The following is a 57671-nucleotide window of genomic DNA, read 5'->3' on the forward strand; positions in this document are numbered from 1 at the left end:
GCCAGGCGATCATCGCCCCCGCGCCGACCGCCGCAGCGCCCGCTGCGATGTGAATGAAGTCCCGACGATTGGGATCACCGCCCTCTGGGCTGTGAGTGTCTTCCGTATGCACGACCGATTCGGCCACGTTTCCACCTCTCGAACGCCGCGGAAGAAGCCCAAGAGCTTCTCCCAGCCACGGCACGAACCAACAAAAGACGCCGGAAATCCCCGACGGCCCGAGACTTGCGCCGTTTGGGCGCAAGCTGCTGACGTTTCTTGCGAAACGCTCGCAAACAGACCGCGACAAACCCCCTCGCCGCGCGTATGTCAGGCCTTAGAATGCGTCTCGCCCTTTTTCAACCTGACATTCCTCAGAACGTCGGAGCCTGCATCCGATTGTCGGCCTGTTTCGGCGTCGATCTGCACGTGATCGAGCCGACCGGCTTTCGTTTCGACGACCGCGCCATGAAGCGCGCGGCCCTTGATTACGGCCCCTTGTCGCACATGACCCGCCACGCCGACTGGGAGGCTTTCCAGGCGGATCGCCCCGCCGGGCGGCTGGTGCTGTTCACGACGCGCGGCGCCACGCCCCTGCCCGACTTCGCCTTCCGGCCCGACGACGTGCTTCTGTTCGGCAAGGAGAGCGCGGGCGCCCCCGATTACGTCCACGCCGCCGCCGACGCCCGCGTCGTCGTGCCGCTGCGCCCCCAGGCCCGCTCTCTGAACCTGTCGGTCACCGCCGGCATCGCCCTATGGGAAGGTCTGCGCCAGACGGGCGGGATCGGTCAGTCCTGATCCACAGGCTCCAGCCGCGCCATCGACGGCCGCTCGCCGGCCTTTGACGCCGCCACGGCCTCGACCGACCGCATGACCCGCAGCAGGTTCTCGCCGGCGATCTTGCGGATGTCCGCCTCGGTCCAGCCGGCCTGCATCAGGGCTGCGAGAATGCGCGGATAGGCGTCCACCCCGCCCATGCCTTCGGGCAGGCTGCCGATGCCGTCGAAGTCGGCGCCCAGCCCCACGTGATCGATGCCCGCCACCTCGCGCACATGCTGGATATGCGCCACGACGTCAGCCAGGGTCGCCTGAGGCGTCGGATTGGCGGTGGCCCAGGCGGTCAGCCCGGCCTCCACCGCGCCGGGATCGCCGGGGTTCAGGGTCTTGAGCCGCGCCTCCTCGCCGGCCTTGTCGCCGTTCCACGCCCGCACCGCCTCGGACACGAAGCCCGGAGCCAGGTTGATCATCACGATCCCGCCGTCCTGGGGCATCACCCGCAGCACCCCATCCGGCACATTGCGCGGATGGTCCGTCACCGCCCGCGCCGACGAGTGGGAAAAGATCACTGGCGCATCCGAGACGCGCATGGCGTCCAGCATCGTCTGCTCCGACACGTGGCTCAGGTCCACCATCATTCCCAGCCGGTTCATCTCCTTGACCACCTCTTCGCCGAATGGGCTGAGCCCGCCCCACTTCGGCGCGTCCGTCGCACTGTCGGCCCATGTCGTGGTCTTTGAGTGGGTCAGGGTCATGTAGCGGGCGCCGGCCCGATAGAATTCGCGCAACAGGGCCAGGGAATCGTTGATCGAATAGCCGCCCTCCATCCCGATCAGGCTGGCGATCCGGCCAGACGCGAACACCGCATCCACCTCGTCCGCCGTAGTCGCCAGGCCGAAGACCTCGGGATGAGCGGCGATGATCCGCTTGGTCGTGTCGATCTGTTCGAACGTCTCCTCGACCGCCTCGCGCGGTGTGAGGCTGGCGGGCACATAGACCGACCAGAACTGACCGCCGACGCCCCCGGCCCGCAGCCGCGCGATATCGGTGTGCAGCTTGGTCGACGCCGCCAGATTCTTGGTCAGGTCCACGGCATAGACATCGTTGCCATAGGTCTGGCGCAGGGCCCACGGCAGGTCGTTGTGCCCATCGATCAGCGGCGTCGTCTTCAGGATGCCCAGCACCCGCGCCTCGTCCGCATCCTGGGCGTGGGCTGCTCCCGCCAAGGCAAGGGCGGCGACAGTGACGAAGAGAAGACGACGGTTCATGGGCGGGCTTCCTGAAAACGGCAGGCGATCATTAGCGCCTGCGATTCCGTCTATGACAACCTGTCCGGATGACGCCGCCGCCGCGACGTGGTTCAAGCGCGCCATGAGCGACGCCGTCTTCTCCGATCCGCTCGACCTCAAGAAGGTCGAGACCCGCGCCTGGTTCGAACATCTGCGCGACCGCATCCACGCCGCCTTCGAGGCGCTGGAGGATGCGGCGCCCGCCGACCTGTTTCCCGGCGAACCCGGCCGGTTCGTCCGCACGGCCTGGGACCGCGCGGAAGGCGGCGGCGGCGTCATGGGGATGATGCATGGCCGTCTGTTCGAAAAGGTCGGCGTCCACGTCTCGACCGTGCACGGCAGCTTCCCCGCCGACTACGCCAAAAACGTGCCCGGCGCCGACGTCGATCCGCGCTTCTTCGCCACAGGGATCAGCCTGATCTGCCACCCGGTCAGTCCGCGCGTGCCGGCGGTGCATATGAACACCCGCTTCATCGCCACCACAAAGAGCTGGTTCGGCGGCGGCGGCGACCTGACGCCGGTGCTGATGGCGGATCGCCGTCAGGATCACCCCGACACCGTCGCCTTCCACGCCGCCATGCAGGCCGCCTGCGACGCCCACGACCCGACCTGGCACGCCAAATACAAGGCCTGGTGCGACGAGTATTTCTACCTGCCCCACCGCAAGGAGCCGCGCGGCACCGGCGGCGTCTTCTACGACCATCACGACAGCGGCGACTACGACCGCGACTTCGCCTTCACCCGCGACATCGGCCTGGCCTTCCTGGACGTCTATCCCCGCATCGTCGCCGCCCGCATGGCCGAGCCCTGGACGGCGGACGAGCGCGAGGAACAGCTGATCCGCCGCGGCCGCTACGTCGAGTTCAACCTGCTCTACGACCGCGGCACCATGTTCGGCCTGAAGACCGGCGGGAATGTCGACTCGATCCTCTCGTCCATGCCGCCCACGGTGAAGTGGCCCTAGGTCAGCCTCCCTGTCCCGGTGGGAGAGGGCTTGAGCACCCGAGAGCCTAGCGATCGGCCTTTGTGCGAAAGGGTGAGGGGTTACGCTGTGCGACGCGATCAGCACCGTAACCCCTCATCCGGCTCTTCGAGCCACCTTCTCCCTCTGGGAGAAGGAAGCACACTTCACCCCATCGCCTCCACGAACACGTCCCCCGCCCGGCTGCGATACCGCTCCCTGTGCCTCAACAGCCGAAACGGTCGTTCGGGCAGGGTGAAGGGCGCGGTCACCAGTCGCCCGGCCGCCACGGACGCGTAGGCCACGCTTTCCGACAGAGCCGTGGCCCCCGCCCCTGCCTCGGCCGCCGCCAGCACGGCCTCGTTCGACGGCAGGGTCATGGACACCGACAGGGTCGCGGGATCCACACCCACGTCCCGCACCGCCGCCTCCAGCGTCGAACGCGTACCCGACCCGACCTCGCGCAGCACCCACGGCTGGCCCGCCAGATCCTTCGCATCCAGCCGCCGCCGATTCGCCCAGGGATGATCGGGCGTCACAAGGACTGCCAGCCGGTCGGACCCCACCTGGACCTGCGACAGCGCCGGCTCGTCCACCGCCCCCTCGACCAGGCCGATCTCGGCGGCGCCGCTCAGCACGGCCTGGGCCGCCTCGCGCGTATTGCCGATCTCGACCGCCAGTTCGACTCCCGGATAGGCCCTGTGAAAATCCACCAGCCGGCGCGGCAGCCAATAGCTGGCGATGGTCTGGCTGGCGAACACCGCCAGCCGCCCGCGCCGCAGGGCGCTCATGTCCGCCAGCGCGGCCTCCGCCGCCGCCGCGCGCGCCAGCACGGCTTTCGCTTCGGGCAGGAAGGCCCGGCCGGTTTCGTTCAGGACGACGCCGCGCCCGACCCGGTCGAACAGCCGCACGTCATGCTCCGCCTCCAGCGCCGCCAAGGCGTTCGACACCGCCGACTGCGTCAGATTCAGCGCCCGCGCCGCCGCCGTCACATGGTCGCGTTCGGCCACGGCGACGAAGATGCGCAGGCGTTCCAGAGTCACGATTGATCTCCTAATCGGATTGAAATGACCATAACTATCCGTTGGACCGCCGTCGAGGGTAGGCGCATTGCCCACATATGAAGTCCGCCGCCCTGCCCGCGCCCGCCAATACGCCCAGCCTGGCGTTGGCGACGGCGTTCGGGCGCACGATCCGGCCGGGCGTCATGCTATGTTTGCTGGTGACCCTGGCGGCCATCGGCCTGACCAGCATCGAGCGCGACGTCATCGGTCATGTCTGGCTGGATCCGCTGGTGCTGGCCATACTTCTGGGCGCCGCCGTCCGTACGGCCTGGACGCCGGATGTGCGGTTCAAGGCCGGCATCGACTTCTCGGCCAAGGCTCTTCTGGAAGTGGCGGTTGTCCTGCTAGGCGCCTCGGTCAGCGCCGCGACATTGTCGTCGCTGGGAGTCGGCTTCGTCCTGGGTATCTTCGCTCTGGTGACCCTGGCCATCGGCGTCGGTTTCGGCGTCGGTCGCGCCTTGGGACTGAACCCGCGCATGGCTCTGTTAGTGGCCTGCGGCAACGCCATCTGCGGCAACTCCGCCATCGCCGCCGTCGCCCCAGTCATCGACGCCGACGGCGAGGAGGTCGCGGCCTCCATCGCCTTCACCGCCGTGCTGGGCGTGGTCGTGGTTTTGGCGCTGCCCTTGCTGGGCGGCCTCATCCATCTGAACGGCCTCCAGTACGGCGCCCTGGCCGGTCTGACCGTCTACGCTGTGCCGCAAGTCCTGGCCGCCGCCGCCCCGTTCGGCGCCGTCGCGACCCAGACCGGCACGGTGGTCAAGCTGGTGCGCGTGCTGATGCTGGGTCCGGTGATTCTGGCCCTGTCGCTGATCTTCCGCGACCGCGCACCCCCAGCGTCCAAACCCGGCCTGCATCGCCTGCTGCCGTGGTTCATCATCGGCTTCCTGGTCATGATCGCCCTGCGCTCGTTTGATCTGATACCGCAGAACGCCCTCCCGCCGATGGCCGCCGCCTCAGGCCTGCTGACCATCGTCGCCATGGCCGCCCTGGGGCTGCAGACCGACATCCGCGCGGTCGCCCGCGCCGGCGGCCGAGTCGTCGCCGCCGTCATCCTGTCGCTGGGCGCCCTGGTGTTGCTGGCGCTGGTGCTGATCCGGTTGCTGGGCCTTTAGATCCCGCTGCCGTAATCCTCGACCGGCGGCGGCGTCAGAAGCAGGAAGGCGCGAATCCAGGCCGTCAGCACGGCCCGATCATTGGGTCGCTTCAGACTGTCGATCGCCTCGTCCGCCACGGGGTGCGGAATGCGCGTCCCCCGCCGTCCCTCGATCAGGGCCGCCGCATAGTCCGGCTGGAACTCGGGGTGGCACTGGAAGGAGATCGCGTCCTCTCCCCAGGCCAGACCGGCATAGGGTGTAAACCCGCTGGAGGCGATCACCCGCGCGTCGTCCGAAATCGCCGTCACCTGATCCTGATGCGACACGGGAATGGCGATCGTGCGCGCACGCGGATGCATCCAGGGCTCGTCGACCCGCACGTCGTAGCGATGCAGCCCCACGCCCCAGCCCTTGTCGGACTTCTCGACCGCCCCGCCGAAGGCATGGGCCAGCGCCTGATGCCCGAAACAGATGCCGACCAGACGCGTCCGCCCCCGCGCCGCCCTCAGCCAACTCACCAACTGAGGAATCCACGGCAGGTCGTCATAGACCCCCGCCGCAGACCCCGTGACGATGGCCCCCTGGAACGCCGACGGATCGTCCGGCAAATGCCCCGACTGCACGTCGAACCGCGTGGTCGCCACGCCCTCGCCCAGCAGCGCCCGGAACCGCGCGGGATAGTCGTCGTAGTCGTCCTTCAGATGCTCTGGCGGGTGGCCGGTTTCCAGAATGGCGATGCGCGTCATGCGACCAACCTAATGGCTGCGGTCAGAAGGTCCAGACCTCGGCCCGCCCGCCGGCCTCGCCCAAGGCGCCCGCGACCCAGCCGCAGACTTCGCTCGCCGCGACCTCGGCGCCCTTTGGCGGATTGACCACCACCAGGGCGCAGCCGTTCATCTTCATCGGATTGGTCAGGGGCCTCAGCCGCGCCTCGGCGACCAGGGTCGGTCCAGCCTTGCCTTGCAGGCGCCGGATGAAGCCGTCGAAGGTCTCCAGATCCTTCAGCGGGGTCCAGATCGCCACCGTCGCCGTCGGGTCGCGCTTCACCACCGCGATCGCGGTCTCGGCCGAGCGGACGTAGTCGTCGGGCTTTTCGAACGGAGGGTCGATCAGCATCAGCGGCCCGCGCACCTTCGCTGCCTCCGCGACCACCTCTGCATAGCCGTCGCCCTCGCGCGCCTGAGCGTTCGTGCGTCCAGCCAACGCCTCTGCCAGCATGTCCCGAACCGGCGGGTTGAGCTCGAACCCGACATAGCGCCCGCCGTCCTTCAGGGCGTCAGCGATCAACAGGGGCGAGCCCGGATAGTACCGCACACCGCCGTCAGGATTGATCGCCGCCACCTCGGCCGCCAGAGCATCCATCAGCGGCGTCCGCCCCTCGGCGCTCATCAGCCGCGCCACTCCCGCCTCAGCCTCCCTGGACCGCGTCCCGTCCCCCGAAAGGTCGTACAGCCCCGCCCCCGCATGGGTGTCGAACACCGTCAGCGGACCCGTTTCCTGACGCGCCTTCACCAGCCAAAGCACCAGGGCGTGTTTGAGCAGGTCGGCGAAATTTCCGGCGTGAAAGCTGTGGCGATAGTTCATGCCGCCTCCTCTCCCGCCGCGTTCCTGTGGTCAAGCGGAACTCGCCGCCCCGGCCCCGCGTTCGTCGCTCGTCTTCGGCAAGCGGCTGAAAGACCAGTGAAAAGGAAACGCGGCGGATGGCCGACGGATCGCACGCCTTCGACATCGCCGCCGAGGTTCCGCAAGGGCTCAGCTACTGCAGCGACGAGTTCGCAGGCCTGAGCCGTCGCCGCGCCGGCAAGGGCTGGTCCTACAAGGACGCCAAAGGCAAGACGATCACCGACGCCAAGGTTGTGGCCCGCATCCGCGCCCTGGCCATTCCGCCCGCCTGGACCGACGTCTGGATCTGCCCCAAGGCCAATGGCCACATCCAGGCCACCGGCCGCGATGTGAAGGGCCGCAAACAGTATCGCTATCACAACGACTGGAGCACGGCCCGGTCCGAGAACAAGTTCGACAAGCTGCCCGCCTTCTCCCGCGCCTTGCCGAAACTGCGCGACAAGGTCGAGCACGATCTGAGCCTACGCGGCGTCTGTCGCGAGAAGGTGCTGGCCACCGCCGTGCGCCTGTTGGAGATCACCCTTATCCGCGTCGGCAACTCCATCTACGCCAAGCAGAACCGCAGCTACGGCCTGACCACTCTGCACAAGCGTCACCTGGACGTGGATGGTTCGGCTCTGACGTTCGAGTTTCGCGGCAAGAGCGGCAAGGACCACAGTGTCAGCGTCAAGGACCGCCGCCTCGCCCGCGTCGTGCGCGAGCTGGAGGGCCTGCCCGGCCAGCAACTGTTCAAATACCGCACGGCGGACGGCGAACTGTGCCCTGTCGATTCCGACGACGTGAACGCCTACATCCGCGAGGCGATGGGCGAGCAGTTCTCGGCCAAGGACTTCCGCACCTGGGCCGGCACTGTCTCGGCGGCGCGCGCCTTGCGAGACACCGAAGCCCCGACCTCGCCCACCGACGCCAAGCGAAAAATCACCGTCTGCGTCAAGGCCGTCGCCGGCCTGCTAGGCAACACCCCTACCGTCTGCCGCGCCTCCTATGTCCACCCCAAGGTCTTCGCCCTGTTCGAAAGCGGCGAAATCGCCAAAGCCTTGCCCGGCTCGGACACCAAGGGCTTCGAAAAGGCGCTGATCAAACAACTGTTGGCCGTCTGATCAGCGCCGGCGTTCTCAGGCCGCCTTGTCCCAGTCCAGCACGACCTTGCCCGACTGACCCGACTTCATGGCCTCGAAGCCTTCGCGGTAATCGGCGTAGCCCAGGCGGTGGGTGATCAGCGGGCTCAGGTCCAGACCGGCCTTCAGCAGACCCAGCATCTTGCGCCAGGTGGTGAACATCTCGCGGCCATAGACGCCCTTGATGGTCAGGGCCTTCAGGATGATGGCGCCCCAGTCGGTCTCCATCGGCTTTGAGGGAATGCCCAGCATGGCCATGCCGCCGCCCATGATCAGGGTATCGACGCACTGTTTGAAGGCGATCGGCGAGCCCGACATCTCCAGCGCCACGTCGAACCCGACCTTCAGGCCCAGCTCCTTCATGACATCGTGGATGTCTTCCTTGGTCGTGTTCACGGTGCGGACGCCCGGCGCCACCTTCTGCGCCAGCTCCAGCCGGAAGTCGTTGATGTCGGTCAGGACGACGGTGCGTGCGCCCGCGTGGCGGGCCACGGCGGCGGCCATCATGCCGATGGGGCCGGCGCCGGTGACCAGGACGTCCTCGCCCAGCAGGTCGAACTGCTGCGCCGTGTGCACCGCATTGCCGAACGGATCCAGGATCGAGCCGATCTCATAGGGCACGTCGTCGGGCAGTTCGATGACGTTGAAGGCGGGCGCCACCACGAACTCGGCGAAGGCGCCCTGGCGGTTGACGCCAATGCCGCGGGTCTTGGGATCCAGGTGGAAGTGGCCGGCGCGGGCGGCCTCGGAGTTCAGGTCGATGACATGGCCCTCGGCCGAGACGCGCTGGCCGATCTTCAGCGGGCGGTCCACGTCCTTGCCGATAGCGACGATTTCGCCGGCGAACTCGTGGCCGGTGATCATCGGAGTCGGGACGTTCTTCTGGGACCACTCGTCCCAATTCCAGATGTGGATGTCGGTGCCGCACACGGCGGTCCGGTGCACCCGGATCAGCACATCCTCCGGTCCCGCCTCGGGGATCGGCGCGTCGATCAGTTCCAGGCCGATGCCGGGCGCGGTCTTGGCCAGGGCTTTCATCGTGTCGGTCATAGTCTCAACTCCCTGAAATCATGGCCTCGGCTTTGTTCCGACGCCTGCGGTTGAGGCCCCACGCCTCCTCACCGCTTGTTCTTCGTCGATGGCGCGCGAAGAGGGCTAAATGACGCCCAATTCCCGGCCGGCCTGCGTGAACGCCGCCACCGTCCGGTCAATCTGCTCGAACGAATGCGCCGCCGACATCTGGGTGCGGATACGGGCCTGACCGCGCGGCACGACCGGGAAACTAAACCCGATCACATAAACGCCCAGCTCTAGCGCCCGCGCCGCGAAATCCTGCGCCAGTTTGGCGTCGCCCAGCATGACCGGAATGATCGGGTGTTCGCCGTCCAGCAGGCTGAAGCCGGCGTCGGCCATGGCGTTGCGATAGCGGTGGGCGTTGGCCGACAGGCGGGTGCGCAGCGCGTCGCCCTCGGACCCCTGGGCGATGCGGATGGCCTCCAGGCTCGAACCGCACACCGCCGGCGCCAGGGCGTTGGAGAACAGATAGGGCCGCGCCCGCTGCTTCAGCAGTTCCACGACCGACTTCTTCGCGCAGATGAAGCCGCCCATGGCGCCGCCCAGCGCCTTGCCGAAGGTGCCGGTGACGAAGTCCACCTCGACCCCGTGGTGGGCGAAGGAGCCCTTGCCTTGCGGACCCAGGAAGCCGGTGGCGTGGCAGTCGTCGACCATGATCAGGGCGTCGTATTTGTCGGCCAGCGCCCGGATCTCATCCAGCTTGGCGATATAGCCGTCCATCGAGAAGGCGCCGTCGGTGGCGATGATGATGTCGCGGGCGCCGGCCGCGCGGGCCTCCTTCAGCCGCGTCTCCAGCTCGTCCATGTCGGAGTTGGCGAAGCGATAGCGTTTGGCCTTGCACAGCCGCACCCCGTCGATGATCGAGGCGTGGTTCAGGCTGTCCGACACGATGGCGTCGTTCTCGCCCAGCAGGGGTTCGAACAGGCCGCCGTTGGCGTCGAAGGCGGCGGCGAACAAGATGGCGTCCTCGAAGCCCAGATAGCCGGCGATGGCCGCTTCCAGCTCCTTATGGATCTCCAGCGTGCCGCAGATGAAGCGGACCGAGGCCGTGCCCGCGCCCCATTTCTGCTGCGCGGCGATCCCGGCCTGGACGACGCGCTTGTCACCGGCCAGGCCCAAATAGTTGTTGGCGCAGAAGTTCAGCACGTCGCGGCCGGCGACCTGGATCACCGGTCCCTGGCGTGAGGCGATGATGCGTTCGGGCTTGGTCAGGCCCTGGGCGTCGATCTCGGTCAGTTCGCCGGCGACGCGGTCATAGAATGTCTGAGTCATGGCCGCGACCTACGCCGATTTCCGATCCGTTTCCACCCGCATCAGGTCGCAGGTTCGGGGTCCGCTTCGGCCCGGATCGGGCTGACGCGGATCTTGCCGCCGCACGGCTGAAACTCGAACGGCAGGCTGATCGCGGCGGTATCGCCCGGCGCGGTCACACGCAGGGTCGCCACGCTGGGGCAGGACTTCTGCATCGTCTCGTCCGGGACCACGTTCCAGGCCGTTTCGAAATAGGCCTTGGCCTGAGGCGCCAGTTCGACCGGCGTCGGCGCCTGGCCCTGACGGAAATAGCTCCCGGGGCTCTGGTCGGCGCGGATCGAGGTCACGGGGCGACCCCGCGCGTCCTGCAAGGTCACGCCGGGATAGCCGGTCAGGCTGCACGCCTGGCTCCCGACGTTCTGGAGGCTGAAGTTGCGAACCCGATTGCCCGCGCCTGCGTCGCCGCCCTCGGCCGCCAGCTTCAGCTGCGGCCCCTTGCAGGGCATTGAGGCGGGCAGAACCCCGCCCGGCGCAGGCGTCGGGGTCTGACCGGGGATGGGGAGCGGTCCCGGCGTCACGTCGGCGCCGGGGATCGGACGCGAACACCGCTCAAGCACCGCCACACCGGTCGTGCCGTCCGGGCCGAGGCGGCTGAGGGTGCCGCTCTCCTGCCCGTCGCGGGTCGCGGTCCACCATTCCACGCCCGCGCCCAGATAGCGGGCGCCGCTGGCGGCCTGGACCGAGCGCAGGGCATAGGTCTGCTGCTTGTAGGCCAGTTGCGCGGTGTCGCTGTCGACGTACTGGACCTGAAGCGTCGCGCCGCTTTCGCAGGCGTAGCCGACCGACGGCGCATTGGACGCCGGCGCCGCCTGCGGCTCGGCCGGGGCGGTCGGTTGCTCCGGCTGCGGCTGCTGACAGGCGGAGACGCCGGTCAGGGCGGCGATGGCGACGAAAGCGGTCAGGCGGCGCATCATGGTAAAGACTCCAGTTCGATCAACCCAACGGTCAAGCTGGCGAAAGGCTCCGCCGCCGGACCTCAGTGGTCGCCTTTCGGCGTCTCCATCAGTTCGATCAGCACCCCGCCCATGTCGCGCGGATGCAGGAAGACGACCGGCGTGCCGTGGGCGCCGATGCGCGGCTCGCCCGCGCCCAGGAGGGTCACCCCCTTGGCCCGCATCTCTGCGATGGCGGCGTGGATGTCGGTGACCTCGAAACAGACGTGGTGCTGGCCGCCCTTGGGGTTCTTGGCCAGGAAGCCGACGATGGGACTGGTGTCGTCATAGGGTTCGATCAGCTCGATCTGGGCCGTGGGCGTGTCGATGAAACAGACCTTCACCCCCTGCGCAGGCAGGTCGAACGGCTCGCCGATCTTCTTCGCGCCCAGGATGTCGCGATACAGTTTGATCGAGTCCGCGATGGAGGGCGTGGCGACCCCGACGTGGTTCAGGGCGCCGATCATGACTTATCCTCAGTCTTCGCTTTGGAGGGTGCGGGCTGGGCGTATCCCAGCCTCTGGTTCAGCTTCTCGATCAGGTCCACCGCCGTGTCGGCGATGGCCGAACCGGGCAGATAGACGGCGGCCGCGCCCATATCGAGCAGGGGCTGCACGTCCGACGGCGGAATGACGCCCCCGACCACGATCATGATGTCGGGTCGCCCCAGCCGCGCCAACTCGGCCTTCAGTTCCGGCACCAGCGTCAGATGCCCGGCCGCCAGGGACGAGGCGCCCACCGCATGGACCCCCTTGTCCACCGCATCGCGCGCAGCCTCTGACGGGGTCTGGAACAGGGCGCCGGCGGTGACGTCGAAGCCCAGATCGCCGTAGCCGGTGGCGACCACCTTCTGGCCCCGGTCGTGCCCGTCCTGGCCCAGTTTGGCGATCAGGATGCGCGGAGGCCCGCCGTCGTTCTCGACGAAGGTCGCCACCATCTCGCGGGCGCGGGCGAAGCGGGGGTCATTGCCCGCCTCCTTGGCGTAGACGCCCGACACGGTCTGCACCGTCGCCACATGCCGGCCGAAGGCGGCCTCCAGCGCGTCGGAGATTTCACCCACCGTCGCCTTGGCCCGCGCGGCCTGCACCGCCAGCTCCAGCAGATTGGCGGTCCCCCGCGCACCGTTCGTCAGCGCCTCCAGCGCCGCATCGGTCGTCGCCGGGTCCCGCTCGGCCCGCAGCCGTTTCAGCTTTTCGATCTGGGCCGCCAGCACCGCCGCATTATCGACCTTCAGCATCGGAATATCGTCGACGACGGGGTTCAGATATTTGTTCACCCCCACCACCGTCTGCTGACCGGTGTCGATCCGGGCCTGGGTCTTGGCGGCGGACTCCTCGATCCTCAGCTTGGGAATCCCGGCCTCGATGGCCTTGGCCATGCCGCCCAGGGCCTCGACCTCAGCCATGTGGGCGCGGGCGCGTTCGGCCAGTTCGTGGGTCAGCCGCTCGACATAGAAGCTGCCGCCCCAGGGGTCGATGACCCGCGTCAGCCCCGTCTCCGACTGCAGCAGGATCTGGGTATTGCGCGCGATCCGGGCCGAGAAGTCGGTCGGCAAGGCCAGAGCCTCGTCCAGCGCATTGGTGTGCAGGCTCTGCGTCTGGCCGCCCGCCGCCGCCATGGCCTCGACCATGGTGCGGGGCACATTGTTGAACACGTCCTGCGCCGCCAGGCTCCAGCCCGAGGTCTGGCAGTGAGCGCGCAGGCTCAGCGACTTGGGATCGACCCCGCCCTCTTTCCGCACCGCCTCGGCCCACAGCAGGCGGCCCGCCCGCATCTTGGCCACCTCCATGAAATAGTTCATGCCGATGGCCCAGAAGAAGCTCAGGCGCGGCGCAAACCGGTCGATCGGCATGCCCGCCGCGACGCCCGCCCGCAGATATTCGATCCCGTCCGCCAGCGTATAGGCCAGCTCGATATCCGCCGAGGCCCCGGCCTCCTGCATGTGATAGCCGCTGATGGAGATACTGTTGAACTTCGGCGTCTCCTGCGCCGTCCAGGCGAAGATGTCGGCGATGATCCGCATCGAGGGCTCGGGCGGATAGATGTAGGTGTTGCGAACCATGAACTCCTTCAGAATATCGTTCTGAATGGTCCCGGTCAGTTTGGCGTGCGGCACGCCCTGCTCCTCGGCCGCGACGACATAAAGGGCCAGGATCGGCAGCACCGCCCCGTTCATCGTCATCGACACCGACATCTGGTCCAGCGGGATCCCGTCGAACAGGGTCCGCATGTCATATATGCTGTCGATGGCCACGCCGGCCATGCCGACGTCGCCCTTCACCCGCGGGTGGTCGCTGTCATAGCCCCGGTGCGTCGCCAGATCGAAGGCGATGCTCAGCCCTTTCTGCCCCGCCGCCAGATTGCGACGATAGAAGGCATTGGATTCCTCGGCGGTCGAGAAGCCGGCATACTGGCGGATGGTCCAGGGATTGCCCGCATACATGGTCGGATAGGGCCCGCGCACGAAGGGCGCGAAGCCCGGCAAACCGTCCTGATGCCCCAGCCCTTCCAGCGCCTCGGCGCCGTATGCAGTCTCGACCGTCAGCCCCTCGGGCGTCAGCCATGGGTCCCGCGTCGGCCCCTGCCCGGTCGTGTCGAGGTTCAGGGCGATCTTGCTGAAGTCGGGGAAGCTCCCAAAAGCGCTCATTGAGCCGCCTCCTCAAAGGCCGCCGCGAACCGGATCGGGCTCAGCGGTTCGCACACCCGTTCGACCCGCGACGGCGCCGCGTCAGCCGCCTCGACCGGCGCCGGCCGCACCTCCGCATCCACATATTTCGTCACCCCGATGATCTGGGCCGCGCCGTTCGCCAGAGCCGCCTCGCGCAGGGCGCGGGCGCGAGCGATGCGAGGCTGGATCAGCGACCCCTTCAGCGCCTCGACCAGACCGCCCTCGGCCTCGATCATCTGGAACTCGGCCCAGCCGGCCTCGGCCAGATCCCGCGTCCGGGCGTCCAGATACCAGCTCCCCGCCGCCGGATCGTCGACCCGGCCCAGATTGGCCTCCTCCATCAGCACCAGCTGGGTGTTCCTCGCCTGCCGCCTGGCGAAGGCGTCGGACCGCCCGGTCGCGCGGGTGAAGCCGTCCAGCACCACCACATCCGCGCCCCCCACGGCGCCCGCAAACCCTGCCGCCGTCAACCGCAGCAGATTGGGCCAGGGATCGCGCGCCGCCAACATCCGCCGCGACGACCGCGCCTCGATCACGGCCGGTGCCTCCACCCCAAAGGCCCGCGTCAACGCCGCCCAGATCAGCCGCATGGCCCGCACCTTGGCCAGGCTGTCGAAATATTCCGCATCGACCGACAGGCCGACCACCGTGCCACGCAAGGCCGCCTCGACCGACATCCCCGCGTCCACCGCCGCCTTCACATGGGCCACCACGCTGGCGGCCGCAAAGGCCAGCTCCTGCGCCGCCGATCCGCCCGCCTCGTGCGCCACGCGCCCGCTGGCCATGAAGAAGGTCGCGTCGGGATAGGCGCCCGCATGCCGCGCCGCCGTATTGGCCGCCAGGCTCAGATGCTCTTCGACCGAACGCGGCGCCCCGCCCGCCTCGGCGAAGGCCGCGACCGGGTCCATGTGGAACCTCAGCTGGGCGCGCGGCGATCCCTTGGCCACCACCGCCAGGGCGTTGGTCGCATCCGGCCCGTCGATCCCCGCATCCAGCGCCACCGGCGCCAGCTCCAGCGCCACGCCTTCCAGCGCCTGGCCCAGAGGCCCAGAGTCCGCCAGCACCCGCCCCTTCAGCACCACCGAGGCCGCCCCGTTCTCCAGATCGGTCAGCACCGCTTCATTGACCGCCTCGGGATCATCCCCCTCGACCAGGGTCCGCAGATCCCAGGCCCGGCCTTCGGAGTCGGACGGACGCGGCGCGAAGATGGGCTGGACGCCGGTCGCCCCCGCGTACAGCGGACGCGTCACCAACTGGTCGGCGTCGAGCGACATCAGCGACTCGATCGGCCGATCCTTCAACGCCTTCTGGGCCGCCTCGCGCCATTCAAGGGGTGTGGGGGTGGGGAAGTTCATCCTACCGCCCCCTCTTCCACTTTCGTCATTCCGGGCGAAGCGCAGCGGAGACCCGGAACCCAGCGGCGCCGAAGGCGAAATCCATCCGCCGCTCGATGTTTGAAGACCGACTCCGCGACAGGTTCGCGCTCACGCGCGCCGCTGGGTCCCCCGGTCTGCGCCGCGAAGGCGCGGCTTGCCGGAGGATGACGAAAGAAGAGAAGGGCAGGCATCACCCGAACTCCACCAGCACATCATCCGCCGCCACCGGATCCCCGTCCTTGGCCCCCACCGCCTTCACCACCCCGTCGCGCTCCGCCTTCAGGATGTTCTGCATCTTCATGGCCTCGATGATCGCCACCGTCTCGCCGGTCTTGACCGCCTGGCCCACCACCACCGGGATCGACACCACCAGCCCCGGCATCGGCGACAGCACCATCTTCGACGTATCCGCTACCGCCTTCTCCGGCAGCCGCGCATACAGTTCGGCGACATGCGGCCTCAACACCCGCACCCGCGCACGCGCCGCGCGGTGGCGGATATCGAAGCCGTCGGCGACGCGTTTGACCTCGGCGGTGAAGGCCTCTCCGTCCAGCTCGGCCTTGAACTGGGCCAGACCGGGCCGCCAGTCGATGTCCGACAGGCGAATGTCGCCCCCGCCCGTCAGGGTCAGGATCATCTCCTCGTCCTCGTCATAGGACAGGCCGACGCCGTGCGGAGTCTTGTCGATCATCACGATCCAGTCGGTGCGGTCCGACGGATCGCCGTCCTGTTCGGCGATGACCTCGTGCATGGCCAGGGCCGAGGCGATCAGGATCCGCTCCTGCTCCACCGTCGGGCGCAGGCCATGGAAGCCGTCCGGGAATTCGTCCTTGATATAGCTGGTCGACAGTTCGCCCGACTTGAACCGGTCCTGGTCCATCACCGCCGCCAGGAAGGGCACATTATGCCCCAGGCCCGACAGGTGGGTGTCCTCCAGAGCGCGAGCCATGCCCGTCACCGCCGCCTCGCGCGTCTCGCCCCAGGCGCACAGTTTGGCGATCATGGGGTCGTAGAACATGCTGATCTCGTCGCCCTCTCGGACGCCGGAATCGTTCCTGACCGTATAATCCCCCTGATCGCCTTCTTCGGGCTGCTCATAGCGAACCAGCCGCCCGATGGACGGCAGGAAGCCGCGATAGGGATCCTCGGCGTAGATGCGGCTCTCGATGGCCCAGCCGTTGATCGACAGGTCCTTCTGTTCGAAGGCCAGGGCCTCGCCCCAGGCCGAACGGATCATCTGTTCGACCAGATCGACCCCGGTGATCAGCTCCGTCACCGGATGCTCGACCTGCAGGCGGGTGTTCATTTCCAGGAAGAAGAAGCTCTTGTCCTGACCGGCCACGAACTCGACCGTGCCGGCTGAGTCATAGTTGACCGCCTGGGCCAGGGCGACGGCCTGCGCCCCCATGGCGGCGCGGGTTTCCTCGTCCAGCAGGGGCGACGGCGCCTCCTCGATGACCTTCTGGTTGCGGCGCTGGATCGAACATTCGCGCTCGAACAGGTGGACCACATGGCCGTGCTTGTCGCCCAGCACCTGGATCTCGATGTGGCGCGGGTCGATGATGAACTTCTCCAGGAAGACCCGGTCGTCGCCAAAGGCGTTCAGCGCCTCGGCCTTCACCGCCGCAAACCCCTCGGCCATGTCGGCGTCCGAATGGGCCACGCGGATGCCCTTGCCGCCGCCGCCGGCCGAGGCCTTGATCATGATCGGATAGCCGATCTGGTTGGCGATCTTGACCGCCTCCTCCGGCGTCTCGATCAGCCCCATATGACCCGGCACGGTCGAGACCCCCGCCTCGGCCGCCAGCTTCTTGGAGCTGATCTTGTCGCCCATGGCCTCGATGGCCTCGGGGTTCGGACCGATGAAGGCGATCCCCTCGTCCCTCAGCCGCCGCGCGAACCCGGCGTTCTCGCTCAGGAAGCCAAAGCCCGGATGCACGGCCTGCGCCCCCGTCTGGCGCACCGCCTCGACGATCTTGTCCGCCAGCAGATAGGACTGCGCCGCCGGCGCCGGCCCGATCAGCACCGCCTCGTCGGCCATCTCGACCGCCAACGACCCGGCGTCTGCCTCCGAATAGACCTGCACGGTCTTGATGCCCATGCGGCGGCAGGTCTTGATGATCCGAACCGCGATCTCGCCCCGGTTGGCGATGAGGATTTTGGAGAACATTAGTCGGTCCTAGTCGTCATATTTGGGCGAATAATCAGGATCTTGTCTCATTCGCCAGTACTGCGCAAAAAGCGCAAACATTAGCAATTCTAGACCTTTGACGCGTTGGTGAACGTAATCGGTCTGGTCAACGGGTTCGAGGAATGTCCACCCCTCTTCCTCCGCATATTTCAACGCCATAACGGCCTCTAGGCCGTACTCTATTGCTGCTGCGACAGGCCGGATTGCTGCGTCCGCATTGGGCCTTAAGAACGCGGGCCAGTACAACTGATCAGGCAATGACGTAGGAGCGAATAGGTAAGCCATGCCCATTGGGCCGCTTGGATGAACAGCCATCGAATAGGCGTTGAAGTCCGCTGCCGCAGCGCCTGCCGCTTGTTCGGCGTGCTCGTCGCCCAGTCGCTTCCGCAAGAACTCCAACCTAGCTTTTCGAGCTCTACCGCCTGCTATGCTTTGCTTCCAAAACTTCGTCGCCGCTTCTAGGTCCTGATCTATAAAGCCGTCGATTAGCTCTGGCTTCTCAATCAATAAGCAGAGCACATCCACCCGCTCGATGACCTGCCGGCTAATCGCGTACGCCGCTTCGACAGGACCATTTTTGACGCAAGACCGAATGGCAAGAAGATCAGCAGCGAGGCCAGATACAAGCATCGTTACAGCTATTGCGCGGTTCTTGTTTTCTTCATCCTTAGGCAGGAAATGTACAAGGAATATAATGCGGTAGACGAAATACACGATAAGTTCGTCAAGCAAAACGGTCCAAGCATCGAGCCGGTCTGCAGCCAAAGGGTCGTAATACTCATTCCCTATTGTCAGGATTTGGCCGAGTTCAGCCCTGCCCGACACTACATCATCGGGACCTTCATGGAATTGTTTCTTCCAGTCCGAAACTGCATGCAGCGTCGCCTTGTAGAGCTTCCCTCGTCGTGGACGACGAGCGCTCATAGCGGAATATTATCGTGCTTCTTCCAGGGGTTCTCCTGGACCTTGTTCTTCAGCGTCCGCAGCGCCTTCACCAGCCGCCGCCGCGTCCCGTGCGGCATGATGACGTCGTCGATGTAGCCCAGGCCCGCCGCCACGAACGGATTGGCGAAGCGGTCCTTATACTCGGCTTCGCGCGCCGCCAGGGCCGCCGGATCGCCGGCCTCCTTGCGGAAGATGATCTCGACCGCGCCCTTGGCGCCCATGACCGCGATCTCGGCGGTGGGCCAGGCGTAGTTGACGTCGCCGCGCAGGTGTTTCGAACTCATCACATCATAGGCGCCGCCATAGGCCTTGCGCGTGATCAGGGTCAGTTTCGGCACCGTCGCCTCGGCATAGGCGAACAGCAGCTTGGCCCCGTGTTTGATCAGGGCGCCATACTCCTGCTTGGTCCCCGGCATGAAGCCCGGCACGTCCACCAGGGTCACCAGGGCAATGTCGAAGGCGTCGCAGAAGCGCACGAACCGCGCGGCCTTGCGGCTTGAATCGATGTCCAGCACGCCCGCCAGCACCTGGGGCTGGTTGGCGACGATGCCCACCGTCTGGCCGTCCAGCCGGCCGAAGCCGCAGATGATGTTCTTGGCGAAGTCGGCGCCGATCTCGAAGAAGTCGGCCTCGTCGACCACCTTCAGGATCAGCTCCTTCATGTCATAGGGCTGATTAGGATTGGCCGGGATCAGGGTGTCCAGGCTCGGCTCGTCCCGCTCGGGCTCGTCATAGCTCTCGCGCACCGGCGGCTTTTCGCGGTTCGACAGGGGCAGGAAGCCGATCAGGCGGCGCACCTCCGACAGGGCTTCCAGATCGTTCTCGAACGCTCCGTCCGCCACGCCCGACTTGCCGGCATGGACCCGCGCCCCGCCCAGATCCTCGTGGCTGACGACCTCGTTGGTGACGGTCTTCACCACGTCGGGTCCGGTCACGTACATGTAGCTCGTGTCCTTCACCATGAAGATGAAGTCGGTGATGGCCGGCGAATAGACGTCGCCCCCCGCGCACGGTCCCATGATCACGCTGATCTGGGGAATGACGCCGCTGGCCAGGGTGTTCTGCAGGAAGATGTCGGCGTAGCCGGCCAGGCTCTCCACCCCCTCCTGGATCCGCGCCCCGCCGGCGTCGAACAGGCCGATGATCGGCGCCCCGGTCGTCAGGGCCATCTTCTGCAACTTGACGATCTTGGCCGCATGGGCGCCCGACAGGCTCCCGCCGAACACCGTGAAATCCTTGGAGAAGACATAGACCAGCCTCCCGCCGATGGTCCCGCGCCCCGTCACCACCCCGTCGCCGGGGATCCGCTGCGTCTCCATCCCGAAGTCGTGGCTGCGGTGCTCGACGAACATGTCGGTCTCCTCGAAGGAGCCCTCGTCCAGCAGAACGTCGATGCGTTCGCGCGCCGTCAGCTTGCCCTTGGCGTGCTGGGCGGCGATACGCTTTTCCCCGCCGCCCAGTTTGGCGGCGGCGCGACGACGCTCCAGTTCTTCAAGGATGGCTTGAGTCATGATCGGTTTAGGCCTCGTGTTCGCTGCGAAAGGCGTGGCGCCTTCATCACAAATTGGCAAACGCAACTTTGCAAAAGATGCGGAACTGCGCGGACTTGCAAAGGCGGCGACGATGAACTGCAAACTTGCGAATGGCTGAGAAGCTTTTTCTGGGCGCCAAACTGCGCAAGCTGCGCGAGGCGCGCGGCTGGACGCTGGAGGCCTGCGCCGAGCGGCTGGGCCTGTCGCCGTCGTATCTGTCGCAGATCGAGACCAATCAGCGCCCGGCCACGGCCCGCGTCCTGATCGCCCTGACCCGCGCCTTCCACATCGACGCCAGCCTGTTCGACCTTGAGGGCGACGCCCGCCTGATCGCCGACCTGCGCGAGGCCACCACCGACATCGCCGGCCCGGTCAGCGGCGGCGCCGAGCCCCCGACGGCGGCCGAACTGAAACAGGCCGTCGCCAACACCCCCCGCCTGGCCCATCAGTTCCTGGCCCTGCACCAGGCCTTCCGCCAGCTGGACGAGCGGGTGAAGGCGCTGGACGACACCCTGGGCCGCGACGAACTGGGCGCCCGCGTCGCCCTTCTGCCCTATGAGGAGGTCCGCGACTTCTTCCACTACCGCGACAACTACGTCGACAGCCTGGACACGGCGGCCGAGGCCCTGGCGGCCGACATCCCCCAGGACGGCCCGATCGAACGGGCGCTGGAGACCCTGCTGGCCGACCGGCACGGGGTGCGCACCGTCTATGTCGCCGGCCAGGAGGCCCTGCGCCGCTACGACCCCGCCAGTCGCATCCTGAGCCTTGACGCCTGGCAGCCCGGCGCGACCCGATCCTTCCAGCTGGCCCACCAGCTGGCCCTGCTGTCCTTCCGCGACCTGATCGAGACCGAGCTGGATCAGGCCGCCTTCCGCACCCAGGCCGCGCGCGACGTGGCCCGCGTCGGCCTGGCCAACTACGCCGCCGGCGCGCTCCTGTTGCCCTATCGCGCCTTCCTCGAGGCGGCGCGGGCGGAAAAGCACGACATCGACCGGCTGCGCACCCGCTTCCAGGTCAGTTTTGAACAGGTCTGCCACCGGCTCTCGAATCTGCAACGGCCCGGCTGGCGCGGCGTGCCCTTCTATTTCGCCCGCGTCGACATGGCCGGCAACATCACCAAACGCCACAGCGCCACCCGCTTCCAGTTCGCCCGCTTCGGCGGCGCCTGCCCCCTATGGAATGTCCACGAAGCCTTCGCCACGCCAGACCGGATCGGGGTCCAGCTGGCCGAGATGCCCGACGGCTCGCGCTACATCTCCATCGCCCGCAGCGTGTCCAAGCCCAGCGGCTCCTACCTGGCCAACGACCGCCGCTACGCCCTGTCCCTGGGCTGCGAGGTCGAGCACGCCGGATCCCTCGTCTATGCCGCCGGCCTGGACCTGAACGGCCCCGCCGCCCGGATCGGCGTCAGCTGCCGCATCTGCGAGCGCACCGACTGCACCCAGCGCGCCTTCCCGCCCCTGGACCGCGCCCTTCACGTGCCCGAGAACGAGCGCGGCGTGGTGCCCTATGTGCTGGATGGCCCGCGCTTCGACCGGCCCTAAAGCGTAAGGAACACGCGCCGCGACAAGCCGTCGCCAAGGGCGTGTAAGACTTGACACCGGTTACCAGCCTCCTCTTCCTGATCGCACAAGCGCGCAAGGCGCGGGAGGAAAGACCGATGAAGCACGCCCTTTTCGCCATCGCCGCAGCCGCCGTGCTGGGCGCCTGTTCACCCCCGCAAGAAGACAAGGCCGACGCCGCGCCGACGGCCCTGCCGCCCGGCCCCGAAACCCAGATCTCCGACGTGTCGCCTGCCGATCTGCCGCCTGCGCTTGCGGCCCTGATCCAGCAGACCGTGCCGGGCATGACCGTCGCCGAGGTCGAACGAAAGGAACGCGAGGGGCGCGTCTATTACGATGTCGAGGGCGCCCGGCCTGACGGGTCCGAGGTCGAACTGGACATCCAGCAGACAGGCGACCGGTTCGAGGTTGTGGAAATCCAGCGCGACGTCGCCTTCGCCGACATGCCCCAGACGGTCCAGACCGCCGCCCGCGCCGCCACCGGCGCCTTCGCCCCTGAACGCATCATCGAAAGCCGTCAGACGGATGGCGGCGTGATCTACGAACTGTTCGCCGCCGGCCAGCCTGCCGAGCCCGCCATGGAAGTCCGCTTTGAAAATGGTAAGGCGGAGGTCCTCACGGAACGCTGGCCGCACTGACATGACCACACACACACCCATCGGCGTCGCCGTCGTCGGCTACGGCCTGGCGGGCCAGACCTTCCACGCCCCCCTGATCGCCGCCACGCCCGGCCTGGCCCTGACCGCCGTCGTCTCGTCGCGGCCCGAGGCGGTTCACGCCGACCTGCCGGAGGTCGAGGTCCTGCCCGATCTGGACGCCGCCCTGGCGCGCGCGGACATCGGCCTGATCGTCGTCGCCACCCCCGACGCCCTGCACGCCGAACAGTCGATCGCCGCGCTGAAGGCCGGCAAGTCGGTGGTGGTGGACAAGCCCTTCGCCGCCACCCTGGCCGACGCGCAAGCCGTCGCGTCCGTGGCGACCGCCTCGCCCGGCGTGTTCAGCGTCTTCCAGAACCGCCGCTGGGACGCGGACTTCCTGACCCTGCGCCGCCTGATCGCCGAGGGCAAGCTGGGCCAAATCGCCGTGTTCGAAAGCCACTACGACCGCTTCCGCCCGACCGTCACCGATCGTTGGAAAGACCAGCGCGACGGCGGCGTCTGGGCCGACCTGGGGCCGCACCTGATCGACCAGGCGGTGCAGTTGTTCGGCGCGCCCCAGGCCGTCTACGCCGACCTCCAGGCCCAGCGCGTCGGCGCCACCGCCATCGACTACGCCCACGTCCTGCTGCGCTACGACCGGCTGCGGGTCATCCTGAACGCCGGGCATCTCGCCGCAGAATCCAGCCTGCGCTACGTCGTCCACGGCACGGGCGGCAGCTTCGTTAAACACGGCCTAGACGCCCAGGAGGGCCAGTCCAAGGTGGGCCTGCGCCCAAGCGACGCTGACTGGGGCCTGGACCCATCGCCCGGCATTCTGACGAAACATGTCGATGGCGAGATCGTCGCCACCACCCCGACGCCCGAACGCGGCGACTATCCCGCCTTCTACGCGGCCATGCGCGACGCGATTCTGGGCAAGGGCCCGCCGCCGGTGACGGCGGATCAGGCCCTGACGGTCATGCGGATCATCGACGCCGGTCGACGCAGCGCGGCCGAGCGTCGCGAGATCGCCCTCTAGCTCTTCTTGCGGCCCTTCGACGCCGCCGCCGGCGCATGGGCCAGCCGCAGCAGATTGGCTGCGCCCGGCGCCCCGAACGGCGTGCCGGCCAGGATCAGGATACGCTGCCCCGGCTCGGCCAGGCCGTATCTGACCGCGCTGTTGACGGCATCGTCGGTGACGGCCTCCAGCGAATCCGGCTGTTCACCGAGGCGCGGTTCCAGCCCCCACACCAGGGCCAGGCGACGCGCCGTATTGGGGTTGGGCGTCAAGACCAGGATCGGCTTCAACGGCCGTTCCCGCGCCATCCGCCGCGCCGTTCCGCCCAGGGTCGTGAACACCACCAGACAGCCGGTCGAGGGCGCGCTGGCCGCCATGCCCGCCGCTCCGACCAGGGCGTCCACGTCATGCTCGTCCATACCGGCGTGTTCGGCGCCCATCAGGCTGGGCCACATCGGATCGCGTTCGACCCGCTCGATGATCCGGCTCATCATGCCGACCGATTCCAGCGGATAGTCGCCCGACGCCGTCTCGGCCGACAACATCAGGGCGTCAGCGCCTTCATAGACGGCGTTGGCCACGTCGGTCGCCTCAGCGCGGGTCGGGGCCGGCGCGCTGGTCATCGATTCCAGCATCTGGGTCGCCACGATCACCGGCACCCCGCGATTGCGGGCGGCGCGCACGATCTGCTTTTGCGCCACCGGCACGTCCTCGGGATCCAGTTCCACGCCCAGGTCGCCGCGCGCCACCATGACCCCGTCGCAATAGTCGAGAATGGCCTCCAGATCAGCCAGGGCCGCCGGCTTCTCGATCTTTGCCAGGCAAGCCGCCTGACCGTTCACGATCCGCTTAAGCTCGGCCATGTCCTCGGGCTTCTGGACAAAACTCAGGGCCACCCAATCGACGCCCATCCTCAGGGCGAAGGCCAGGTCCTCGCGGTCCTTGGGGGTCAGGGCCGAGACGGGAATGACGGCCTCGGGCACGGCGACGCCCTTGCGGTCCGACAGTTTGCTGCCGCTCTCGACCGTCACATCGGCCCAGTCGTCAGCCCGTTCATTGACCCGCAGCCGCACCCGGCCGTCATCCAGCAGCAGCAGCATGCCGGTACGCAGGGCCTTGAAGATTTCCGGGTGCGGCATCTGCACCCGCGTCTCGTCGCCCGGCGTGGGGTCCAGATCGAAGCGCATGGTGTGACCCGGCTTGACCGAAATCTCGACGTTCTTGAACCGGCCCAGCCGCAGCTTGGGGCCTTGCAGGTCGGCCAGAACGCCCAGCGGTCGCTGCAAGGCCGCCTCGGCGCCGCGCACGGCCTTCAGGGCGGCGGCGTGATCCTCATGCGACCCGTGGCTGAAGTTCAGGCGGAACACGTCCACCCCAGCCTGGGCCAGGGCCTTGACCATGCCGGGCGCACGGCTTGCGGGCCCAAGGGTCGCGACGATGCGGGCGCGGCGGGCTCTGTTCATGGACGTTTCCTGTTGGCTCTGATCGCCATCCGTTTGGACGACTTGGGCGCTTTAGCCCCTTCTGCCAACGAAACCTTTTCCACGTAAGGCCGCAGCCCCGCCGGGAAACACGAGTTTACGACCCCGAAACAGGAGTTTATCGCGCCGCCGCCTCCACCGTCGGCGCGCAAGCGCCCACCGCAAACCCGTTCAGATCCATGCAACGGCCCTCGACCACCGGCGTCGGAACCCCGATGACATGGGCCAGGGTCGGGGCGATATCGACCGTGCGGATGGGTAGGAACCGCTCGTCGCCCTGCGCGCCAGGCCACCAGAAGATGATCGGCACGCGGCGGTCATATTCCCACGGCGTGCCGTGACCGGCCAGGGTCGAGCCGACACGCCCGCCGGCCGTGGTGTTCTGGGCCCAGGCGAACTGGATGTCGGGCGAGCGCTCGGCCACAGTCGACAGGCGCATGCGCTCGCGCACCGTCATCATCTCCGGCTGGCGGCTGTCGGGCAGAGGCTCGGCCAGCAGCCGGTCTCGCGTCTCGGCGAAGGCCACGTCTGGCAGGGCGCGCAGCATCTCGACGGCGGCCTCGGCGACCTGGGTGCGTAGCGGATCGGGCAGGGACTTGTGCTCGGCGTCGGCGACCATCCAGCCGCTGCCGCCGGATTGCAGCGGATCAGCGGCCAGATTGAAGCGCGTCTTCAGCGCCGCATTGATGGTCTTGATCGCATCCATGTCTGCCCGGTGCGCCTGGGGATAGCCGTGCTCATGCAGCCGCTCGACGAAGTCCGAACCACCATGATCGGCCGTCAGCACCACCAGCGCCCCGCCCGAAACCTGGGCCAGCTTGTCCAGGAAGGCGCCCAGCGCCGCGTCCAGCCGGTGCATCTGCTCGCACATCTCCGGCCCCTGGGTGCCGTACATATGGCCGATCCGGTCCGTCGCCGACAGGCTGACGCCCAGCATGTCGGTGGTCTCGCCCTGCCCCAGCTTCTGACTTTCGAGCAGATATTCCGCCGCCTTCAGCGTCTGCTCGTCAAGCAGCGGCGAGGTGTCGAACTTCAGCCCTGCCGGCGGCAGCACGGAATGGAAGGTCTGGCCGCGAATGGTCCAGTCGCCCGCCAGCGCGCGGCACTGTTCGTTCTGATAGTCCCAGGCCACAGGCGTCGCCGCCGCCCAGGCCTTGAACTGGTTATTGAAGCCCGCGACGGGCGCCAGCCTGTCCTGCGCCGTCTGCCCCGGCTCGACATAGGTCGTCAGGCCGAAGCCGTCGGTGAACCAGAAGGCCTGGCCCTGGTGGCCGGCTAAGTTGATCGCGCCGCGATCCTTGCCCGACACCGCCATGACCTTGCTGTCCGGGCTGACGGTCTTCAGCCAGTCGCCCAGTGTCGTGACCCGCAGCTGATCCGGCCCCACCGGCCCGTTGTCGGTGTCGTCACGGCCGTGCGCCAGATGGTTCTGCGGCGCGGCCAGGCAATAGACCTCCTTGCCGGTCTTGCCGTCGATCCAGTCGTTGGCCGGAATGCCCGTCTCGACCGGATGCATGCCCGTCAGAATGGTCGAATGGCCGGGGCAGGTCTCGGTCAGGCCGTGGGTCTGATAGCCGTTGATCGACACCAGCCCCTGGTCCGCCAGACGACGCAGACCCCCGCTGTAGCGGCTACGATACTGATTGAAGAGGTTGGCGCTGAACTGGTCCACCACGATGGTCACGATCAGCTTCGGCGGCGTCAGGGCGGCGACGGCAGCCTGCGGGACGACCTGCTGAACCGGCGCCTCGGCGACGGAGGCGCAGGCGGCGCCCGCCATCGACAGGGCGGCCAGGAAGGCGGCGGCGGCATGACGCGACAGGGACATGAAGAACTCCAACAACAGGCGACCGGCCTCTAGCCGCCGCGCATGGCGGCCGCGTGACAGGGCGTCGCTCTTTAGTGCGATTCCTGCGAGCGCAACCGCGCGACCTGATGCAAGACCAACACCACCAACCCGCCGACGATCAGTCCGATCACGGCCGAGGCCACGGCGGTCGTCAGCCAAGTCATAGCCCCCTTCAGCGGCCCGAACACCTGTCCGACAGCGTGGGCCAGATGCTCTAGCGGCACAGCCGGCCAGTGCAGACCCAGCGTATGCGTCCCGTGGACCAAAATCCCCCCGCCGACCCACAGCATGGCGGCGGTGCCGATGACCGACAGGGCGCTCATCACCACCGGCATGCCCTTGACCAGGCCGCGGCCCAAGGCGCGCACGCCGCCGTTCGGCCGCTGGGCCAGATGCAGGCCGATGTCGTCCATCTTCACGATCAGACCCACCGCGCCATACACGACGACCGTCATGGCGATCCCAACCACGGCCAGCACGGCCGCCTGTGTCAGGATCGGCTGGGCGGCTACATCGGCCAGCGCGATGGCCATGATCTCGCCCGACAGGATCAGGTCGGTTCTCACCGCCCCCGCCACCGTCGTCTTCTCCAGCGCCGCCGCGTCGCCGATGATCGGCGCCGCGTCCTCATGTCCGCCGTGCCCGAGCGCCTCCAGCAACTTCTCGGCCCCCTCGAAACACAGGTATGTCCCGCCGCACATCAGGATCGGCGTGATGGCCCAGGGCGCGAAGGCGCTCAGCAACAGGGCCGCCGGCAGGATGAAGATCAGCTTGTTGCGGAACGACCCCAAGGCGATCTTGCCGATGATCGGCAGCTCGCGGCTGGGCGAGAGGCCCATGACATAGCGGGGCGTCACCGCCGCATCGTCCACCACCACCCCGGCCGCCTTGGTCGAGGCCTTGCCCGCCGCCGCACCGACGTCATCCAGCGACGCCGCCGCCAGCTTGGCGATGCCCGCGACATCGTCGAGCAGCGCGATCAATCCGGACGGCATGGCTCAGTCTTCCCGGCTGGGCGGCACGTTGACGCCTTGCGATTTCAGATAGGCCTTGATGTTGCGGGCGGCCTGACGAATGCGCTGCTCGTTCTCGACCAGGGCGATGCGGACGAAGCCCTCGCCGTTCTCGCCATAGCCGACGCCGGCCGCCACCGCGACCTTGGCATGGGTCAGCAGCTGCTTCGAGAACTCCAGGCTGCCCAGATGCGCCAAAGCGGGCGGCAACGGCGCCCAGGCGAACATGGAGGCGGCGGGTTTGGGGATGTCCCAACCCGCACGGCCGAAGCTCTCGACCAGCACGTTGCGGCGGCGATGATAGAGTTTGCGGTTCTGCTCGACGATGTCTTGCGGCCCGTTCAGCGCCGCGCAGGCCGCCGCCTGGATGGGCGTGAAGGCGCCGTAGTCGAGATAGGACTTCACCCGCGTCATCGCCGCGATCAGCTTCTTGTTGCCGACCGCGAACCCCATGCGCCAGCCGGCCATGCTGTAGGTCTTCGACAGCGACGTGAACTCGATGGCCACGTCCTTGGCGCCCGGCACCTGCAGGATCGAGACCGTCGGCTTGCCGTCGTAGTAGAGCTCCGAATAGGCCAGGTCGCTGATGATCCACAGGTCGTTGGCCTTGGCGAAATCCACGACGCGTTCGTAGAAGGCCAGGTCCACCGTCTCCGCCGTCGGGTTCGACGGATAGTTCATCACCAGGATCTTGGGCCGGGGCACGGTGAAGGCCATGGCCCGCTCCAGCGCCTCGAAATATTTCTCGTCCGGCGTGGTCGGCACGCTGCGGATCGCGGCGCCGGCGATGATGAAGCCGAAGGTGTGGATCGGATAGGACGGATTGGGCGCCAGGATCACGTCGCCCGGCTCGGTGATGGCGGTGGCCAAGCTGGCCAGCCCCTCTTTCGAGCCCATGGTGACGATCACCTCGGTCTCGGGGTCCAGATCGACGCCGAAGCGGCGACCGTAATAGTTGGCCTGGGCGCGGCGCAGGCCGGGAATGCCCCGCGACGCCGAATAGCCGTGGGCGTCGGGCTTGCGCGCCACCTCGATCAGCTTGTCGATCACATGCTGGGGCGGCGGCAGGTCGGGGTTGCCCATCCCTAGGTCGATCACGTCCTCGCCCGCCGCACGGGCCGCCGCGCGCATCGCATTGGTCTCGGCGATGACATAGGGCGGCAACCGCTTCATGCGGTAGAATTCTTCGGACATGACAGGCTCGTCGTTGTGGTCTTCGGCCGGGGGTCGGCCGTCTCTAGCGATTAGCGCGCCTGCGGTCCCACGCAACAGCGTTGAAGGTCATTTTCACCCGCTGGACGGACGAAATCTGCGCCTCGCGCAAAAACGCGGTCGGAAAAGGCGTGTTCTGTTGCGATCAATAGCTCAAGCGCAAACCGACGCTGACCGTGCGCGGCGGGCCGTAACCGGCCACGCCCGTCCCCGTTTCGGACACCTCGACATCGGTATCGAACAGATTGTCCGCCGCCAGCCACAGGGTCGTGCGCGGGTTCAGCGCCCACTCTCCCCGGGCGTCCAACGTGACGGCGGCGTCCAGAACGCGGCTGTTCAGGTCGTCGTCGAACCGGCTGGATTCGTAACGCGCCGCCAGGGCCAAGGTTAGTTGGTCGGTCGCCCGCCAGTCCAGCCCGGCGGTCGCGCTCCACTCCGGCGCCTGGGCGGGACGCAGGCCGGTCAGTTGCGCGGCGGCTGATCCGCCGTCGATCTCGGCGTCGGTCCAGGACAGGGCGGCGTTCAGCGACACCGCCGACGACAGGTCCACGGCGCCGTTCAGCTCCACACCCCAGGCGTCGATGGTCCCGGCGTTCTGGCGCTGGCGCAGCACCCCGCCCGCCGGCACGAACCCGGCGCGCGGGAAGGTCCCAGGCCCGGCCCCGATCGTCACATTGACGATGGCGTCCTCGATCTGGTTCCAGAACACCGTGCCGCCCCAGCGCACGCCGTCGCGGTCGAACGCCAGCCCGGTCTCGATCCCCTTCAGTGTCTCGGGCGTCAGGGCGGCGTTGGCCTCGGTGATATCGTTGCCGACGCGGAACGGCCGGTGCAGTTCGTTCAGCGTCGCCGGCCGGAAGCCGGAATAGGCCGCCGCCCGCGCCGCATAGCCGCCGCCCAGATCACGCCGAACGGCCAGGCGCGCGCTGACCACTTCGCCCGACCGATCCGGGTCTTTCTCGTCCAGCAGAACAGCCCCGGTCGCCAGAGTGTTCTCGTTGCGGAAACCGCCCGTATTTTCCCACCGATCCACCCGCAGACCGCCCGCCACCAGCCATTCGGCCGCCGTCCAGGACGCATCGACATAGGCCCCGGCCACCGCCGTCTCGCCGCCCGCGCGACGACCTCTGGCGAAGCCTGCGCCCGTGGGGTTGCTGAACAGTTCGTTGGTCTCGCCTTCGTTGAACCGCGCGTCGGCGCCCACTTCCCACTCAAGGCGACCGCCCGCGAACTCCGCCATCCGACGACGCAGGGCGGCGTTCAGCCCCCATCCGGTTGCGGGCGTCTTGTACTGGTCGTTGGCGGGCGTGGTCGTCGCCCGGTCGGCCGACACCGAGTCCGAACTGTTGGCCAGGTTGCTGTCGATCCGCCAAGCCTGCAGCCGCCAGCCATAGCCGTCGGCCGTCGGCGCCTGGGCGGCCGTAGCGCTGAGGCTGTGGCCGCTGGCGTTGGCGCGGGTTCCGGCCAGGCCCGATCCGCGATCCTCTTCCCAGGTCGCCGCCCGCACCGACAGGTTCGCCTGTCCAAGCGCCGTATCGACCCGAAGGGCCGCGCTGCGACTGTCGAGATCCAGGGGCGTGTCAGCGGCCCCCGCTGCCGATCCCCGCACGGGCACATAGCCGTCGCTGACCTCGCGCAGTCCGCTTAGCGTCACCGCCACCGGGCCGAACCGCGTAGACGCCGACCCCGCCGCGCGCAGACCGCCGCGTTCGGCGGCCGAGACATCCAGCACCCCACCCTCACCCCGCTCACGCAGAGTGATCGTCCCGGTCAGGGCGCCCGCGCCGTATGGCCCGGATCCCGCGCCCCGGATCACGTCCAGACTTTCCAGTGATTCCGGCGTGGCCTGGGACCAGATGACCCAGCCCCCGAACGGATCGTTCAGCGGCACACCGTCCAGCAGGACCAGCGTCCGTCCCGCCCCCGACGGCGCGATGGCCCTCAGCGATATGCCCTGTGTCGTTGGATTGGCCGCCGCGCTAGTCGTACGTCGAAACAGCGACACCGCCGGCACGGACCGCAGCGCCTCGTCCAGGCGCATGGATCGCGACAGCACCTCCTGATCGATGCGCACGACCGAAAATGCAGCATCGGCCGCCGCAGGCGGCAAGCGGGCGGCGGTCACCACAATCTCGGGCAAGGCGACGGGCGCGATGACGGGGGGAGGAACGTCCTGGATCATGCGCCGTCACTAGGGGCTGGCGGGCTCCCATCAAAGCTTGGCCTTGCAATAAAGCCCGGCAAAATCGCCAGACTGGCGATTGGCAGATCACTTGCCGCTCGATAACAACCCCATGGAGCAATCCGAGGGGAAGCGCGTGGGTCTGGGAACGGTCGTAAGGGCGCTGATCTTCGGCAAGGACGCCGATCGCAAGCGACGATCCGCCAAGGCCGCCCGCATCCGCAGCCTGCCGGACCGGCGCTTGATGGCCGACAGCTATGTGCCCGCCCTGGCGGCCGACGGCGGCCGCATCCTGTGGGTCGGTTGCCGCGAATATACGCTGGACGATTATGCCGCGCTGGAAGCCCACGGCGGCGAAGTCTGGACGACCGACATCGACGCGGCGGCCGAACGCTGGGGCCGCGAAGGTCGCCACCGCACCGGCGACGTCTGCGAGGCGGATCGGCTCTTCTCCGACATGACCTTCGACGCCATCGTCTGCAACGGCGTGCTGGGCTACGGCGTCGACAGTCCCGAGCAGCAGCGAAAGGCGCTAGAGGCTCTGGCGGCCATCCTGCGTCCCGGCGGGCGGCTTCTGCTGGGCTGGAATACTGACAAGATCGACGATCCGGTCGCCGCCGGCCTGACCGAGGCAAACTTGGAGCCGACGCCGCTGGGCGATCAGCCGACGCGCGTTCGGTTCGACGCCGTGACCCACGTCTACGACAGCTTCGTCCGTAAGGCTTAGGCGGCTATCCCTGCAGTCTGGGCTGCGACCCGTGTCGCGGCAGGAACCATAACCAGCGGGCCTTCGCCGCCGAACGGTTCGACAGAGACCGGTCGGACAAGGCCTCGCGTAGCGCATCCAGTTCGGCGGCGCGGGCGACGGGGGAATGCACCCGCTCCACGAAATCCTGACCGCTGCGCGCCAGGGCCAGGCGTTCCGCCGGATTTTCGACCAGTCGGTTCATCGCCGCCGTCAGGGGCGCGGCGTCCTCGACCTCGACATAGACCGCGTGGTCGCCGCTCGCTTCCCGCAGCCCCCCTCGCCCCGACGAGATCAAGGCCGCGCCCGCCGCATGGGCCTCCAGCGCCGCCAGCCCCAGGGCCTCACGAACACGCGACGGCGTCACGGCGATGGCCGCGCGACGCGTCACGGCCCTGACCTCGGTCAGGGACGCCGACTTGTGGATCTCGACCCGGTCGCCAAACCGGTCCAGCGCTTGGACCAGCGGCTCCGCCCAGTCCTGATGTTTCTCCCAATCGCCCAGCATCAATGCGCCGCGCCAGTCGGGATGGCGATCCAGCGTCTCGGCCAAGGCCGTGCAGAACAGGTCCAACCCCTTGTCCCGCATAGCGCGACCGGAGAAGAGGATCAGGTTTTCGCTGACGTCCGGAGACGCACGCCAGGCCTCGACCTCGATGGGATTGCATACGGAGGAGACCCGTCCGGCCAGACGCGGATAGTCCGCCGCGAACTCCTGGCCTGCCGCCTGACTAACGAACACCAGCCGGTCGAAACGCGCCAGGCGACGGCCGTAGCGGAAGGCCTCGATGGGATTTTTCGCCGGTTTGATGCGGGTGTGGCGATAGAGGACGTGGGTCGCGCCCGGGAACTGGCGCGCCAGTTCAGACGCGGCCTTCAGCTGCTGATGATATTCGACGATGTCCGGCGACAGCGCCTTGAGGATGGCCGCCACCGCTTCGTTGCGCGCCTTGCGGCCCAGCCCGGCCGGCACAGTCAGCATGTTCAGGTCCGCGCACGGCGCCGCGCCCGCATCGCAGATCAGGGTGACCGAACGATTCAACCGGCTGTGCGCCGACAGGGTGCGAACCACCGTCTCCATCGAGTTGGCCTTGTCCGGGCAATAGGTGCAGCCTCGCGGCAGAACGACGGCGATACGCATGGTCTAGCCTTCCTTGCGAACGCAAGCGGTCGCGAAAATCTGGGGGTGAACGACAGCGCCTGTCGCCCGCCGGCCGCGCGGGCCGTTAAGGCCCAACAGGCGGCGCGCCTTGAACCCGGCCTTCAGCCAGGGCTCCGCCGGCGACTGTCGAATGCCCTTCACGTCGATGAAGGTGACGTCGCCATGCCCCGACAAGGTGTGGAAACCGTCGGCGAAGCCCTCAATCAGATCGCCCGCCTCGAACCGCTTCACGACCGAGGCCGAAAAGATTTCCGGCGTCAGGGCGTCGATCCGCAACAGATTGATCGCCGCGCCATAGGTCTCTGCGCAGTCCTGGACCGGCAGATGCAGGGCGCCGTCGTGGACGAAGGCCGAGCCACCGGGCCGCGAGGTCTGAAAGCCGCTGATCACCGGATTGCCGGAATGCGCCGTCCAGGGTCCGGTCAGGCTGTCGGCCCAAGCGATATGAAGCTCGCGCATCGCCCGATCGTCGGGTCCCGGCAAGGCGTGGAACATCCACCACCGGCCGTCGTGCTTCACCACCGTCGCATCGATGGCCGCCGCCTCGCCGATACGTGCGACCGCCTCCCACTGGTCCGGGAACCGCACGCAGCGATACAGGATCAGCCCGCCGCTCTTGTAGCCCTCAGGCAGCATGTAGAGTTCGCCGCCGTCCTCGATCAGGGTCGGATAGGACAGGTGCCAGGGCTCGGCCAAAGCCACGCCCTGGCCCACCAGCCGGTCGTCAGCATCGTACTGGCGATAGTGAATCTCGCCGCGGCGCACGTGATAGTCGAACGCCTCGACGAAGACGGTCAGCACCCCGTCGCGCGTGATCCCGAACGGGTCCGCCACATAGGCGTGCGGCCCGCAGTCCGGCAGCCACGTCACATCGTCCGCGCGTGGGGCATGGTCAATGAAACTGCTTAAGGGACGGCGGATGAAGCCCGAGCGCCAGATATCGAACATGACGACGTCCTAGCCGACCGAAAAGGCCGGGGCCGTCGTGCCGTCGTATCCTGCAAACGCGCGCATCTCGATCCTGCCCGTCGCCGACACGGCGCCTTCATGACAGGGACGCCGCCGACCGGCCCTTGCCTCAGAAAAATCGTCACGGCATGGAGGGTCATGGCCTGCCTTGGCCGAACGAGAGGATTTCGCCCGTTTGACCGCGCCCGCCGCGCATCCCCTGGTCGCCGCCTATCTGGAGCAGCGCGAAGACCTGGCCAGGTTTTGCCGGGCGCGGCTGGGCGGTGCGTCGGGCGATGTCGACGACGTGCTGCAGGACGTCTACCTCAAGGTCTCGGCGCTGGATCCCGACCCGCCGCCCGACAACCCGCGCGCCTTCCTTTTCCGCCTGACCTCCAATCTGCTGATGGACCGCTGGCGTTCCAGCCAGCGGGCGGCCAACCGCGACACACAGTGGCGACAGATCAATCACGAGGTCGGCGCGGCGGAAGATCTGGACGCCGCCCCCTCCGCCGAGGCGGTCGTGGCGGGCCGCGAGCGGCTGGCCCGGCTGGTCGCCGCGCTCGACACCCTGCCGCCCAAGACCCAGACGATCTTTCGCCTGCACAAGTTCGACGGCGTCAGCTACGCCGACATCGCCGCCCAACTGGGCGTTTCGCGCAGTTCCGTCGAGAAACACATGATGGACGCCCTGCGCGTTCTGGCCCGAAAGGTTCAGCCATGACCGGCGGCGATCCGCGACCTAGCCAGGCTATTTGTGGAGGCGCGCCCCATCTGGCGGCGTCTGTCTATCAGGAGGTCCGTCATGCGACGGGCGTCCGGGCTAGGATGGCATGACCGCAAGCGACGACATCGAGGAGAAGGCGCTGCACTGGTTCGTCACCCTGCTTGACGAGACGGCGCCCGAATCCGCCTGGCTCGATTTCCAATCCTGGCTGGAGATTTCGCCCGACCATGCGCGCGCCTATGACGCCGTCGAACGGTTGTGGATCGATCTGGATGCAGCGGATGCAGCGGCGATCAGCGCATCGCCCCTCATCGACCTGTCGGCCGCCCGCGAACGTCGCGCACGCCGTCGCTCGCCTTGGCTGAGGGCAGGCCTCGGCATCGCCGCCAGCGTGACCCTCGCGGTCGGCCTGTGGCTCTGGATGACGCCCGACGGCCAGACCTACGCCACCACAGACGCCCCGCTGTCGGTCGCCCTGGAGGACGGCTCGCACGTCTATCTGAACCGCCACTCCCGGCTAGACGTCCGCTTCGACGACGACAGGCGATCGGTGTCGCTCGCCGAGGGTGAGGCGGCCTTCGACATCGCCCACGACCCGGCCCATCCCTTTGTGATCGCGGCCGGCGATCGTCAGGTCCAGGTGTTGGGCACCGCCTTCAACGTGCTGAACCACGGCGACAACTTCGCCGTGGCGGTCCAGCGCGGCGTCGTCGCCGTGACGCCCGCCAACGCGCTGCAACCCGTGCGCCTGACCGCCGGCCAGACCCTGGAACAACGGGGTCGTGCGACGCCGCGCATGAGCAGCGTCTCGCCGGATCGCGCCTCCGCTTGGCGCAGCGGCGTGCTGGTCTATCGCGACAGCCCGCTGAGCGATGTGGCCGACGATCTTTCGCGTTATCTTGACAAACCAGTCGTGCTATCGACGCCCACACAGGCGCTGCGTTTCACCGGCGCCCTGCGTGTAGGCGACGAGGCCGTGATGTTGCAGCAGCTCCAGGATTTCGCACCCGTTCGCGTCGAGGTCTCGACGTCCGAAGTCCGCATAAGCGCGCGTGGCGCCCGCTGAGGCCAGGCGGCCTCCAAACTCCGGCCATTCCCGGTCACGCGCCGCTGCCCTGATCCCCAGCCTTGGGCTGCTTTTGACGACGGCTCTATCGGCGCCGGCGCAGGCGGCCGACACGCGAACGCTGGACTTCTACATCCCCCGCCAACCCGTCGATGGCGCGCTGCTCGACCTCGCGCTTCAGGCGCGCGTGTCGCTGGGCGGCAGTTTGAGCGCCTGCGCCGGAACCAGCCCGTCGCTTCAGGGCCGCATGTCGCTGGACACGGCCCTGACCCGCATCCTGGCGGGATCGGGATGTCGCCATGTCATCCGGGCCGACGGCGCGGTGATCATCAGCCGTGCGCCGTCCCGCGCCTCGTCGCCCCCGGCTTTGCCGCCAATGCGAAGCCAAGCGCCTCGCGTCGCGCCGACCGAAGACGTGGCCCAGGTCAGCGAAGTCATCGTCACCGCCCCCCGCCGGCCGGAGTTGATCCAGGACTCGTCGTCAGCCATGACCGCCGTCGCCTCCGAACGGATCGGCAGATCGGGCGTCACGGGCATGCAGGGGCTGGACAGCCTGGTGTCCGGCATGACGGTGACCAACCTCGGTCCCGGCCGAAACAAGATTCTGCTGCGCGGCATCTCCGACGGCGTCTTCACCGGCCTGACGCAATCGACAGTGGGCCTGTATCTGGACCTGACCCCGGTCACCTACAGCGCGCCCGACCCGGACCTGAAACTGATCGACATCGACCGGGTCGAGGTTCTGCGCGGCCCGCAGGGGACGCTGTATGGGACCGGCCCCATCGGCGGTGTCGTCCGCATCGTCACGCGCGCGCCCGAGTTCGGACAGGAAGAGTTGTCCGTCGCCCTCACCCGCTCCCACACCAGGGGCGGAGGCGCGAACTCCGACTATTCGCTGATCGCCAACCTGCCGCTGGCGGGCGACCGTGCGGCGATCCGGGCGGCCATCTATGGCGAGACCTACAGCGGCTATATCAACGACGTCGAACTGAACCTGCGTCGAGTCAACGACGGCACGCGGCGCGGCGGACGGGTGTCGGCGGCGCTGGAGATCGCGCCCGGCTGGACCGCACGGGCGGGCGTCGTCCACCAGTCGATCGTGACTGAAGACACCCACTATGTGTATCGCGGCCTGGGCCCGCTGCGACGCGCGAACCTGGTGCGCGAACCCCACCAGAACCGATTCGATCAGGCTTCGATGACGCTGGAAGGCCGGGGCGCCTGGGGGCGGATGAACGCCTCGGTCGCGGTGGTCGAACATGGGTTCGGGAGCCGATACGACGCCTCCAGCGCCCTGCGTCGCTTCGGCTCGCTCTGGCGGGTCGGCGCCCTGGACGAGAAGAAGGACATCCATCTGATCGTCGGCGAGGCCAACTTCGCTTCGCCCGACGTGGGCCGGTGGCGCTGGCTGGCCGGCGGCCTGGTGTCGTCCAGCACCACCCGCACCAACCCCGTCCTGTCCGCCCTGCGCCCCGAGCCGCTGGCGGTCTATTCCGAGACGCGCCGTGACAGCCTGGACGAGGCCGCCGTCTATGGCGAGGCGTCGGTGGACCTGTCGCAAAAACTGACCCTGACCGCCGGCGCACGCTATTACGCCCTAGACTACGAGACGACCTCCGACGTGCGCCAGGGTTCGCGGACACGCCCCTTCGACGGCAGGGGCGTGTCCGCTGGCCTGACCCCAAAGATCGCCCTGGCCTGGCAACCCAGCGAACGTCTGAACCTGTCGGCCCAGATCAGCCAGGGTCACCGCGCCGGAGGCTTCAACACCGCAGGCGTCATCGGCCAGGACTTCAGCGGCCTGGCGGATTCGCCGGCCCGCGAATACCAGCCGGACTCGCTGTGGAACCTGGAGTTCGGCGCCAAATATCGCTCGCCCGATGGACGGGCCCGCCTTCGCGCCGCCGTCTACGCCGCGCGCTGGCGCGACGTTCAGAGCGACCAGTTCCTGCCCAGCGGCCTGGCCTATGTCGTCAACGTCGGCGACGGCGCCGATGTGGGGTTCGAGATCGAGGCGAACTGGAAACCGACCGAGACGCTGGAACTGTTCGCCAACGGCCTGGTCGCCGACCCCCGCATCACCGACCCCAGCGATCAGTTCGATTCCCGGCGCGGCGCCGGCCTGCCCGGCGTGCCCAAGGCCTCGGCCAACCTGGGCTTCACCTGGCGTCGGCAGCTGGGGGATCGCCTGCACCTGCTCGCTGACGGCGGCCTGTCCTACGTCGGCTCATCGCGCCTGACCTTCGACGGACGCCAGCAGCACCGCATGGGCGACTATGGCACGGGTCGTTTCGCCCTGGGCGTGGAAGCCTCGCCCTGGGTCGCGACCCTGTTCGTCGACAATCTGTTCGATACCGAGGCCAATACCTTCGCCTACAGCGATCCCTTCCGCCTGCCCGACGCCCAGGCGGTCACCCCCCTGCGGCCTCGCACCATTGGACTGACGCTGAGGTGGACGCCGCATTAGTCGCCCGTCAGGGCGCACCATGCCCGCGGCGCGACCGACGCCTCGGTGATCTGTTGATTGTTGACAAGCGCAAGGGTCACGAGCCTGGATTGCGCATGGTGTTTCACAAAGGTCTCATGGCGGTTGTCGGACTTGTCACGTTCGGCCTGCCCTTCGATGCGTTCGGCCAGTCGCCGCCACGCGACAGCCAAAGCCTTGATCACGCCTATGCCATCGTCGATTTCCAGACCCAACGCTCGGGTCGCGAGATCGGGCGGTCCCTGCAACGACATCTGCAAGGTCAAGGTCTCCAGGTCGTCTTCCGCGAATACCCCATCAGACCTATTCCCCGCACACCCGGTCGGTTCACCCTCGTCGATCCAACAGCGCGCAGCGATTTCGGGCTGGAGGGTCCGACGACCCGGTCGCCCGCCGGTTGGCTGAGCCCGGTGCGAACGGTGGCCTGCAACGGCGCGAGTTGGCGCGCGGACGTCATCCAGCGCCTCCGACCCTTGATCGAGCAGCGCTACACGTTTTGCCTTTTCCCCTATCGCGACGGTCGGGCCCAAGGACATCACCTGGGCATCTACGCCACCACCATCCTTCAAGCCGACCCGAATGCGACCGTCGAACCTCTTGTCGGTGTCGAGACGCCCGAAGACCTCATGCAGGGAGCCGTTCAGGCGGTCGAGCGGCTGACGCGGAAACAGGGCGTTTGGGTCGAACATCGCAAATCAAACCGCGACCGCCCCTTCACACAGGGTGACGACGCCCTTTCCGCCGAGACACACTGACGCAAACGCAATCGCGCCCCCGATCGCAAGATCGGGGGCGCGACAGGATGGCTCAGGTTCGGATCAGAACTTGACGCTGAACCGCCCGAAGATGCGGTTGTCGCGATACTCGTCCTTGTAAAGGCCGGTGTAGCCCATCTCGAACGCGGTGCGCTCAGTCGCCTGGATGTTGAAGGCCAGACCGCCCGAGATCACATCGTCACCAGGATTGGCTCCGTCGATCAGGAAGCGCGGACCGTCTGCGAAGGCGGCGTCGAACACCGGCCCGTCACCGTTCAGGTCGTGGGTATAGGCCAGGTGCGTCACAGCGGACAAACGCGGCCGCCCCTCGCCGCCCGCGAGGGCGGTGCGCGTGCGGAAGCCGGCGGTCAGCAGATCGGCCTTCTGCGTCACCTTGCCCGACAGGGCGGCGTCGCCGCCCGTTTCTACGACGTCGGCGTCGTATTCGACGTGGCTGTAGGCGCCGTAGGGTTCGAAGACCGTGCCGCCGACCGCGCGGCTCCACGCCACCTCGCCATAGGCCTGCCAGACGTTGCCGTCATAGTCGCCGACCAGAGCGTTGCTGAAGGCGTTCAACTGGGCCGTGCGATCCGTGCGAACGTCGGCGTTCGCCCACGACCCGCCGACGCGAATCTGGAAGTCGCCGACGCCCGCGCCGCCGTAGACGCCGATCTGCTCGCTGTTGACCCGACCCGTCGAACGCAGACGCGGCGAGCGCAGCTCCGAGCGGGTCTCGCCCAGCGCCACGCCGATGTGCATCTCGTTCGACAGCGCCTTTTCAGCCCCGACCAGATAGCCCGATCCCTCGCTACGGAACCCGGCGAGACCATCGTGGGCCGAGCCGCGACCATTGCCATAGACGCCGCTGCCCCAGACCGAGACACCGTTGCCCGCGTAAGTCGCGGCGCCGCCCTGGCCACGACCGCGATCGGACATGGACTCGCGGATAGAACGGGTGTCCGACACGGCCAGACCGCCCAGCGAGGCATGAACTTCGCCGGTCAGGCTGCCTAGGGCGCCCTGCACAGCCGGCACGCTGGCGTCCAGCAGGGCGTTCTCCAGCGACAGGTCGCGGGTTCCGGTCGAGGTGTTGTTGATCATGACGTCCAGCGCGCCGCCGACAGAGGCCCGGTTCGGATTGCCGCCCAGCGACGCCACGGTCACGTCGTTGCGCCGCACCGTCAGCACCACTCCGTTCGTCGAATAGGTCAACACCGGCGCCAGGAAGGCCAGATCGCTCTGCGCCCCGCTGAACGTGCCCGTCACCGCCCCGGTCGAGTTGATGATGTTCATCCGCGTGCGCAGGTTCCACTCGCCGTTGTCGGCCTTCAGTATGACCTGCCCGCCGTCGATGCGGGTCGTGCCGCCCACGTTCAGCCGCGAATAGGCCGCGCCGTTCACGCTGGACCGGATCCACAGGAAGGAGCCGGGCTTGAAGTTCAGATTGCCGGCGACCGTCAGGGTCCCGAACGGATTGACGCCGTCGCCGGGCGAAACCACCCCGCCGCTTTCCGCCGTCAGGTTCGCCAACCGGCCGGTGCCGCCGATCATGCCGACGCCGCCGACCGTGGCGTTGGAGCGCAGCAGACTGCCGTTTACGGTCAGCAGGCCGCCCTCGACCCGCGTCGGGCCGCTATAGTCATTGGCGCCGGACAGGATCAGCTGGCCGCCGCCCTTCTTCACCAGACCGCCGACATCGTTGCCGAAGTTCGCTCGGACTTCAGTCGAGTAGCGATCACGCGCATCGCCGATATTGTTGCTCCAGATGTCCACCGTGCCCACCGCAACGGTGACGTCGCGCGTGTCGCGCAGAGCGGTCGGTCCGCGCAGCGCCACATCCATCTGCGGCGCGCCCCAACCGGAGCGCAGATCGACGCCGGGCGTATCCAGATCCCTCGAACTCGACACCAGAATGTCAGAGACCAGGGCCGTGGAATATTCCGGGAAGTTCTCCATCAGCAGGGCCGCAAAGCCCGAGATGTTCGGCGCCGCCATCGAGGTGCCGGTATAGGCCGCGTAACCTGCGCCGGTATAGTTGATGTACTGGTTCAGTATGCGCTGAAGCTCGTCGTTGGCGTACTGCAGCACCGCGCCCGAGAAGGCCGGCGTCAGGAGCGCCATATTGTTGGTCGAGGTCAGAAGCCCCGCCAAGACGGATGTGAAGCTGTCCGGATCACCGAGTCGCGCACCCGAAACCAGAGTGATGGCGGCCGCCTGACGTCCGACTTCGCGGCGCCACGCGTCCTCATTATAGGTGGGTCCACCGGCGGCGCGGGCGTTCAGATAAGCGTTCAGAACGCCAATGAACTGGTTCACTGACGCGGTCTGCAGGGCCGAGACCGTGGTCGCCGAATACAGGCCAGCATAGTTGGCGCGGGGATACAGGGCCAGGATGCCGGCCCGGTCCATCGTATAGGCAGGAACGGACGACACTACCGCAGACCCCGGTCCGGCGACACACCATGTCGCCGTTTGTCCGCAGAAGCTTGTCGAGGGATCGGCGGCGCTGAAGCTGGAATAGTTGGCGACCGACAGCCAGTTGGAGCGCAGGCGCGGGTCGGACAGCGGCGCCGCCGCATCAATGCTGGCGTGGACCCCAAAGCCGTTGCCGGCCGAGAAGACGACCAGCACGTCCTTGTCCAGCACCGGCTTGTAGTAGTCGCCGTAGTTGCGATTGAACGACGCCAACACCGTAGGCAGCGAGGCGTTGAACGGCAGGGTCGTCGAACTGCCCCAGCTGTTGTTGATGATCCGCACCTGGCCGGTATTGGCCAGATCGACGATGTTCTGGTTCTGGGTGGCGACGATCTTGCCGTCGATGATCGCGTCCTTGTACCAAAGGAAGTCCCCCGCCGCGAAGTTGGCGGTTGCGGCATAGAGCTTGGCCCCGAAGGCGTTGCCGAACATCGGCTGTCCGGCGACGCGGTCGCCTGCGATGGTGCCCGCGACGTGAGTGCCGTGGCCCTCCCACCGTCGACGCGGATTGATCATCCCGTCGTTGCCATATCCGGCGACGGCCCCGGTGCGCAGCCCCGTCACCTTGCCGGCCGATCCAAACAGAGGGTGAGCCATGTAGACGCCTGCGTCATTGACGCCGACAGTCTGTCCCCGCCCGGTCAGACCCATCGCGTAGGCGTGCTCCAGGCCCAGGAAGGCTTTGGAATAGTCCACTGCGAATTGCGTGTTCGTGCGCCAGGACGTTATCGCAGTCTGATAGTTGGTCGTCCGCGTTCCATTGGCCATGTAGAAGCCGCCAGCCGGCGGCGTGGGCGCGGGTGCGGTTTGCGCCGTCGCGGCCGACGCCGTTCCCAGCATGATCGCAACGCCCGCCGTTGCGGCCAAGAGACCGCTTTTGAAATTGAAAGCCACGATATTCCCCCTGCGGCTTTTCGCCGACATTTGGTTGCGACCCTACGGCGCAACTTAGACTTACAATTCGGACGTGTTCTGCACTCTCGTCAACCACATTCCCGCCACAAAACACTCCGTAGGGCCGTTTTTTTGGGGGTGATGCATCAATCCCCACAGCCTCGATCAGCAGAGCGATCTCCGCCCGCATCCGGCGCTAGGCCCTTCCACTTCATTGTCGAGTTCGCGCCGGGGCGTTAAGGGGCGCATGCCGTCAGCGACCTTTACCCGCCATCAGGTGACCTTGAGGTTCGACGACTGCTGCCTCGACTTCGGTAGGGACGGGCCGGACGACTTTCGCCTGTCGGACCTGACGACCGTCAGCGTCCGGATCAGCACGACGATCCGGCCCTCCAGCGCGGCGCGCGAGACGGCCGGCCGTCGGTGAAGCGAAGGTCTTCGCCTTGGAAGTCGAAGTCGAGAACCTGTTCGACGCCGACCCGAAGCTCCCCTCGGCGACGGCCGTCCCGCGACCGCCTACGATCGAAACGCGCAAGCCCTCTTGAGCCGAATAGTGCGTGTCAGCGTCAGCCTCCGCTTTTGAGGGACCCCGCCTTAGCGTTCTCGATCAGCACCCATCATTGATCCCCGGAGTGGACCGCCACCGGGCCGCAAGCACGGGCAAGACGATCAGGGTCAGCAGCGTGGCCGTAGTCAGCCCGCCGATGACCACGGTGGCCAGCGGCTTTTGCACCTCGGCCCCCGCGCCTGCGGCAAACGCCATGGGCACGAAGCCCAGCACTGCGACCAGGGCGGTCGTCAGCACGGCGCGCAGACGGCTGACGGCGCCGTCGAGCGCCGCCGTGGCCGGCGGATCGCCCTCGGTCAGGCGCTGGCGGATGGCCTGCATCAACACCAGGCCGTTCAGGGTCGCCACGCCCGAGACGGCGATGAAGCCGACGGCCGCGCTGATAGACAGCGGCATGCCGCGCAGCGCCAGCGCCAGCGCCCCGCCCACCAGGGCCAGGGGCACGCCCGCGAACACCAGGGCCGCGTCCTTCCATGATCGCAAGGCCATCACCAGCAGCAGGCCGATGGTCAGGAAGACGATGGGCACAATCAACGCCAGGCGTGCCGAGGCGCGCTGCAGGTTTTCGAACTGGCCGCCCCAGTCGATCCAGCCGGACGGCGGCGGTTGGACCTGATCTGCGACCTTGCCTTGAGCCTCGGCGACGAAGCCGCCCAGGTCGCGGCCGCGAACATTGGCCTGAACGATCATGCGGCGCTTGCCGTCAGCGCGGCTGATCTGGTTCGGTCCCTCGGCCACGTCGAAGCGGGCGACCGAGGACAGGGGCACGGTCGGGGCGCCGGCCTGGGCGTTCTCGGGCATGACCGGCAGCTGCTCCATGACGGTCGGATCGGCGCGCAGGGCGTCGTCCAGCCGCACCACCACATCGAACCGCCGGTCGCCCTCGTTGATCTGACCGGCGGCGCGACCAGCGAAGGCTATAGCCAGGGCGTCGGCGGCGTCGGAGGCATGGACGCCCTGCGCCGCCGCCACCGTGCGATCGACGCTGGCGGTGATGGTCGGCTGGCCCGACACCTCGTCGACTCGCACGTCCGCCGCGCCTTCGATGCCGTTCAAAACGGCGGCGACCTGCTGGGCCGTGCGGTCCATGGCCGCGAAGTCGTCGCCATAGATCATGACCGCCACGTCCGACCGGACACCGGCGATCAGTTCGTTGAATCGCATCTCTATGGGCTGGGTGAACTCATAATTGTTGCCTAGCAGGGTCGACAGTCGCACCTCCATCTCCGCCACCAGGTCGGCCTTGGCCAGTTGCGGCTCGGGCCAGTCGCGGCGGTCCTTCAGGATGACGGAGGTGTCCGAGATCGACGGCGGCATGGGGTCCGACGCAACCTCGGCCGTGCCGGTGCGGGTGAAGACCCGCTCGACCTGCGGCATGGCCTTCAGCGTGCGTTCGACCTGGAACTGCATCGCCTGGCTCTGTTCCAGCGAGGTCGAGGGCACGCGCAGGGCCTGGACCAGAACGTCGCCCTCGTCCAGTTGCGGCACGAACTCGCGGCCCAAGGTCAGGAAGGCGATCAGGCCGGCGAGAAGCGCGACGCCCGCGCCGATCATGACCAAGCGAGGTCGGGCGATGGCACGCTCCAACAGCGGCTGGTAGCGGGCCTTGGCCGCACGCGTCAGCCGGGTCTCCTCATGATCCGCCTTGGGCTCCTTGACCAGCAGGGCGGCCAGGGCGGGCACGAAGGTGAAGCTGAGAACGAAGGCGGCGGCCAGGGCCAGCATGACGGTCGCGGCCATCGGCCCGAACATCTTGCCCTCCACCCCCTCGAACATCAGCAGGGGTGCATAGACCAACAGGATGATCGCCTGACCGAAGGCGGCCGGCCGCGCCATCTCGCGGGCCGAGTCGGCTGCGACCGACAACCGTTCGGCGACGGTCAGGGGACGCCCAGCCTCGGTGCGCTTCAGACCCAGACGGCGCAGCGTGTTCTCGATCACCACCACGGCGCCGTCGACGATCAGGCCGAAGTCCAGCGCGCCCAGGCTCAGCAGGTTGGCGCTGATGCCGAACCGGTTCATGGCCGAGGCGGCGAACAGGAAGCTGAGCGGAATGACCAGGGCGGTGATGATCGCCGCCCGGACATTGCCCAGTGCGAAGAACAGCACGGCGACGACCAGCAGGGCGCCGAGCAGCAGGTTGTGCTCCACCGTGCGGATGGTCGCCTCGACCAGTTCGGTGCGGTCCAGTTCGGGCCGCAGGTTCACGCCGGGCGGCAGGCTGGGCGCGATGGCCTTCAGCCGTTCGCCGACGCGGCGGGCCACCTCGCGCGAATTCTCGCCCTGCAGCATCAGGGCCGTCCCGACCACGGTTTCGCGGCCGTCGGCGCTGGCGGAGCCCAGGCGGGGGGCGCGGCCGATCTCGACCGTCGCCACGTCCGACACACGGATCACCTGACCACCCCGGTTCAGGATCGGCGTCTGGGCCAGATCGTTCAGGCTTTTCAGACGGGCGTCGGCGCGCACGATATAGGCCTCGCCCGCGCGGTTGACGTAGCCGGCGCCGGCGATGCGATTGGCGTGCTCCAGCGCTTCGACCAACTGCACCAGACCGACGCCATAGGCAGCCAACCGGCTGGGGTCGGGATGAACCGCATACTCCTTCACATAGCCGCCCAGCACGTCCACCCCGGCGACGCCGGGCACGGACTTCAGCTGGGGCGCGACGATCCAGTCCTGAACGGTGCGCAGATAGGTGGCCTTTTCCTGATCGGTGACCAGACGCTCGCCTTCAGGCGTCACATAGACCACCCCGGGCCGGGCCGCCGAGCCCGTCAGCTCCAGCGTCCAGATATAGACCTCGCCCAGGCCGGTCACGACCGGTCCCATCGAGGGCGAGAGACCCTCGGGCAGGTCTGCACGTGCGCCCTGCAGCCTTTCGTTGACCAGGTTGCGGGCGAAATAGATGTCGGTCGCGTCGGTGAAGACGGCCGTGATCTGCGAGAAGCCATGGCGCGACAGGGACCGCGTCTCGGTCAGGCCCGGCAGGCCCGCCAGCGCGGTCTCCAGCGGGAAGGTGACCTGGCTTTCGACCTCCTCCGGTCCCAGCGCCGGGGCGACGGTGGTGATCTGCACCTGGCGATTGGTGATGTCGGGCACGGCGTCGATGGGCAGGTGCAGCAGTTCGCGCCCGCCCAGGATGGCGAGCACCACGGCCAGTCCGACGACCAGCCAGCGAAAACGCACCGAGGCGTCGATGATCCGGTTCAGCATGATCAGTGTCCGTGCTCGGCTTCGCCCTTGGCCAGTTCGGCCTTGAGCAGGAAGGCGCCGGCGCCGGCGATGCGTTCGGACCCGGTCAGGCCGGACACGATCTCGATCCGACCGTCGGAGGTTCGCCCGGTCACGACCGGCCGCGCGCGGAACCCGCCGCCCTCCTGCACGAAGACGGACGGCGCCCCCTCCAGGGTCTGAACGGCGTCTAGCGGCACGACGGGCGTTCCCGTCCCGACTCCGGCCGAGACACGGGCAGAAACGACGGATCCCGCCGGGGGCGCCTCGCCTGACGGACGGGCGCGAACGATGACGACGCCGTTCGCATTGGCGGGCGCGATGGCGATGACGACGCCCGACACGACGCGCGATCCGGCGACCGTGCTTTCCAGCGTGTCCCCGACCTTCAGGATCGCAGCCGCCGCAGGCGGGGCCTCGAACATCAGTTCGACGCGGCTGGGGTCGGCGACGGCGGCGACCTGCAGCGCCTCCTCGTGCAGCACCTGGCCGGGCGCGGCGCTCAGGCGCGTGACGACGCCGGCGATGGGGCTGCGCACCACCGTCAGCCCGTCCGAGCCGGGCGCGCCGAAGGCGCCGACGCGGGCGCGGGCGGCGCGGTGCTGAGCCTCCGCACGACGGGTCTCCGCCGCAGTGACGTCTAGCCGCGCCTGCGAAACCCAGCCCTGTTCGAACAGGGTGCGGTCGCGGCGTTCGGCGGCGCGAGCCGCCTCGACCGTCGCGCCGGCCGCGTCCGCGTCGGCGCGTGAGGCGGCGCCGTCCGGGCTCCGTACGGTGATCAATGGCGAACCGGCCGCCACGCGATCGCCCAGGCCGACATGGACCCGCACCACTGACCCGCCCAGCGGGGCGTCGACGGCGGCTTCCGCGCCGGGCGCAAAGGCGACGCGACCCGGCAGCTTCAGTTCTGCTCCGCCGCCACGCTGGACGGTGATGACGGAGACGCCGGCCTGCGCCGCCTCCTGGGGCGTCAGGGCGACGAAGGCCTCTTCGCCGGTTTCTTCGGCGTGGCCCGCCTCGGCATGTTCGGCCTCGGCTGGAGGACGGTCCAGAATGCGGGCGGCGCCGAAGCCCGCAGCCAGGGCGATGACGACGGCGGCGCCGGTCATCAGCCAGTGTTTCTTCAAGGTCATGATCGATCCTCGCCCGGCGCACAGCCGGGCCCAGAGTTCAGGACGCGCGGCGTCTCCGCCACGCGCAGGGCTCAGGAAGGGCCGGACGCCAGGTCCGGCCGAGGATCAGATCCTGGGCGGCCGCTCGGGACCGTCAGGCCGCCCGAGTGAGGAGGCGACGCTGTCGCTCCACGCCTGGGGCTGGCCGAAAACCGCGACGAAACGCGGCGTCGCCATGTCGTTGGACACGGCCGAATGCGGCGCATGGCAGCAGCCGTCGGCGCAGGCCGGGCCGCAGTCAGGGCACTGGGCGTCTTCGCCGGCCCCCGCATCGACGATCTCGACGCTGGTGGACGCCTCCGTCTCGCAGGCATGGCTTTCGAAGGCGGGCATGGCGAACGCCAACGTCAGCAGCAGGGTGCTGACGAAGCCAAGTCGACGGACCATTTCCCGCAAAGATTTGAGCATTGCAGATGCGCTTATCACCCTTGGCCCTCAAAGTCCTCGCTGGAAAAGGCAGCGCTTCATCAGCCGAAGGAACGATCTGCAAGACCATGCGAAAAGGCGTCGATCCGCTGTCCTGCGGATCGACGCCTCATCGTGGGTCGATCAGAACCGCTTGGTCAGCTGCACGCCGTAGGTGCGTGGCTCGTTGACGAAGGCGGTCAGGTTGTTGAAGTCGATGCCGCCGATCACGTTCTCTTCGTCGGTGATGTTGCGGACATAGGCGGCCGCCTCGATGCCGCGGTTCAGGTCGCGCCAACCCGCACGCAGGCCGCCTTCGAAGGCCGTGTCCTGCATGAACTCGACCGATTCATAGAGGAACAGGTTGAAGTCCTTCTGCATGACCCAGTCGGTCGAGGCGAACAGCTCGGTGTCGTTACCCAGCGACCGGACATAGTTCAGCGTCAGGTTGGCGGTGTATTCCGGCGCCTGGGGGAAGGGGTTGCCGTCGATGTTGGCGCGACGGGTGGTGCCCACGGTCACGATCGGATCTGTGACGGTGCAGTTGGCGCCGCAGATGGCCACCAGCAGATCGCTGTCCTTGATCTCGGTGTGGTTCCAGGCGGCGCCGGCCGACAGGCTGAAGCCCGCGCCCAGATCGATGTCGCCGTCCAGTTCCAGGCCGTAACCCTCGCCCTTATCGGCGTTGATCAGGCGGTTGGAGTTGTCCGCGCCGCCGATGGCGGTGAACTGCATGTCGCTGACTTCATAGACATAGGCCGTCGCGTTGAAACGCGCGCGGCCGTCCAGCAGGCGGGCCTTCAGCCCGGTCTCGTAGGACATCACCGTCTCGGAGTCGGCCGTCGTCAGGACCGGCAGATTGCGGCCCTGGATCGACGGACCGCGATAACCCTTGGCCGCGCGGGCGAACAGATTGAGGCTGTCGTTGACCTCATACAGGGCGCTGACGTCCCAGCTGACCTGTTCGTCGCCGACGGAGACGGCGCCCGTGCCGCCGGCGCCCGCGCCCAACACGATGCGTCCGTTGTAGTCGCGGTTGTCGTCGGTGTAGCGGACGCCCGCCGTGACCTTCAGAGCATCGGTCAACTTGTAGCTGCCCTGACCGAACACCGACCACGAGTCCGACTTCTGCACGATGTCGGTCACCCGCGTCGGCGCGGGGTTGCCAGTGCCGTTGAAGGTGCCGGAGACCAGATTGATCCGCTCGTCCCAATAGAAGGCGCCGACTTGCCAGCCGATGCGTCCGTCGCCGTTCGAGGCCAGGCGCAACTCATAGGTGTTCTGCAGCAGGTCGCTGGAGAGGGTGCCGGTCTCCGAGTTGAACGGCGTCTTGTAGGAGGCGGTCGCCGGGGCCGAAGCTACGCCGCCGTCGATGTCGCCGTCGCCCTGGGACCAGCCCTGGTACGAGCCGACGATGCCGGTCAGCGTGGCGGGGCCGAAATCATAGGCGACCTGAAGCGACTGCGAGGTCGTCTTCTGCTTCTGGAAGTTGTTGCGGCCGCCGTCGTAATAGACGGTGTCGCGATCGAAGTTTCCGTTCAGTTCGTTCGAACCCTTGGTCAGGGCGTTGGCGCGGTTCATCGTGCCGGTGCCGTCATAGTCGCGGGCCTGCAAGGTTAGCAGGGTCGACAGACGATCGGTCGGGGTCCAGGCGACGTGGACGCGCGCGGCCAGATCAGTGAAGCCGCCCAGATCATCCTTGTCCGCATTGGCGAAGGACGGGTTGAAGGCGTTGTTCACCCAGTCGTCGCGGTGGTTCCACAGGATGGCGCCGCGCACCTGAAGCGTGTCCGACGCCGGCAGGGTGACGGCAGCCTCGGCCCGGGTCGAACCCAGGTTGCCGTAGGTCAGCGAGCCGAACCCGGTGAAGTCATCCGACGGTTTGACGGTGTCGATCTTGACCACGCCGGCCGGGGTGTTGCGGCCGAACAGGGTGCCCTGCGGACCGCGCAGAACTTCCAGCTGCTGCACGTCGAACAGGGGGAAGCCCTTCAGATAGACGCTTTCCAACACGACATTGTCCAGCACGACCGAAACCGGCTGCGAGGCGGTGAAGTCGAAGTCCACATTGCCCAGGCCGCGGATGTAGAAGCGCGGCGCGTAGCGGCCGTTCGAGCTTTCGACCTGAAGGCTGGGCACGCGCGCCGACAGCGACAGGATGTCGGCGCCGCCGGCCGAAACGTCCTGCAGGGTCTGGGTGTTCAGGGCGGTGACGGCGAACGGCACCTCGCGGATGTTCTCGCTGCGACGCTGGGCGGTGACGACGATGTCGTCGACGCCGGCGACTTCGGCGGCGGTGTCCGTCGTCTGGGCGAGAACCGAGCCGGCGCTCAGCAGAGCGATGCCGCTGACGGTGGCGGCCAGAAGGGCTTGGCGAAGCATTGGCGAGATTTCCTTAATGACGTGGGGGGCGACATGGGGAGGAGGACGTGTCGCGCGACGCCGTAGAGCTTCGCAACGACGGCCGCCAGTGCAGAGCGCGCCTGTTTCTTGAACCTTTGAAGACGCGGCCACACCCGTGTGACAATCTGTCCTTCGGCGGCGTGTGCAGCGCCGGCCGGCATTGTGCCGAGAGGGGCGAAATGCGATGTTGAAAGGGTGCGTGAGTCCGCTCCGCACGCCCTCCCAGACATTGTTTGGATCGCGTATGCCCCTCGTCACGCCCTCCCGTCGCCGGCTCCTGCAACTCGCCGGGGCGACGGCGTTCGCGCCAGGGCTGACCGGCATGAAACGGGCGGATGTGATCGGCCGCGTGCTGACCGTATCCGACATGCATTCGGCCTATGAGCGGACCGCCCAGTTGCTGGCCGCCTTCGAAACCGAAGTCCGCTCCAACCCCGTCCCCCATGTCATCGCCATCGACGGCGACATCTTCGAGCACGGCAATGTCGTCGCCGTGCGGTCGGGCGGCCTGGTGGACTGGGCCTTCCTGGCGGCCTTGCCGGCGATCGCGCCGACGGTGTTCAACCTGGGCAATCACGACAACGACCTGACCCCCGATCTGGCCCAGGTCGTCGCCCGGATGAAGAGCCTGGGCGTTCATGTCGTCAGCACCATCGGCGATACCCGCACGGGCGCCGGCTATGCAGACCCGTCCACGACCCTGCCGTTCGGTCGCCGTTCACTGCGGGTCGTGGGCATGGCGACCAATTCGCTGACCACCTATCCCAAGGCCTCGCGCGACCAACTGTCGATCCCGGCCGCCGCCGACTGGGCGAGCGCCAATCTGGCCGACAACCTGGCCGGCGCCGATCTGGTCATGGTGATGAGCCACGCCGGGGTGGCCGCCGACCGGGACATCCTGCCGCTGCTGCCGGACGGCAGCCTGATGATCGGCGGACACAACCACCTGCTGTTCCAGCATCGCCAGGGCCGCAGCGCCTATGTCCACACGGGCTCCTGGACCGCTGCCTATACGGTGGCCGAGTTCATGTCGGACGGCTCGGTCACGGCCAGATCCCACGCGGTCGCGCTGGACGCCCCCGCCTCTCCCGCGCTGGCGGACCTGATCGCCGCGACCCTGGCCGCCGACCTGACCGAGGAGGAGCGGACCATCCTGGGAACCAGCCCTCGCGCCCTGTCTCTGGGCGACACCGGACGGCGCGTCGCAGCCAGCCTGGCCCAGGCGGCCAATGCCGACGCCGGCTTCATCGGCCACACCACCCTGGGTACGGGCGTCCCCGCCGGCCCGGTCAGCCGCTACGTCTTCGATTCCATCGTCCGCTTCGACGGCAAGCTGATGGTCGCGTCCGTCTCGCGCGCGCAGTGCGACGGCTTCATGGCCCGCGCCAACCAGGACCGCCCGATGCCCCTGGCCGACCGCAGCGGCGACTTCCTCTATGCCTCGGGCGCAGCGTCGAAAGCCGATCCGGTCCGCATCGTCACCACCGACTGGTGCGCGACGAACCAGCGGGAGTATTTCGGAACGACCGGCATGATTTTCGAAGAGCGGTCAGATCTTAAGGTCAAGCATTCAGCCGCAAAGGCTCTGCTGGACAGTTAAAAGGGGGCGCATCCGCTCGGGCTTAAGCCCTTTTGGGATCGTTAGACTGGAGGGGTGCGCAAACACGGCGGATCAGGCTCATGGCGCGACCTGCGTCTGCGTTTCGATCTCCACCATCACCACGTCGTGGACTCGCATTGCCACGTCCATTTGACCTCGCCCATCGGCGCCGACCGTCAAGACACGAGTTTCCGGCTCGTCCTGCGTCAACGCCTGTAGCTCGCCTAGCTGGGCGTCGCTGAGCGCCGCCGGCGATCCCATTTCCAGATAGGCCGTGTAGGCGTCATTGGCCTTGAACCCGACGCGGCGGACGCTGGCGGTGTGAACGCCGGGGCGCAGGCCCCCCACTTCGATCCGCAAGGGCGCCGCAGCGGCCGGCTCGCGCACCTGGCGGAAGAACGGCCGGTTGCTGATCGGCTGGTCCGGCAGTTCATAACGCCAGGCCAGCACCTGAACCGTCCCCCCCTTCAGCGCCGCGATGCTCTGCGCGTCGCCGGTCGCCAGCTCCCGGTCGCCGAGGCTGTTCAGATATTTGTAGGCGAAGAAGGTCGGCTTGCGGATCCCTTGCGGGTTCATCAGGCCGAAGCCGCCGTCGAACGGCCTGGTCTGCGGCCCCGGCTCCTCGAACAGGTCGCTGAAGGCCCAGTAGCTCATGCCCTGAACCAGGCCCTCGCTCTCGCGCAGCTTGGTCAGGATGTAGGAGGCCCCGAAATAGTCGTCGTGGATCGGATCGCGCGGATTGTAGCTGGTGCTCCATTCGGTGAAGAACAGCGGCAGGCCCGGCCGGGTCGAGGCCTCGATCTCGCCCCTCACCTTGCGCACGTCGCTGACCACGGCGTCGGGCGCGCGCGACAGCTTGTTGTCGCCCTCCCCCTTCTCGTCCAGGAAGCCGCCCTCGACCCCATAGGTGTGGGTGGTCACGAAATCGACCGGCAGCTGATGCTGGTCGGCATATGCCAGGAACTCAGGCACCCAGGCCGCGCCCGCCGTCGATGGCCCGCCCACCCGCAGGGTCGGATCCACAGCCTTGATGGCCCGGACCGTACGCCCATAATAGTCGAAATAGGCCGCCTGATCGGCCCGTTCCCAGAAGCCGTCCAGGTTCGGCTCGTTCCAGAACTCGAAATACCAGGACCGCACCTCCTCTGCGCCGTAGCGGTCGATCAGATGACGCACTAAGGCCTCGACCAGCCCGGTCCACTTCTCGGGCTGCGGGTGGGAAGTGTTGCCCTTCCAGTAGAAGAGGGTCTGATCCGACGTCTTCATCGCATCCGGCGTGAAGCCCAGTTCGATGAACGGCTTGATCCCCATGCCCAGGAAGCGGTCGTAAAGCTGATCGACGCGGGTCCAGTCATAGACCGGCTGGCCGTCCACCTCGCGATAGACGCCCATGTCGTCATGGAAGATGTCGTGGAAACGAATGTATCGGAACCCCAGTTCGTCGCGCACCGTCTTCAACTGGGCCAGCGCCTCCTCGCGGATCGTCGTGCCCGGATAGTCGGCGCCCACCGAGAACTCGGCCATTCTGTCGCGCGGCGTCCCCGGTGCGGCCGCGTCGATCACCAGCGACCTCGCCATCGGCCGATCCTGGGCGTTTGCAGCACTGGCTAGCCCGCCCAGACCAATCACCGCCGCCGTTACAAGCCCGCCCAGCGCCGCCTTCCGCATCACTTCCACCCATGATCATATTTTCATCATTGGTAGCGCTATCATAGTTGCGCCACAAGCACGATCGATCTGCTGCCGCATGCGGCTCGACGTTCCGGAGACGCGCGCCAGAAAGCCGTCCACCAGGTTCGCGACGCCATGTCCCCGTGCGCCAGGAAAGACGGAATGATGGGTTGGCGGTTCTGTCAGTCTAACGCTAACTCGTCTCCGCTTCAGGGCCGCTTTAGGGGCTGATCGGAGCTCGCATGTCGTGCAGCCGCTATCGCTTCGCCGCAGCGGTGATCCGCCAAGCCTTATGGCTCTACTTACGCTTCAGCCTCAGCCTTCTTGACGTTGAAGAGTTGATGGCAGCTCCAAATTACGGGTGAACAGCCGGAACCTTCATCGCCAGGATTTCGCGGGTGCGGCGGGTGATGCCGTAGAGCATGCCGGGCTGGGTCTCGTCCCAGTCGACTGCCTGTCCCTCGGCCTCGATGCCCAGCGTCTCGACGTGATCCAGCACGCCGCCGCCCATCGGGAGGGCCACGACGTAAAGCTCAGGCAGATCGTGGCCGGTCAGATACAGCCGCCCATCCGGCCCCCAGCCGCCGCCGGAGATGCTCATCGGCGCGATCCGCTCCAGGATCGAGGGCGGCAGGGCCCACCCCTCAAGCCGGCGCCACTCGTCGTCGAAACGGACCAAAGTGGTGTGGCGATGATCGCGCGGCGCCTCGCCGCCCCGCCCGTCATAGTTGGCGAACATGGCCCACCATGATCCCTCGTGACGATCAACCCAGGTGATCGAGCCGGTTCCCAGGCCTAGCGACAGGCTGCGCTTGTGGTGCAGATCGATAGGATCGAACACCTCGACCGTGCTGACGTGCGGCGTGGCGGGAAAGTTTGAGCTGGCGCAGACCAGTTCGGCCGCGATCACATTGCACGAGTTGATGTGCGGAAACCGTGCGCGGTCGCCGGTCCATTCCGCCTGTTTCTCGCCGCTGGCCTTGTCATAGCGAACGAGGGACCAGTTCGAAACCGCATAGACGGCGTCCGGCCCCACCGCCACGCCCTGGCGCGCGTCCGACGCATAGCGCCGCAGGGTATCGGCCCTTCCCGCCAGAACGACCGGCGCAGGCGCGGCGTGTTCCACAGGCGCCGGCGCCGCCTGGACGGCCGACAGCATCAGGGCGGACAGGCTCGAGACGGACATGGCGGACCTTTCGAAGGCGAGAACGGCCGCCCCCCCCTCAGGGAAGCGACCGTTCAAATCGGGATCAGAAGCTGGCCGACAGACCGACCCAGTAGGTCCGGCCATAGTTGGCCGATTCCTGCAGATAGGTGCGGCCCGGTCCGGTCACTTCGCGACGGCCGGAGTTCGACAGGTTCTGACCCTCGGCGAAGACGGTGACGCCGTTAGCGAACCGCCAGCTGACCGAGGCGTCATAGGAATGGCGGCCCTTCCAGTACTGGTCGGCGTTGGGGATGGTGTCGTTGATCGTCTCCAGGAAACCGCCGATATAGTTGTGCGACACCCGCGCCTCGATCGGCCCGCGCTGGTACCAGATCGACTCGTTTGTCGTGGTCGAGGGCTGCTGGAACAGACCCGTGTGACGCTTGCCCGCTGTGGTCAGGAAGGTGAACTCGGTGTCCAGGAAGGTGGCGTTGGCGCTGACGCCGAACCCGTCGAACGGCGCCGGCAGCATGGTCAGGGCCTGCTGGAACGCGACCTCGACGCCGCGGATCTTGGCCGTCTCGGCGTTCGTAGGCGTCGAGACGATCACCGCCTCAACGCCCCGGCCCACGTCCAGGTTCTGGATCGAGCTGAGGGTGAAAATCTCGTTGGCGATGTCCTTGGTGAACAGGGCGACCGACATCAGGCCGTCAGTCGGGTAATATTCGAAGGACAGGTCCAGCCCTTCGCTCTCGCGCGCCTTCAGGCCGGGGTTGCCGCGTGACAGCGTCGCCTGAGACCCGTCGAAACTGACGTTCTCGCTGGCCGCCAGCGAGCCGAAGTCGGGCCGGCCGATGGTGTTGGTCCAGGCGGCCCGCACCACCACGTCGTCGCGTACGTCCCAACGCAGGTGAAGGCTGGGCAGCCAGTTGTCGTAGTCGCCGCTGTTCGACACCGGCGTCAAAGTCGTTCCCGTAGCGCGCACGGCGTCCGAACCTACCTCGGTGCTCTCGTAGCGAAGTCCGCCCAGAAGGGTCAGGTCGCCCATCCGATAGCTGGCCTGGGCGTAGCCTGCGAAGACGTCCTCGTTGACGTCATAGTCCCCGGTCGGCGCGGCGGTTGTCGCGACGAAGTTGGCGACGTTGGCCTCATAGAAATCTTCGGCCGTCGCCACGTCGATGCGCGGGGTCAGGCGATACTGCCCCTCAATCAGCTTGTCCGGTCCCGGCCGATCAACCTGATCCAGCGTGTAGATGAAGCCGGTTCTGGCGGTGTAATCCGTGCGGCTGGAGGTATAGCTGCGGTCGCTGGAGCGCAGCACGGCGCCGAACTTCGCCTTCAGATTCCGCGTATCGCCGCCGTCGTCGAAGGCGAGGTTGAACCGGGCCTGGGTGGTGTTCTCGTCGGTCTCGACCAGCGAGACGCGGCGTTGCTGAAGATTGAACAGGGCCGGATTGCTGAAGGCTGTCGGATTGGTCGGCGTGAAGGCCGGGAAGAAGTCCGACGTGTCGTAGCTGAAGCCGAAGTTGGCGTTCGACGCCGTGCGGAACTCCATCGAGGTGTTCGGCGTCTCCAATCCGGCCTGCGAATAGAACAGGTCGCCGTCAAGTCGCAATTGCGGCGTGGCGTCCCAGCGGAAGGCGGTGCGGCCCAGGCCGATCTCACGGCGAGTGATCGGCTGGTTCAGGCCGACGATGTTGCGGCCCGTGGCGAAGCTGCCCGAGGTGCGCGTCTGGTTGGTCACGTTTCCGGTCGGCTCGGTGCGGAACTCGATGCGTTCCTCGTCGTCTTCCATACGGGCGTACAGCGCAGACGCCTCCCAGCGGAAGTCCACGTTCGGCCGCCACTCCAGCTTGCCGTTCACGCCCGAGCGCTGCTTGGTGTTGTTGTACCAGAACAGACGCAACTGGGTCGGCACCTGGATGCCGTTGCCGGTCGCCGCGCCCGAGTTCACCGGCGCGCCGGCCGGGGTGTATTCGCGGATCGAGGGGGCGGCGGCCTCCACCTGGGGAATGTCGTAGTCGAGCTGTTCGTGCGAGGCGCCGATCACCACGCCCCATTCGTCGGCCGCGCCGAACCGGCGACCGGCGGCGAAGGACAGGCGATAGGACGGATCGTCATTGCGCACGTCGCCGTGCTGCTCGTAGACGCCGTAGGAGGCCATGCCGTTGAAGAAGGGCCTGGAGGCGTCGAAGGCGCTGCGGGTGGCGATGTTGATGACGCCGCCGATGGCGTTGCCGTCGTTCTCGGGCGTCACCGTCTTGATGACCTCGACCCGGCCAGCCATGACCGAGGGCACGATGTCCATCGGCACTGTGCGCGCGCTCTCATCCACCGAACCGACGAAGGCGCCGTCGATGGTCGTGCGGTTATAGGTCGAGGCCAGCCCACGCAGGATGGGCCAGCGTGGCTCGCCCTGGTCCTCCATGACCGACACGCCCGGAATGCGACGCAGGGCGGCGGCGGTGTTGTGGTCAGGCAGCTTGCCGATGTCGTCCGCTGACACCGCGTCCATGACCTCGAACTCTGCGCGTTTGACGGCGATGGCGGCGCGCTGGGCCTCGCGCTGCCCGGTCACGACGATCTCGTCGACCTCGGCGGCCTGACCTGTTTCCTGCGCGCGCGCCGAGGCGGCAAAGGCGGCCGTGGCCAGGGCCGTGGTGGCGAGAAGCAGCGGCCCATAGGCCCGCCGTGCGATCTTGATGGTCATGGCATCCCCCGATGTCGATCCGACGACCGCGCCCTAAGGCGAGCCGATGACGCTCGGATCACTGTTCGACGGCGCCGGGGCGAACTCTTGATGACGCGGAGGTGGTGTTTGGGCGGTCACGCGGATCGATCAACTTGCGGTAACTTAGGCAGTGGCTGGGATCTATCGTGGAATTAGGATCTGTAGTTCACCACGCGGAAATCTAGGGCTTAAGCATCCAGGTTGTTGAGCAAGTCGGCGCCCACGATCAAACTCGGCCCCCCTTCCGCACCTGCAGTAACGGACTCGCTGCGGTGAAGATCAGGGGCACGTCCCGAAAATTGACAGGTCCCAATCGGATGCGGCCGACCGTGCCTTTTAGGACGGTCGTTCCGTGTCGGGTCGCGCCGCGGATGGCTCCTGCGGGGGCAAGTCGCGGATTGTTCTCCGTCCAACCGAGCGCGCTCAAGGCTCCGCCCGACGCCGCGGACACGCTCGTATCGACCAGGGCCTTGAATGTAACTCCATCGATTTCGACGGGCACTTCCAGAAGACCGCTGGCGGCATTGTCGAAGACGACGCGATTCTGGGTGAACATCTCCATGCCGACAATGCCCCGGGGCTTCGGTGACG

45 protein-coding genes (2 of these 45 only partly in view) are annotated in these 57671 nt (G+C 67.4%); 14 read left to right on the top strand and 31 right to left on the bottom strand.

The features are described 5' to 3' along the window. On the bottom strand, positions 1 to 127 hold the 5' portion of the coding sequence (gene petA, locus ACP7BH_RS06710) for a ubiquinol-cytochrome c reductase iron-sulfur subunit (RefSeq protein ID WP_409719274.1). It extends 425 nt beyond the left edge of the window; only the first 127 of its 552 coding nucleotides appear in the window; its start codon is at positions 125 to 127; its stop codon lies beyond the left edge, outside the window. Positions 128 to 321: 194 nt separating this feature from the next. On the opposite strand from petA, the gene ACP7BH_RS06715 reads away from it, so the two are divergent. Beyond that, the gene (locus ACP7BH_RS06715; RefSeq protein ID WP_425982774.1) at positions 322 to 777 is read left to right on the top strand and encodes a tRNA (cytidine(34)-2'-O)-methyltransferase; all 456 of its coding nucleotides are present in this window, start codon (positions 322 to 324) and stop codon (positions 775 to 777) included. Here ACP7BH_RS06715 and ACP7BH_RS06720 read toward each other — a convergent pair. Next, the gene (locus ACP7BH_RS06720) at positions 768 to 2024 is read right to left on the bottom strand and encodes a dipeptidase (RefSeq protein WP_425982772.1); all 1257 of its coding nucleotides are present in this window, start codon (positions 2022 to 2024) and stop codon (positions 768 to 770) included. The two genes, ACP7BH_RS06715 and ACP7BH_RS06720, sit on opposite strands and share 10 nt — an antisense overlap. Positions 2025 to 2127: 103 nt before the next feature. On the opposite strand from ACP7BH_RS06720, the gene hemF reads away from it, so the two are divergent. Further along, the gene (hemF, locus tag ACP7BH_RS06725; RefSeq protein WP_425984779.1) at positions 2128 to 3009 is read left to right on the top strand and encodes an oxygen-dependent coproporphyrinogen oxidase; all 882 of its coding nucleotides are present in this window, start codon (positions 2128 to 2130) and stop codon (positions 3007 to 3009) included. Between the two features lie 164 nt (positions 3010 to 3173). Here the strand turns inward: hemF and ACP7BH_RS06730 are convergent, their stop codons facing one another. Beyond that, complete coding sequence (locus tag ACP7BH_RS06730) at positions 3174 to 4049, bottom strand: LysR family transcriptional regulator (protein WP_425982771.1); 876 nt, start codon at positions 4047 to 4049, stop codon at positions 3174 to 3176. A 77-nt stretch (positions 4050 to 4126) separates the two neighbouring features. Between ACP7BH_RS06730 and ACP7BH_RS06735 the strand changes: the two genes are divergently transcribed. Next, complete coding sequence (locus ACP7BH_RS06735) at positions 4127 to 5185, top strand: YeiH family protein (RefSeq protein WP_425982769.1); 1059 nt, start codon at positions 4127 to 4129, stop codon at positions 5183 to 5185. On the opposite strand, the gene ACP7BH_RS06740 is transcribed toward ACP7BH_RS06735, so the two are convergent. Together ACP7BH_RS06740 and rlmJ are read right to left on the bottom strand one after the other, a co-directional pair. Further along, a complete protein-coding gene (locus ACP7BH_RS06740; protein WP_425982767.1) occupies positions 5182 to 5913 on the bottom strand; it encodes a glutamine amidotransferase-related protein in 732 nt (243 codons plus the stop codon). The two genes, ACP7BH_RS06735 and ACP7BH_RS06740, sit on opposite strands and share 4 nt — an antisense overlap. A 22-nt stretch (positions 5914 to 5935) precedes the next feature. Continuing rightward, the gene (gene rlmJ / locus ACP7BH_RS06745) at positions 5936 to 6751 is read right to left on the bottom strand and encodes a 23S rRNA (adenine(2030)-N(6))-methyltransferase RlmJ (protein WP_425982765.1); all 816 of its coding nucleotides are present in this window, start codon (positions 6749 to 6751) and stop codon (positions 5936 to 5938) included. A 116-nt stretch (positions 6752 to 6867) separates the two neighbouring features. Here rlmJ and ACP7BH_RS06750 point away from each other — a divergent pair, with 116 nt between their 5' ends. Continuing rightward, a complete protein-coding gene (locus ACP7BH_RS06750) occupies positions 6868 to 7890 on the top strand; it encodes a DNA topoisomerase IB (RefSeq protein ID WP_425982763.1) in 1023 nt (340 codons plus the stop codon). Between the two features lie 15 nt (positions 7891 to 7905). Here the strand turns inward: ACP7BH_RS06750 and tdh are convergent, their stop codons facing one another. From tdh to ACP7BH_RS06795, 9 genes are all read right to left on the bottom strand, one after another. Continuing rightward, complete coding sequence (gene tdh / locus ACP7BH_RS06755; RefSeq protein ID WP_135193249.1) at positions 7906 to 8958, bottom strand: L-threonine 3-dehydrogenase; 1053 nt, start codon at positions 8956 to 8958, stop codon at positions 7906 to 7908. A 105-nt stretch (positions 8959 to 9063) separates the two neighbouring features. Continuing rightward, entirely contained in the window at positions 9064 to 10254 is a 1191-nt protein-coding gene (locus ACP7BH_RS06760) for a glycine C-acetyltransferase (RefSeq protein ID WP_425982761.1), read from the bottom strand. A 41-nt stretch (positions 10255 to 10295) separates the two neighbouring features. After that, the gene (locus ACP7BH_RS06765; protein ID WP_425982759.1) at positions 10296 to 11207 is read right to left on the bottom strand and encodes a DUF4232 domain-containing protein; all 912 of its coding nucleotides are present in this window, start codon (positions 11205 to 11207) and stop codon (positions 10296 to 10298) included. A 62-nt stretch (positions 11208 to 11269) separates the two neighbouring features. Then, a complete protein-coding gene (mce, locus tag ACP7BH_RS06770) occupies positions 11270 to 11692 on the bottom strand; it encodes a methylmalonyl-CoA epimerase (protein ID WP_425982757.1) in 423 nt (140 codons plus the stop codon). Further along, on the bottom strand, positions 11689 to 13872 hold the full coding sequence (scpA, locus tag ACP7BH_RS06775; RefSeq protein ID WP_425982755.1) for a methylmalonyl-CoA mutase: 2184 nt from the start codon (positions 13870 to 13872) through the stop codon (positions 11689 to 11691). The genes mce and scpA overlap by 4 nt, the downstream gene beginning before the upstream one ends. Further along, positions 13869 to 15248, bottom strand: coding sequence for a methylmalonyl-CoA mutase family protein (locus ACP7BH_RS06780; protein ID WP_425982753.1), 1380 nt, complete (start codon positions 15246 to 15248; stop codon positions 13869 to 13871). The genes scpA and ACP7BH_RS06780 overlap by 4 nt, the downstream gene beginning before the upstream one ends. Before the next feature lie 211 nt (positions 15249 to 15459). Then, on the bottom strand, positions 15460 to 17439 hold the full coding sequence (locus tag ACP7BH_RS06785) for an acetyl-CoA carboxylase biotin carboxylase subunit (protein WP_425982751.1): 1980 nt from the start codon (positions 17437 to 17439) through the stop codon (positions 15460 to 15462). Between the two features lie 9 nt (positions 17440 to 17448). After that, positions 17449 to 18384, bottom strand: coding sequence for a hypothetical protein (locus ACP7BH_RS06790; protein WP_425982749.1), 936 nt, complete (start codon positions 18382 to 18384; stop codon positions 17449 to 17451). Further along, positions 18381 to 19916, bottom strand: coding sequence for an acyl-CoA carboxylase subunit beta (locus ACP7BH_RS06795; RefSeq protein ID WP_008259414.1), 1536 nt, complete (start codon positions 19914 to 19916; stop codon positions 18381 to 18383). Before ACP7BH_RS06795 ends, ACP7BH_RS06790 begins: the two co-directional genes overlap by 4 nt. On the opposite strand from ACP7BH_RS06795, the gene ACP7BH_RS06800 reads away from it, so the two are divergent. The 4 genes from ACP7BH_RS06800 (at position 19915) to ACP7BH_RS06815 (ending at position 23179) form a co-directional block, all read left to right on the top strand. Then, the gene (locus ACP7BH_RS06800; RefSeq protein WP_425982747.1) at positions 19915 to 20055 is read left to right on the top strand and encodes a hypothetical protein; all 141 of its coding nucleotides are present in this window, start codon (positions 19915 to 19917) and stop codon (positions 20053 to 20055) included. The genes ACP7BH_RS06795 and ACP7BH_RS06800 overlap by 2 nt on opposite strands. Next, entirely contained in the window at positions 20048 to 21484 is a 1437-nt protein-coding gene (locus ACP7BH_RS06805; protein WP_425982745.1) for a helix-turn-helix domain-containing protein, read from the top strand. The genes ACP7BH_RS06800 and ACP7BH_RS06805 overlap by 8 nt, the downstream gene beginning before the upstream one ends. A gap of 116 nt (positions 21485 to 21600) precedes the next feature. Beyond that, entirely contained in the window at positions 21601 to 22140 is a 540-nt protein-coding gene (locus ACP7BH_RS06810; RefSeq protein ID WP_425982743.1) for a PepSY domain-containing protein, read from the top strand. 1 nt (position 22141) lies between these two features. After that, entirely contained in the window at positions 22142 to 23179 is a 1038-nt protein-coding gene (locus ACP7BH_RS06815; protein WP_425982741.1) for an oxidoreductase, read from the top strand. Here ACP7BH_RS06815 and pyk read toward each other — a convergent pair. The 5 genes from pyk to ACP7BH_RS06840 form a co-directional block, all read right to left on the bottom strand. After that, on the bottom strand, positions 23176 to 24621 hold the full coding sequence (pyk, locus tag ACP7BH_RS06820; protein WP_425982739.1) for a pyruvate kinase: 1446 nt from the start codon (positions 24619 to 24621) through the stop codon (positions 23176 to 23178). The two genes, ACP7BH_RS06815 and pyk, sit on opposite strands and share 4 nt — an antisense overlap. A 136-nt stretch (positions 24622 to 24757) precedes the next feature. Continuing rightward, positions 24758 to 26467 carry an alkaline phosphatase family protein gene (locus ACP7BH_RS06825; protein ID WP_425982738.1) on the bottom strand — a complete coding sequence of 570 codons (1710 nt, stop codon included), beginning with the start codon at positions 26465 to 26467 and terminating at the stop codon, positions 24758 to 24760. A gap of 71 nt (positions 26468 to 26538) precedes the next feature. Next, positions 26539 to 27483: a DUF808 domain-containing protein gene (locus ACP7BH_RS06830; RefSeq protein ID WP_425982736.1), complete on the bottom strand. Its 945-nt coding sequence runs from the start codon at positions 27481 to 27483 to the stop codon at positions 26539 to 26541. 3 nt (positions 27484 to 27486) lie between these two features. Next, entirely contained in the window at positions 27487 to 28695 is a 1209-nt protein-coding gene (locus ACP7BH_RS06835; protein WP_425982734.1) for an LL-diaminopimelate aminotransferase, read from the bottom strand. A gap of 163 nt (positions 28696 to 28858) precedes the next feature. Then, on the bottom strand, positions 28859 to 30895 hold the full coding sequence (locus ACP7BH_RS06840) for a TonB-dependent receptor (RefSeq protein WP_425982732.1): 2037 nt from the start codon (positions 30893 to 30895) through the stop codon (positions 28859 to 28861). A gap of 136 nt (positions 30896 to 31031) precedes the next feature. Here ACP7BH_RS06840 and ACP7BH_RS06845 point away from each other — a divergent pair, with 136 nt between their 5' ends. After that, positions 31032 to 31622 (top strand): class I SAM-dependent methyltransferase, encoded by a 591-nt coding sequence (locus ACP7BH_RS06845; RefSeq protein WP_425982730.1) that lies wholly within the window; start codon positions 31032 to 31034, stop codon positions 31620 to 31622. 4 nt (positions 31623 to 31626) lie between these two features. On the opposite strand, the gene ACP7BH_RS06850 is transcribed toward ACP7BH_RS06845, so the two are convergent. Both ACP7BH_RS06850 and ACP7BH_RS06855 read right to left on the bottom strand, forming a co-directional pair. Next, complete coding sequence (locus ACP7BH_RS06850) at positions 31627 to 32781, bottom strand: glycosyltransferase family 4 protein (protein WP_425982728.1); 1155 nt, start codon at positions 32779 to 32781, stop codon at positions 31627 to 31629. Positions 32782 to 32784: 3 nt separating this feature from the next. Then, positions 32785 to 33750: a glucosamine inositolphosphorylceramide transferase family protein gene (locus ACP7BH_RS06855; protein WP_425982726.1), complete on the bottom strand. Its 966-nt coding sequence runs from the start codon at positions 33748 to 33750 to the stop codon at positions 32785 to 32787. A gap of 196 nt (positions 33751 to 33946) precedes the next feature. Between ACP7BH_RS06855 and ACP7BH_RS06860 the strand changes: the two genes are divergently transcribed. From ACP7BH_RS06860 to ACP7BH_RS06870, 3 genes are all read left to right on the top strand, one after another. Next, on the top strand, positions 33947 to 34474 hold the full coding sequence (locus ACP7BH_RS06860; RefSeq protein ID WP_425982724.1) for an RNA polymerase sigma factor: 528 nt from the start codon (positions 33947 to 33949) through the stop codon (positions 34472 to 34474). A 109-nt stretch (positions 34475 to 34583) separates the two neighbouring features. Then, entirely contained in the window at positions 34584 to 35543 is a 960-nt protein-coding gene (locus tag ACP7BH_RS06865) for a FecR family protein (protein ID WP_425982722.1), read from the top strand. 73 nt (positions 35544 to 35616) lie between these two features. After that, the gene (locus ACP7BH_RS06870; RefSeq protein ID WP_425982720.1) at positions 35617 to 38010 is read left to right on the top strand and encodes a TonB-dependent receptor domain-containing protein; all 2394 of its coding nucleotides are present in this window, start codon (positions 35617 to 35619) and stop codon (positions 38008 to 38010) included. On the opposite strand, the gene ACP7BH_RS06875 is transcribed toward ACP7BH_RS06870, so the two are convergent. Continuing rightward, entirely contained in the window at positions 38007 to 38717 is a 711-nt protein-coding gene (locus tag ACP7BH_RS06875; protein WP_425982718.1) for a hypothetical protein, read from the bottom strand. The two genes, ACP7BH_RS06870 and ACP7BH_RS06875, sit on opposite strands and share 4 nt — an antisense overlap. Before the next feature lie 129 nt (positions 38718 to 38846). Next, complete coding sequence (locus ACP7BH_RS06880) at positions 38847 to 42152, bottom strand: S8 family serine peptidase (protein WP_425982716.1); 3306 nt, start codon at positions 42150 to 42152, stop codon at positions 38847 to 38849. A 247-nt stretch (positions 42153 to 42399) separates the two neighbouring features. Here ACP7BH_RS06880 and ACP7BH_RS06885 point away from each other — a divergent pair, with 247 nt between their 5' ends. Further along, positions 42400 to 42579: a hypothetical protein gene (locus tag ACP7BH_RS06885; protein WP_425982714.1), complete on the top strand. Its 180-nt coding sequence runs from the start codon at positions 42400 to 42402 to the stop codon at positions 42577 to 42579. A 180-nt stretch (positions 42580 to 42759) separates the two neighbouring features. On the opposite strand, the gene ACP7BH_RS06890 is transcribed toward ACP7BH_RS06885, so the two are convergent. From ACP7BH_RS06890 to ACP7BH_RS06905, 4 genes are all read right to left on the bottom strand, one after another. Then, positions 42760 to 45933, bottom strand: coding sequence for an efflux RND transporter permease subunit (locus tag ACP7BH_RS06890; RefSeq protein WP_425982712.1), 3174 nt, complete (start codon positions 45931 to 45933; stop codon positions 42760 to 42762). Positions 45934 to 45935: 2 nt separating this feature from the next. Further along, the gene (locus ACP7BH_RS06895) at positions 45936 to 47084 is read right to left on the bottom strand and encodes an efflux RND transporter periplasmic adaptor subunit (RefSeq protein WP_425982710.1); all 1149 of its coding nucleotides are present in this window, start codon (positions 47082 to 47084) and stop codon (positions 45936 to 45938) included. A gap of 105 nt (positions 47085 to 47189) precedes the next feature. Then, the gene (locus ACP7BH_RS06900) at positions 47190 to 47510 is read right to left on the bottom strand and encodes a hypothetical protein (protein ID WP_425982708.1); all 321 of its coding nucleotides are present in this window, start codon (positions 47508 to 47510) and stop codon (positions 47190 to 47192) included. 162 nt (positions 47511 to 47672) lie between these two features. After that, positions 47673 to 49910 (bottom strand): TonB-dependent receptor, encoded by a 2238-nt coding sequence (locus ACP7BH_RS06905; protein WP_425982706.1) that lies wholly within the window; start codon positions 49908 to 49910, stop codon positions 47673 to 47675. 265 nt (positions 49911 to 50175) lie between these two features. Between ACP7BH_RS06905 and ACP7BH_RS06910 the strand changes: the two genes are divergently transcribed. Further along, the gene (locus ACP7BH_RS06910) at positions 50176 to 51531 is read left to right on the top strand and encodes a metallophosphoesterase (protein ID WP_425982704.1); all 1356 of its coding nucleotides are present in this window, start codon (positions 50176 to 50178) and stop codon (positions 51529 to 51531) included. A gap of 78 nt (positions 51532 to 51609) precedes the next feature. Here ACP7BH_RS06910 and ACP7BH_RS06915 read toward each other — a convergent pair whose 3' ends face one another. The 4 genes from ACP7BH_RS06915 to ACP7BH_RS06930 all read right to left on the bottom strand — a co-directional run. After that, positions 51610 to 53199 (bottom strand): GH39 family glycosyl hydrolase, encoded by a 1590-nt coding sequence (locus ACP7BH_RS06915; RefSeq protein ID WP_426043340.1) that lies wholly within the window; start codon positions 53197 to 53199, stop codon positions 51610 to 51612. Between the two features lie 358 nt (positions 53200 to 53557). Beyond that, on the bottom strand, positions 53558 to 54388 hold the full coding sequence (locus ACP7BH_RS06920) for a hypothetical protein (protein ID WP_425982701.1): 831 nt from the start codon (positions 54386 to 54388) through the stop codon (positions 53558 to 53560). 64 nt (positions 54389 to 54452) lie between these two features. Then, positions 54453 to 57059 carry a TonB-dependent receptor gene (locus ACP7BH_RS06925; protein ID WP_425982700.1) on the bottom strand — a complete coding sequence of 869 codons (2607 nt, stop codon included), beginning with the start codon at positions 57057 to 57059 and terminating at the stop codon, positions 54453 to 54455. A gap of 209 nt (positions 57060 to 57268) precedes the next feature. Continuing rightward, on the bottom strand, positions 57269 to 57671 hold the 3' portion of the coding sequence (locus tag ACP7BH_RS06930; protein ID WP_425982699.1) for an aspartyl protease family protein. Its footprint extends 233 nt past the window's final position; only the last 403 of its 636 coding nucleotides appear in the window; its start codon lies off the right edge, out of view — the gene reads right to left on this strand; its stop codon occupies positions 57269 to 57271.

Origin of the sequence: Brevundimonas sp. TWP2-1 (genome assembly GCF_049897645.1) — a bacterium.
Classification (GTDB): domain Bacteria; phylum Pseudomonadota; class Alphaproteobacteria; order Caulobacterales; family Caulobacteraceae; genus Brevundimonas.

Coding starts and splice junctions, on each gene's coding strand:
- ACP7BH_RS06780 (WP_425982753.1), bottom strand. CDS start 15,248: ATGAACTTCCCCACCCCCACACCCCTTGAATGGCGCGAGGCGGCCCAG.
- pyk (WP_425982739.1), bottom strand. CDS start 24,621: ATGAACAGAGCCCGCCGCGCCCGCATCGTCGCGACCCTTGGGCCCGCA.
- ACP7BH_RS06830 (WP_425982736.1), bottom strand. CDS start 27,483: ATGCCGTCCGGATTGATCGCGCTGCTCGACGATGTCGCGGGCATCGCC.
- ACP7BH_RS06795 (WP_008259414.1), bottom strand. CDS start 19,916: ATGACTCAAGCCATCCTTGAAGAACTGGAGCGTCGTCGCGCCGCCGCC.
- ACP7BH_RS06720 (WP_425982772.1), bottom strand. CDS start 2,024: ATGAACCGTCGTCTTCTCTTCGTCACTGTCGCCGCCCTTGCCTTGGCG.
- ACP7BH_RS06915 (WP_426043340.1), bottom strand. CDS start 53,199: ATGCGGAAGGCGGCGCTGGGCGGGCTTGTAACGGCGGCGGTGATTGGT.
- ACP7BH_RS06810 (WP_425982743.1), top strand. CDS start 21,601: ATGAAGCACGCCCTTTTCGCCATCGCCGCAGCCGCCGTGCTGGGCGCC.
- ACP7BH_RS06875 (WP_425982718.1), bottom strand. CDS start 38,717: ATGTTCGACCCAAACGCCCTGTTTCCGCGTCAGCCGCTCGACCGCCTG.
- ACP7BH_RS06890 (WP_425982712.1), bottom strand. CDS start 45,933: ATGCTGAACCGGATCATCGACGCCTCGGTGCGTTTTCGCTGGCTGGTC.
- ACP7BH_RS06805 (WP_425982745.1), top strand. CDS start 20,048: ATGGCTGAGAAGCTTTTTCTGGGCGCCAAACTGCGCAAGCTGCGCGAG.
- ACP7BH_RS06885 (WP_425982714.1), top strand. CDS start 42,400: ATGCCGTCAGCGACCTTTACCCGCCATCAGGTGACCTTGAGGTTCGAC.
- hemF (WP_425984779.1), top strand. CDS start 2,128: ATGAGCGACGCCGTCTTCTCCGATCCGCTCGACCTCAAGAAGGTCGAG.
- ACP7BH_RS06750 (WP_425982763.1), top strand. CDS start 6,868: ATGGCCGACGGATCGCACGCCTTCGACATCGCCGCCGAGGTTCCGCAA.
- rlmJ (WP_425982765.1), bottom strand. CDS start 6,751: ATGAACTATCGCCACAGCTTTCACGCCGGAAATTTCGCCGACCTGCTC.
- ACP7BH_RS06740 (WP_425982767.1), bottom strand. CDS start 5,913: ATGACGCGCATCGCCATTCTGGAAACCGGCCACCCGCCAGAGCATCTG.
- ACP7BH_RS06895 (WP_425982710.1), bottom strand. CDS start 47,084: ATGACCTTGAAGAAACACTGGCTGATGACCGGCGCCGCCGTCGTCATC.
- ACP7BH_RS06765 (WP_425982759.1), bottom strand. CDS start 11,207: ATGATGCGCCGCCTGACCGCTTTCGTCGCCATCGCCGCCCTGACCGGC.
- ACP7BH_RS06790 (WP_425982749.1), bottom strand. CDS start 18,384: ATGAGCGCTCGTCGTCCACGACGAGGGAAGCTCTACAAGGCGACGCTG.
- ACP7BH_RS06825 (WP_425982738.1), bottom strand. CDS start 26,467: ATGTCCCTGTCGCGTCATGCCGCCGCCGCCTTCCTGGCCGCCCTGTCG.
- mce (WP_425982757.1), bottom strand. CDS start 11,692: ATGATCGGCGCCCTGAACCACGTCGGGGTCGCCACGCCCTCCATCGCG.
- ACP7BH_RS06735 (WP_425982769.1), top strand. CDS start 4,127: ATGAAGTCCGCCGCCCTGCCCGCGCCCGCCAATACGCCCAGCCTGGCG.
- ACP7BH_RS06835 (WP_425982734.1), bottom strand. CDS start 28,695: ATGTCCGAAGAATTCTACCGCATGAAGCGGTTGCCGCCCTATGTCATC.
- ACP7BH_RS06900 (WP_425982708.1), bottom strand. CDS start 47,510: ATGGTCCGTCGACTTGGCTTCGTCAGCACCCTGCTGCTGACGTTGGCG.
- ACP7BH_RS06925 (WP_425982700.1), bottom strand. CDS start 57,059: ATGACCATCAAGATCGCACGGCGGGCCTATGGGCCGCTGCTTCTCGCC.
- ACP7BH_RS06855 (WP_425982726.1), bottom strand. CDS start 33,750: ATGTTCGATATCTGGCGCTCGGGCTTCATCCGCCGTCCCTTAAGCAGT.
- ACP7BH_RS06760 (WP_425982761.1), bottom strand. CDS start 10,254: ATGACTCAGACATTCTATGACCGCGTCGCCGGCGAACTGACCGAGATC.
- ACP7BH_RS06910 (WP_425982704.1), top strand. CDS start 50,176: ATGCCCCTCGTCACGCCCTCCCGTCGCCGGCTCCTGCAACTCGCCGGG.
- ACP7BH_RS06815 (WP_425982741.1), top strand. CDS start 22,142: ATGACCACACACACACCCATCGGCGTCGCCGTCGTCGGCTACGGCCTG.
- ACP7BH_RS06785 (WP_425982751.1), bottom strand. CDS start 17,439: ATGTTCTCCAAAATCCTCATCGCCAACCGGGGCGAGATCGCGGTTCGG.
- ACP7BH_RS06920 (WP_425982701.1), bottom strand. CDS start 54,388: ATGTCCGTCTCGAGCCTGTCCGCCCTGATGCTGTCGGCCGTCCAGGCG.
- ACP7BH_RS06715 (WP_425982774.1), top strand. CDS start 322: ATGCGTCTCGCCCTTTTTCAACCTGACATTCCTCAGAACGTCGGAGCC.
- scpA (WP_425982755.1), bottom strand. CDS start 13,872: ATGAGCGCTTTTGGGAGCTTCCCCGACTTCAGCAAGATCGCCCTGAAC.
- ACP7BH_RS06850 (WP_425982728.1), bottom strand. CDS start 32,781: ATGCGTATCGCCGTCGTTCTGCCGCGAGGCTGCACCTATTGCCCGGAC.
- ACP7BH_RS06800 (WP_425982747.1), top strand. CDS start 19,915: ATGATCGGTTTAGGCCTCGTGTTCGCTGCGAAAGGCGTGGCGCCTTCA.
- ACP7BH_RS06905 (WP_425982706.1), bottom strand. CDS start 49,910: ATGCTTCGCCAAGCCCTTCTGGCCGCCACCGTCAGCGGCATCGCTCTG.
- tdh (WP_135193249.1), bottom strand. CDS start 8,958: ATGACCGACACGATGAAAGCCCTGGCCAAGACCGCGCCCGGCATCGGC.
- ACP7BH_RS06865 (WP_425982722.1), top strand. CDS start 34,584: ATGACCGCAAGCGACGACATCGAGGAGAAGGCGCTGCACTGGTTCGTC.
- ACP7BH_RS06840 (WP_425982732.1), bottom strand. CDS start 30,895: ATGATCCAGGACGTTCCTCCCCCCGTCATCGCGCCCGTCGCCTTGCCC.